Source organism: Streptomyces sp. DSM 106670 (assembly GCF_055792845.1).
Genome location: NZ_CM147704.1, coordinates 6,921,203 through 6,977,022 on the forward strand (window position 1 = coordinate 6,921,203; position 55,820 = coordinate 6,977,022).

General features: G+C 72.0%; 55 protein-coding genes (1 of these 55 cut by a window edge). 29 read left to right on the plus strand and 26 right to left on the minus strand.

The window, feature by feature from the left end; all coding sequences use genetic code 11:
* Positions 1–51 precede the first annotated feature (51 nt).
* Entirely contained in the window at positions 52–762 is a 711-nt protein-coding gene (locus tag ACSMXR_RS30610; RefSeq protein ID WP_376185550.1) for a hypothetical protein, read from the minus strand.
* A gap of 260 nt (positions 763–1,022) precedes the next feature.
* Between ACSMXR_RS30610 and gcl the strand changes: the two genes are divergently transcribed.
* The gene (gene gcl / locus ACSMXR_RS30615) at positions 1,023–2,807 is read left to right on the plus strand and encodes a glyoxylate carboligase (RefSeq protein WP_381847520.1); all 1,785 of its coding nucleotides are present in this window, start codon (positions 1,023–1,025) and stop codon (positions 2,805–2,807) included.
* A gap of 84 nt (positions 2,808–2,891) precedes the next feature.
* Here gcl and ACSMXR_RS30620 read toward each other — a convergent pair whose 3' ends face one another.
* From ACSMXR_RS30620 to ACSMXR_RS30670, 11 genes are all read right to left on the minus strand, one after another.
* Entirely contained in the window at positions 2,892–3,233 is a 342-nt protein-coding gene (locus tag ACSMXR_RS30620) for a hypothetical protein (RefSeq protein ID WP_381847518.1), read from the minus strand.
* 62 nt (positions 3,234–3,295) lie between these two features.
* Entirely contained in the window at positions 3,296–3,880 is a 585-nt protein-coding gene (locus ACSMXR_RS30625) for a TetR/AcrR family transcriptional regulator (RefSeq protein ID WP_137234049.1), read from the minus strand.
* Positions 3,873–4,709 (minus strand): alpha/beta fold hydrolase, encoded by an 837-nt coding sequence (locus ACSMXR_RS30630; protein ID WP_473170356.1) that lies wholly within the window; start codon positions 4,707–4,709, stop codon positions 3,873–3,875. The genes ACSMXR_RS30625 and ACSMXR_RS30630 overlap by 8 nt, the downstream gene beginning before the upstream one ends.
* A gap of 523 nt (positions 4,710–5,232) precedes the next feature.
* Positions 5,233–6,690, minus strand: coding sequence for a catalase (locus ACSMXR_RS30635; RefSeq protein ID WP_364882690.1), 1,458 nt, complete (start codon positions 6,688–6,690; stop codon positions 5,233–5,235).
* A gap of 230 nt (positions 6,691–6,920) precedes the next feature.
* Entirely contained in the window at positions 6,921–7,814 is an 894-nt protein-coding gene (locus ACSMXR_RS30640; protein ID WP_473170357.1) for a 2-hydroxy-3-oxopropionate reductase, read from the minus strand.
* 68 nt (positions 7,815–7,882) lie between these two features.
* The gene (locus ACSMXR_RS30645) at positions 7,883–8,722 is read right to left on the minus strand and encodes a TIM barrel protein (RefSeq protein WP_137234046.1); all 840 of its coding nucleotides are present in this window, start codon (positions 8,720–8,722) and stop codon (positions 7,883–7,885) included.
* 216 nt (positions 8,723–8,938) lie between these two features.
* Entirely contained in the window at positions 8,939–10,399 is a 1,461-nt protein-coding gene (locus ACSMXR_RS30650; RefSeq protein ID WP_473170358.1) for a cellulose binding domain-containing protein, read from the minus strand.
* A 37-nt stretch (positions 10,400–10,436) separates the two neighbouring features.
* A complete protein-coding gene (locus tag ACSMXR_RS30655) occupies positions 10,437–12,053 on the minus strand; it encodes a beta-N-acetylhexosaminidase (RefSeq protein ID WP_473170359.1) in 1,617 nt (538 codons plus the stop codon).
* A 62-nt stretch (positions 12,054–12,115) separates the two neighbouring features.
* Entirely contained in the window at positions 12,116–12,961 is an 846-nt protein-coding gene (locus tag ACSMXR_RS30660; protein ID WP_473170360.1) for a carbohydrate ABC transporter permease, read from the minus strand.
* On the minus strand, positions 12,958–13,941 hold the full coding sequence (locus ACSMXR_RS30665) for a carbohydrate ABC transporter permease (protein WP_242742984.1): 984 nt from the start codon (positions 13,939–13,941) through the stop codon (positions 12,958–12,960). The genes ACSMXR_RS30660 and ACSMXR_RS30665 overlap by 4 nt, the downstream gene beginning before the upstream one ends.
* 46 nt (positions 13,942–13,987) lie before the next feature.
* Positions 13,988–15,256, minus strand: a complete 1,269-nt coding sequence (locus ACSMXR_RS30670; protein WP_137234041.1) for an extracellular solute-binding protein — start codon at positions 15,254–15,256, stop codon at positions 13,988–13,990.
* A gap of 280 nt (positions 15,257–15,536) precedes the next feature.
* On the opposite strand from ACSMXR_RS30670, the gene ACSMXR_RS30675 reads away from it, so the two are divergent.
* From ACSMXR_RS30675 to ACSMXR_RS30720, 10 genes are all read left to right on the plus strand, one after another.
* Positions 15,537–16,376: a GntR family transcriptional regulator gene (locus ACSMXR_RS30675; protein WP_103511201.1), complete on the plus strand. Its 840-nt coding sequence runs from the start codon at positions 15,537–15,539 to the stop codon at positions 16,374–16,376.
* A gap of 124 nt (positions 16,377–16,500) precedes the next feature.
* A complete protein-coding gene (locus tag ACSMXR_RS30680; protein ID WP_473170361.1) occupies positions 16,501–17,748 on the plus strand; it encodes a lactonase family protein in 1,248 nt (415 codons plus the stop codon).
* 110 nt (positions 17,749–17,858) lie between these two features.
* A complete protein-coding gene (locus ACSMXR_RS30685; protein WP_473170362.1) occupies positions 17,859–18,110 on the plus strand; it encodes a YkoF family thiamine-binding protein in 252 nt (83 codons plus the stop codon).
* Positions 18,107–18,505: a helix-turn-helix domain-containing protein gene (locus ACSMXR_RS30690; RefSeq protein ID WP_473170363.1), complete on the plus strand. Its 399-nt coding sequence runs from the start codon at positions 18,107–18,109 to the stop codon at positions 18,503–18,505. Before ACSMXR_RS30685 ends, ACSMXR_RS30690 begins: the two co-directional genes overlap by 4 nt.
* 164 nt (positions 18,506–18,669) lie before the next feature.
* The gene (gene uraD, locus ACSMXR_RS30695) at positions 18,670–19,206 is read left to right on the plus strand and encodes a 2-oxo-4-hydroxy-4-carboxy-5-ureidoimidazoline decarboxylase (protein ID WP_473170364.1); all 537 of its coding nucleotides are present in this window, start codon (positions 18,670–18,672) and stop codon (positions 19,204–19,206) included.
* A 20-nt stretch (positions 19,207–19,226) separates the two neighbouring features.
* The gene (gene uraH, locus ACSMXR_RS30700; protein WP_073881777.1) at positions 19,227–19,616 is read left to right on the plus strand and encodes a hydroxyisourate hydrolase; all 390 of its coding nucleotides are present in this window, start codon (positions 19,227–19,229) and stop codon (positions 19,614–19,616) included.
* 7 nt (positions 19,617–19,623) lie between these two features.
* Positions 19,624–20,547 (plus strand): factor-independent urate hydroxylase, encoded by a 924-nt coding sequence (gene pucL / locus ACSMXR_RS30705; RefSeq protein WP_473170365.1) that lies wholly within the window; start codon positions 19,624–19,626, stop codon positions 20,545–20,547.
* Between the two features lie 68 nt (positions 20,548–20,615).
* Entirely contained in the window at positions 20,616–22,016 is a 1,401-nt protein-coding gene (locus ACSMXR_RS30710) for a nucleobase:cation symporter-2 family protein (RefSeq protein WP_137234036.1), read from the plus strand.
* 45 nt (positions 22,017–22,061) lie between these two features.
* Entirely contained in the window at positions 22,062–23,450 is a 1,389-nt protein-coding gene (locus ACSMXR_RS30715; RefSeq protein WP_218524234.1) for an 8-oxoguanine deaminase, read from the plus strand.
* A gap of 301 nt (positions 23,451–23,751) precedes the next feature.
* Positions 23,752–25,209, plus strand: a complete 1,458-nt coding sequence (locus tag ACSMXR_RS30720; RefSeq protein WP_218524233.1) for a nucleobase:cation symporter-2 family protein — start codon at positions 23,752–23,754, stop codon at positions 25,207–25,209.
* A 106-nt stretch (positions 25,210–25,315) separates the two neighbouring features.
* Here ACSMXR_RS30720 and ACSMXR_RS30725 read toward each other — a convergent pair whose 3' ends face one another.
* Positions 25,316–26,131, minus strand: a complete 816-nt coding sequence (locus ACSMXR_RS30725) for a chitosanase (RefSeq protein ID WP_473170366.1) — start codon at positions 26,129–26,131, stop codon at positions 25,316–25,318.
* 83 nt (positions 26,132–26,214) lie between these two features.
* On the opposite strand from ACSMXR_RS30725, the gene ACSMXR_RS30730 reads away from it, so the two are divergent.
* Positions 26,215–26,898 (plus strand): alpha/beta fold hydrolase, encoded by a 684-nt coding sequence (locus tag ACSMXR_RS30730; RefSeq protein ID WP_473170367.1) that lies wholly within the window; start codon positions 26,215–26,217, stop codon positions 26,896–26,898.
* Between the two features lie 25 nt (positions 26,899–26,923).
* Here ACSMXR_RS30730 and ACSMXR_RS30735 read toward each other — a convergent pair whose 3' ends face one another.
* Both ACSMXR_RS30735 and ACSMXR_RS30740 read right to left on the minus strand, forming a co-directional pair.
* Positions 26,924–27,301 carry a VOC family protein gene (locus ACSMXR_RS30735; RefSeq protein WP_473170368.1) on the minus strand — a complete coding sequence of 126 codons (378 nt, stop codon included), beginning with the start codon at positions 27,299–27,301 and terminating at the stop codon, positions 26,924–26,926.
* A 211-nt stretch (positions 27,302–27,512) separates the two neighbouring features.
* Entirely contained in the window at positions 27,513–28,130 is a 618-nt protein-coding gene (locus tag ACSMXR_RS30740; protein WP_473170369.1) for a TIGR03086 family metal-binding protein, read from the minus strand.
* A 159-nt stretch (positions 28,131–28,289) separates the two neighbouring features.
* On the opposite strand from ACSMXR_RS30740, the gene ACSMXR_RS30745 reads away from it, so the two are divergent.
* The 3 genes from ACSMXR_RS30745 (at position 28,290) to ACSMXR_RS30755 (ending at position 32,293) form a co-directional block, all read left to right on the plus strand.
* Positions 28,290–29,282 (plus strand): fibronectin type III domain-containing protein, encoded by a 993-nt coding sequence (locus ACSMXR_RS30745; RefSeq protein ID WP_473170370.1) that lies wholly within the window; start codon positions 28,290–28,292, stop codon positions 29,280–29,282.
* A 93-nt stretch (positions 29,283–29,375) separates the two neighbouring features.
* On the plus strand, positions 29,376–30,764 hold the full coding sequence (locus tag ACSMXR_RS30750; RefSeq protein WP_137234028.1) for a M20/M25/M40 family metallo-hydrolase: 1,389 nt from the start codon (positions 29,376–29,378) through the stop codon (positions 30,762–30,764).
* Positions 30,761–32,293 (plus strand): YfcC family protein, encoded by a 1,533-nt coding sequence (locus ACSMXR_RS30755; RefSeq protein ID WP_473170371.1) that lies wholly within the window; start codon positions 30,761–30,763, stop codon positions 32,291–32,293. The genes ACSMXR_RS30750 and ACSMXR_RS30755 overlap by 4 nt, the downstream gene beginning before the upstream one ends.
* 27 nt (positions 32,294–32,320) lie before the next feature.
* Here the strand turns inward: ACSMXR_RS30755 and ACSMXR_RS30760 are convergent, their stop codons facing one another.
* A complete protein-coding gene (locus ACSMXR_RS30760) occupies positions 32,321–32,803 on the minus strand; it encodes an ArsR/SmtB family transcription factor (RefSeq protein ID WP_473170372.1) in 483 nt (160 codons plus the stop codon).
* 105 nt (positions 32,804–32,908) lie between these two features.
* Here ACSMXR_RS30760 and def point away from each other — a divergent pair, with 105 nt between their 5' ends.
* Complete coding sequence (gene def, locus ACSMXR_RS30765; RefSeq protein WP_381847495.1) at positions 32,909–33,568, plus strand: peptide deformylase; 660 nt, start codon at positions 32,909–32,911, stop codon at positions 33,566–33,568.
* 70 nt (positions 33,569–33,638) lie between these two features.
* On the opposite strand, the gene aceB is transcribed toward def, so the two are convergent.
* On the minus strand, positions 33,639–35,258 hold the full coding sequence (gene aceB, locus ACSMXR_RS30770; protein ID WP_137234024.1) for a malate synthase A: 1,620 nt from the start codon (positions 35,256–35,258) through the stop codon (positions 33,639–33,641).
* A gap of 260 nt (positions 35,259–35,518) precedes the next feature.
* Positions 35,519–36,148, minus strand: coding sequence for a nucleotidyltransferase family protein (locus ACSMXR_RS30775; RefSeq protein WP_374202205.1), 630 nt, complete (start codon positions 36,146–36,148; stop codon positions 35,519–35,521).
* Between the two features lie 201 nt (positions 36,149–36,349).
* On the opposite strand from ACSMXR_RS30775, the gene ACSMXR_RS30780 reads away from it, so the two are divergent.
* A complete protein-coding gene (locus ACSMXR_RS30780; RefSeq protein WP_137234022.1) occupies positions 36,350–36,652 on the plus strand; it encodes a DUF5955 family protein in 303 nt (100 codons plus the stop codon).
* Positions 36,653–36,742: 90 nt separating this feature from the next.
* On the opposite strand, the gene ACSMXR_RS30785 is transcribed toward ACSMXR_RS30780, so the two are convergent.
* The gene (locus tag ACSMXR_RS30785) at positions 36,743–37,396 is read right to left on the minus strand and encodes a response regulator (protein WP_473170373.1); all 654 of its coding nucleotides are present in this window, start codon (positions 37,394–37,396) and stop codon (positions 36,743–36,745) included.
* Entirely contained in the window at positions 37,393–38,592 is a 1,200-nt protein-coding gene (locus ACSMXR_RS30790) for a sensor histidine kinase (RefSeq protein WP_473170374.1), read from the minus strand. Before ACSMXR_RS30790 ends, ACSMXR_RS30785 begins: the two co-directional genes overlap by 4 nt.
* A 110-nt stretch (positions 38,593–38,702) precedes the next feature.
* Between ACSMXR_RS30790 and ACSMXR_RS30795 the strand changes: the two genes are divergently transcribed.
* Positions 38,703–39,782 (plus strand): ABC transporter permease, encoded by a 1,080-nt coding sequence (locus ACSMXR_RS30795; protein WP_137234019.1) that lies wholly within the window; start codon positions 38,703–38,705, stop codon positions 39,780–39,782.
* A complete protein-coding gene (locus tag ACSMXR_RS30800; RefSeq protein ID WP_218524225.1) occupies positions 39,779–40,459 on the plus strand; it encodes an ABC transporter ATP-binding protein in 681 nt (226 codons plus the stop codon). The genes ACSMXR_RS30795 and ACSMXR_RS30800 overlap by 4 nt, the downstream gene beginning before the upstream one ends.
* Positions 40,460–40,539: 80 nt before the next feature.
* On the opposite strand, the gene ACSMXR_RS30805 is transcribed toward ACSMXR_RS30800, so the two are convergent.
* Complete coding sequence (locus ACSMXR_RS30805) at positions 40,540–41,343, minus strand: IclR family transcriptional regulator (RefSeq protein ID WP_030084043.1); 804 nt, start codon at positions 41,341–41,343, stop codon at positions 40,540–40,542.
* 373 nt (positions 41,344–41,716) lie between these two features.
* On the opposite strand from ACSMXR_RS30805, the gene allB reads away from it, so the two are divergent.
* From allB to ACSMXR_RS30820, 3 genes are all read left to right on the plus strand, one after another.
* A complete protein-coding gene (gene allB / locus ACSMXR_RS30810; protein ID WP_473170375.1) occupies positions 41,717–43,060 on the plus strand; it encodes an allantoinase AllB in 1,344 nt (447 codons plus the stop codon).
* Positions 43,061–43,085: 25 nt separating this feature from the next.
* Positions 43,086–44,207 (plus strand): allantoicase, encoded by a 1,122-nt coding sequence (alc, locus tag ACSMXR_RS30815; protein ID WP_473170376.1) that lies wholly within the window; start codon positions 43,086–43,088, stop codon positions 44,205–44,207.
* Positions 44,208–44,369: 162 nt separating this feature from the next.
* Positions 44,370–44,699 (plus strand): putative quinol monooxygenase, encoded by a 330-nt coding sequence (locus ACSMXR_RS30820; protein WP_137234015.1) that lies wholly within the window; start codon positions 44,370–44,372, stop codon positions 44,697–44,699.
* A gap of 10 nt (positions 44,700–44,709) precedes the next feature.
* Here ACSMXR_RS30820 and ACSMXR_RS30825 read toward each other — a convergent pair whose 3' ends face one another.
* From ACSMXR_RS30825 to ACSMXR_RS30835, 3 genes are all read right to left on the minus strand, one after another.
* Positions 44,710–45,540 carry an aldo/keto reductase gene (locus tag ACSMXR_RS30825; protein WP_137234014.1) on the minus strand — a complete coding sequence of 277 codons (831 nt, stop codon included), beginning with the start codon at positions 45,538–45,540 and terminating at the stop codon, positions 44,710–44,712.
* 125 nt (positions 45,541–45,665) lie between these two features.
* Positions 45,666–46,481, minus strand: coding sequence for an SDR family NAD(P)-dependent oxidoreductase (locus ACSMXR_RS30830; protein ID WP_170994647.1), 816 nt, complete (start codon positions 46,479–46,481; stop codon positions 45,666–45,668).
* A gap of 111 nt (positions 46,482–46,592) precedes the next feature.
* Entirely contained in the window at positions 46,593–47,234 is a 642-nt protein-coding gene (locus tag ACSMXR_RS30835; protein WP_103508749.1) for a TetR/AcrR family transcriptional regulator, read from the minus strand.
* Positions 47,235–47,485: 251 nt separating this feature from the next.
* Between ACSMXR_RS30835 and ACSMXR_RS30840 the strand changes: the two genes are divergently transcribed.
* The gene (locus tag ACSMXR_RS30840) at positions 47,486–48,415 is read left to right on the plus strand and encodes a DMT family transporter (protein ID WP_473170377.1); all 930 of its coding nucleotides are present in this window, start codon (positions 47,486–47,488) and stop codon (positions 48,413–48,415) included.
* Positions 48,416–48,434: 19 nt separating this feature from the next.
* Here the strand turns inward: ACSMXR_RS30840 and ACSMXR_RS30845 are convergent, their stop codons facing one another.
* Positions 48,435–48,638 (minus strand): hypothetical protein, encoded by a 204-nt coding sequence (locus tag ACSMXR_RS30845; RefSeq protein ID WP_137234011.1) that lies wholly within the window; start codon positions 48,636–48,638, stop codon positions 48,435–48,437.
* Positions 48,639–48,783: 145 nt separating this feature from the next.
* Between ACSMXR_RS30845 and ACSMXR_RS30850 the strand changes: the two genes are divergently transcribed.
* The 4 genes from ACSMXR_RS30850 to ACSMXR_RS30865 all read left to right on the plus strand — a co-directional run bounded on the left by ACSMXR_RS30850 (position 48,784) and on the right by ACSMXR_RS30865 (position 53,347).
* Complete coding sequence (locus ACSMXR_RS30850) at positions 48,784–50,004, plus strand: sensor histidine kinase (protein ID WP_473170378.1); 1,221 nt, start codon at positions 48,784–48,786, stop codon at positions 50,002–50,004.
* 127 nt (positions 50,005–50,131) lie between these two features.
* Positions 50,132–50,881 (plus strand): response regulator transcription factor, encoded by a 750-nt coding sequence (locus ACSMXR_RS30855; protein WP_359137760.1) that lies wholly within the window; start codon positions 50,132–50,134, stop codon positions 50,879–50,881.
* Between the two features lie 50 nt (positions 50,882–50,931).
* Positions 50,932–52,104, plus strand: coding sequence for a cytochrome P450 family protein (locus tag ACSMXR_RS30860; protein WP_137234008.1), 1,173 nt, complete (start codon positions 50,932–50,934; stop codon positions 52,102–52,104).
* Between the two features lie 46 nt (positions 52,105–52,150).
* Positions 52,151–53,347, plus strand: coding sequence for a cytochrome P450 family protein (locus ACSMXR_RS30865; protein WP_218524217.1), 1,197 nt, complete (start codon positions 52,151–52,153; stop codon positions 53,345–53,347).
* An 18-nt stretch (positions 53,348–53,365) separates the two neighbouring features.
* On the opposite strand, the gene ACSMXR_RS30870 is transcribed toward ACSMXR_RS30865, so the two are convergent.
* On the minus strand, positions 53,366–54,385 hold the full coding sequence (locus ACSMXR_RS30870) for a Gfo/Idh/MocA family protein (RefSeq protein WP_473170379.1): 1,020 nt from the start codon (positions 54,383–54,385) through the stop codon (positions 53,366–53,368).
* Positions 54,386–54,483: 98 nt separating this feature from the next.
* Between ACSMXR_RS30870 and ACSMXR_RS30875 the strand changes: the two genes are divergently transcribed.
* Together ACSMXR_RS30875 and ACSMXR_RS30880 are read left to right on the plus strand one after the other, a co-directional pair.
* Positions 54,484–55,242 (plus strand): GntR family transcriptional regulator, encoded by a 759-nt coding sequence (locus ACSMXR_RS30875; RefSeq protein WP_137234005.1) that lies wholly within the window; start codon positions 54,484–54,486, stop codon positions 55,240–55,242.
* Positions 55,243–55,742: 500 nt separating this feature from the next.
* Positions 55,743–55,820, plus strand: partial view of a sugar ABC transporter substrate-binding protein gene (locus ACSMXR_RS30880; RefSeq protein WP_449657947.1) — the 5' end (the start) only. Its footprint extends 933 nt past the window's final position; the window shows 78 of its 1,011 coding nt (coding positions 1–78); its start codon is at positions 55,743–55,745; its stop codon lies off the right edge, out of view.

Sequence of the window (55,820 nt, forward strand, 5' to 3'; positions counted from 1 at the left end):
CCGGTACGCGGGTGGCCGGATCCACCTCCCGGCGGAGTCCGGGGCGTCCGTTCAGGCGCCCGTGCTGACCAGCTCGTCCGCCGGGCCGTTCACCGGCTGCGGGGTCCCGGTGAGGTCCATGACGAAGAGCGGGAGTCCGACGCCGTCCGCGCGGGCCCGGGCATCGGCCGCGTACCCCGCGAGGGAGAAGAACACACCGGCCGCCGAGGCGCCCAGTGCGTTGAGCCAGAGGGTCTCGACCGCGCGGAGCGTCGTCGGCCGGGTGCTGGAGTCGACCTGCGCGATCAGCCCGTCGGCCCGCAGATCGATCCCGGAGGCCGGGCCCGCCCCGGGCCGGCCGACGTCGCGGTAGCCCAGCCACGTCAGATAGAGGCCGGCCGCGCTCACCGCGTCGTGGCCCGTGCGGATCGTCATCGGGTGGAACGCCGGGCGCGGGTGCGCGGCGGTGCGCGGCAGCGGGATATGGGCCGGGGAGACCGGCGCGGCCGGGGCCGAGGCGGCGGCCACCGGGCGCACGGGTATCCGCAGGACGGTCCCGCACGGGCAGCACAGCTCGGGCTGCGGCCACTGGTCCTCCCGGGCGCAGGACGTACAGCGGACGGTGACCCAGGCGTCGCTCCAGCTGCGGTGGGTGACCAGGACCGCCGGGGCGCCCGGCAGCAGCGGTGGGGCGGTGGGCGTCCCGCACGGGCAGGGGTAGGCCGGTGTGCTGTAGGCGTGGTCCCGGCCGCAGACAGGGCACCGGACCGGCACGGACTCCACGTAACTCTCCCTCCGGCACGGCCGCGCGACCGACTGCGCTCCGTGCCTCCCTCGTCACACCATCGTCCACCAGGAGCGAGGCTCTGGGGAGGGGATTGACGCACTTCGTACGGGCGGACGGCGGTTCACGCCCTTGACGGGGGTCGCCCCAGGTTTTAGATTGCTTCCGTATAGCAGAACTGAATTTCCGTAATGCGGAATTGGTGCTCTCAGGTGGCGCGACAGAGCCCGACTCCACCAATCCCGAGCAGGAGCACTCAATGCCTCGTATGACCGCTGCCCGAGCGGCAGTTGAGATCCTCAAGCGCGAAGGCGTCAGCAACGCGTTCGGTGTGCCGGGTGCGGCGATCAACCCCTTCTACGCGGCCCTCAAGGCCTCCGGCGGGGTGCAGCACACCCTGGCCCGTCACGTCGAGGGCGCCTCCCACATGGCCGAGGGCTACACCCGGGCCAAGGCCGGCAACATCGGCGTCTGCATCGGTACGTCGGGCCCGGCGGGCACCGACATGATCACCGGTCTGTACTCCGCCATCGCCGACTCCATCCCGATCCTGTGCATCACCGGCCAGGCGCCGACCGCCGTCCTGCACAAGGAGGACTTCCAGGCCGTCGACATCGCGTCGATCGCCAAGCCGGTCACCAAGGCGGCGACCACCGTCCTGGAGGCCGCGCAGGTCCCCGGCGTCTTCCAGCAGGCCTTCCACCTGATGCGCACCGGCCGTCCGGGACCGGTCCTCATCGACCTGCCGATCGACGTCCAGCTCACCGAGATCGAGTTCGACCCCGAGCTGTACGAGCCCCTCCCGGTGCACAAGCCCGCCGCCTCCCGCAAGCAGATCGATCGGGCCGTGCAGCTGCTGAACGCCTCGGAGCGCCCGGTGCTCGTCGCGGGCGGCGGCATCATCAACGCCGACGCCTCCGAGCTGCTGGTGGAGTTCGCCGAGCTGACCGGCGTCCCGGTCATCCCGACCCTGATGGGCTGGGGCATCCTGCCCGACGACCACGAGCTGAACGCCGGCATGGTGGGCCTGCAGACCTCGCACCGCTACGGCAACGCGAACTTCCTGGAGTCCGACTTCGTCCTCGGCATCGGCAACCGCTGGGCCAACCGCCACACCGGCAAGCTGGACGTCTACACCCAGGGCCGCACCTTCGTCCACGTCGACATCGAGCCCACCCAGATCGGCAAGATCTTCGCCCCGGACCTCGGCATCGCCTCCGACGCCAAGGCCGCGCTGGAGCTCTTCGTCGAGGTGGCGCGCGAGCTGAAGGCCGCGGGCGAGCTCAAGGACCGCTCGGCCTGGGCCGGCTCCACGCAGGAGCGCAAGGCGAGCCTCCAGCGCAGGACCCACTTCGACAACGTGCCGCTCAAGCCGCAGCGCGTGTACGAGGAGATGAACCGGGCGTTCGGCCCGGAGACCCGTTACGTCACCACGATCGGGCTCTCGCAGATCGCGGGCGCGCAGATGCTGCACGTCTACAAGCCGCGCCACTGGATCAACTGCGGCCAGGCGGGCCCGCTGGGCTGGACGATCCCGGCCGCGCTGGGTGTCGCCACCGCGGACCCGGAGGGCACGGTCGTCGCCCTCTCCGGCGACTACGACTTCCAGTTCATGCTGGAGGAGCTGGCCGTCGGCGCGCAGCACCGCATCCCGTACGTCCACGTCCTGGTGAACAACTCCTACCTGGGGCTGATCCGCCAGGCGCAGCGCAACTTCGACATCGACTTCCAGGTCAACCTGGAGTTCGAGAACCTCAACTCCCCGGAGCTGGGCGTCTACGGCGTCGACCACGTCAAGGTCGTCGAGGGCCTCGGCTGCAAGGCGATCCGGGTCACCGAGCCGGACCAGCTGCTGCCGGCCTTCGAGGAGGCGAAGAAGCTGGCGGCGGAGTTCCGGGTGCCGGTGGTGGTCGAGGCGATTCTGGAGCGGGTCACGAACATCGCGATGAGCGGCAGCGACATCGCGTCGGTCAACGAGTTCGAGGACATCGCCACGGACCCGTCCCACGCACCCACCGCGATCCGCCCCCTGACCGTCTCCTGACCCACCCGTCGCCGAACGAGGGCCCCTGCTCCGGAGAAGCCTCCGGGCCGGGGGCCCTCGCGTTTCGGCTGCGGACCGGACCCGCTACGAACGGTGTGCCGGGCGCTCGGCCCGACCACGGGACGTTCTCAGCAGAGCCCGCCAGCGCGGTAGTTCGGTGACGGGCACGACCAGGCACAGGACGGTCACCGACGCGGCGATCCACGTCCCCCACAGCGCCCATGCGGACGCCGCTGCCGCCACCAGCTGGACCACGACCAGCAAAACGGTGACGATGCCGGGCACCGCGACGGGCGGGTCTCCGCCGGGCCGGTCGCCCGGAGTGCCGAACAGGGCAGGCAGCCCGATCAGCAGCAGGACGGCGCCGATCGCCAGCGGGACGGAGTACGACCACAGGGCCCAGGGGGTGCACACCCAAGCGGTCATCTCGACGGCGAAGCGCAGGCCGCCCCGGACGTGATCGTGCCCCGGAGGCCGCGTCCCGGCCCTCATGGCGCGGAGGTGCGGCCGGGAGCGTCGGCCAGGAAACCGGCGATCAGGGTGTCGAGGAGGAAGTGGAAGCTCCGTGTGACGTCACGGGGCAGCCCGAAGCCGCCGGCGCTCTCCAGGGTGACGAACCCGTGAAGCGCTGATCGCAGCGCCCGTGCGGAGTCGACGACGCGCGCGTCGGGCAGGCCGAAACCGGCGAGGACGTCGAGCAGCACCCGCAAGGCCTCTTCGCCCGCGTGCCGGTCCTCCTCGTCACCGGCCGCCGGAGCGGGGACGGTGGCGGCATAGCGGCCGGGATGCTCCAGGGCCCAGTGGCGGTAGCTGTCGGCGAACGCCCGCACCGCGCTCGGGCCGGAACGGCCGACGCACTCCCGGGCCAGGTGCTGGGCGAGTTCGCGCTTGGCCCGGACGGAGATGCCGTGCCGCAGTTCGTGCAGGGAGCCGACGTGCTTGTACAGCGACGGCGGCCGTACGCCGAGTCTGTCGGCCAGCAGCCCCATGGTCAGGCCCGCCCAGCCGACCTCGTCGGCGAGTGCCGCTCCCGCCGCGACGACGGCGTTCGTGTCGAGGCCCGCCCTAGGCACGGGTGTGCGTTTCCAGGAAGGCCAGTAGCAGGGACACCGTCTCCTCGGGGTACTGGTCGTGCGGGTAGTGGCCGGCTCCCTCGATCACCGCGAGCTCCCCGACACCGGCGGGCATCGCGGCCACGATCGCCTCGCCCTCGGCGCGCGGGTCGACCCAGTCGGGGTCGAGCGAGCCCTCCACGACCAGGGCGGGGCACCGTACGTCGCCCAACCGGGCGCCTGCGTCGGTCGGCGCCGACTGCCCCATCTTCCGCATCGCCCGCTTCCGGCCGGGCTCGCCCAGCATCGCCTCGACGCGGGCCAGCCGGTCGGCCCAGTCGGCGGGCTTGCGGCCCGGGTAGGCGTGATCGAGGTAGCGGGACCACAGTCCCACGCTGCCGAACAGACCGGCGCCGAGCAGCAGGAAGGCACCCTTGCGGTAGCTCTTCGAGCGGAAGTCGCCGAGCTTGATCGACTGTGCGCGCGTGAAGGGGGCCAGTTCGATGATGCCGCTGACCAGGCCGGGATCCTGGGCGGCCGCGATGGTGGCGGCGCCGCCGGAGATCGAGTGTCCGACCAGGACGGCCGGGCCGCTGTCGAGGTGACGGATCACCGCGAGCAGATCACCCGCGATGTCGGTGCGCGAGTAGGAAGGCCAGGACGCGCTCGACTCGCCGCAGCCCCGCAGGTCGACCGCGACCACGCGGTAGCCCGCCGCCACCAGGCGCGGCAGGACGAACCTGTACGCCGCGCGGCTGTCGCCCATGCCGTGGGCCAGGACGACCAGTGGGCCCTCGCCGGCGGTCTCGTAGGCGAGGGTGCCGCCCGGGACGGAGATGAACTCGGTCATGGCATCTCCCTGCTCGATGAAACGCGAAAGCTATAAGCTAATGCGACTAGCTAAAGGCTAACGCCGTTAGCCAGGAGCGTCAAGCCTGGCCGAACGAACAGCCCGTCCGGCGTTTGAGGACGGAACCGTGGGGCTGGAGCGGGCTGTCTCCTGCGTGAGGGGCACGGTGGCGTCCCTGTCTCGAAGAGTGCGCGCCCACCCACGCAAGGGTTCCGTCCTCAAACGCCGGACGGGCTGGATATGGCGCGGCCTCACCACCCGGACGGGCTGGGTGGCGCGGGCATGCGAAAGGGCGTGGAGTACGGGACCGTATCCGTACTCCACGCCCTCGTTCAGGGGTGACAGGGACCGCGGCGGCGGCGATCGGCCCGGGCGAGGGCGTCTCCTTCAGGTCAGGAGACGGTCCCCGGGTCTTCACCACCGCACTGGCATCGCACAGCCGCCGCGGCCTCGTCGTCCTGCCCGTGCCGCGCGGCACCCCTCATCCGGGTGCGCGGTACGGGCAGGGGTCTGTGCGGGAGGCTCAGTCCTCGCGCAGGGCGCGGACCGCCTCCTCCACGCGCTTGCCGTAGTCGGCGTCGGCGGCGTGGAAGTGGGCGAGGTTCTTCTCGATCACGTCGTCGCGGGTGACCTGCGAGAGGCCTCCGGCGATGTTCGCGACCAGACGGCCCTTCTCGTCCTCCGACATGAGCCGGAAGAGTTCGCCCGCCTGGAAGAAGTCGTCGTCCTTGGCGTGGGCGGGCGCCTCGTGCGTGCCCGTCCAGCCGTGGATCGCGAGCGGCGCGGCGAGCGCCGCGTCGGTCTGCGCCGGACCGGCGTACGAGTTGGGCTCGTAGTTCTTGTCGTGGCGCGAGCCGTTGCGGGTCGCGTGGATGCCGTCGCGGCCGTAGTTGTCCACCACCGCGGTGCGCGGCGCGTTCACCGGCAGGTGGGTGTGGTTGACGCCCAGGCGGTAGCGGTGCGCGTCCGCGTAGGCGAACAGCCGGCCCTGGAGCATCTTGTCCGGGGACGGGCCGATGCCGGGCACGAAGTTGTTCGGCGAGAACGCGGCCTGCTCGACCTCGGCGAAGACGTTGTCCGGGTTCCGGTCCAGGACCAGGCGGCCGACCCGCTGGAGCGGGTAGTCGCTGTGCGGCCACACCTTGGTGAGGTCGAACGGGTTGAACCGGTAGTCGGCGGCCTCGGCGGCCGGCATCACCTGGACGTACAGCGTCCAGGACGGGTTGACGCCGCGTTCGATGGCCTGGAGCAGGTCCGTCTGGTGCGAGTTGGCGTCCTTGCCGACGAGCTCGGCGGCCTGGTCGGCGGAGAGGGACCGCACGCCCTGGTTCGTCTTGAAGTGGTACTTGACGAAGAAGGCCTCGCCCTCGGCGTTCGTCCACTGGTAGGTGTGCGAGCCGTAGCCGTTCATGTGACGGTACGAGGCGGGGATGCCGCGGTCGCCCATCAGCCAGGTGACCTGGTGCGTCGCCTCGGGGGCGTGCGCCCAGAAGTCCCAGACGTTGTCCGGCTCCTGCTTGCCCGTGAACGGGTCGCGCTTCTGCGAGTGGATGAAGTCGGGGAACTTGATCGGGTCCTTGATGAAGAACACCGGGGTGTTGTTGCCGACCAGGTCGTAATTGCCCTCGTCCGTGTAGAACTTGAGGGCGAAGCCGCGCGGGTCGCGGACCGCGTCCGCGCCGCCGAGCGAGTCGGCGACGGTCGAGAAGCGGATGAACGTCTCGGTGCGTTTGCCGACCGAGGAGAGGAAGTCGGCGCGGGTGAAGCCGGTGACGTCGTCGGTCACCTCGAAGTAGCCGTACGCGCCGGAGCCGCGGGCGTGGACCACGCGCTCCGGGATGCGCTCACGGTTGAAGCGGGCGAGCTTCTCCAGGAGGTGCTGGTCCTGGAGGAGGATCGGTCCACCGACACCGGCGGTGGCGGAGTTCTGGTTGTCGGCGACCGGGGCGCCTGACTCGGTCGTGAGCACACGCTTAGCCATGTGGCGGGATGACCTTTCGTACGAGCTGCTGACGGCTTGAGGAGCGTAGATTCGCCGCGAGACAACGTCAACAGTTTGTTGAAAACGAAGTATGTGGTTCCGGGCCGCGGCAGCGCCTGGGCGCGACAGGACAGGTGTCAGCGCCACCGCGGCCCGGAGATCAAGGGGCCCGTCGTGCGGGCCGTGGCCCCGTACGAGGCCGGGGGCTCCTCGCGGAGCCGGGGGAGGGATCAGACCTGGGAGCCGGACAGCCGCTCGACCGAGCGCAGCAGCGCCGAGTGGTCCAGGCCGCCGTCGCCCTGGGCGCGCAGCGAGGCGACCAGCTGGGCGACCACACCGCCGACGGGCAGGGCCGCGCCGACGTTGCGGGCGGCGTCCGTGACGATGCCCATGTCCTTGTGGTGCAGGTCGATCCGGAAGCCGGGGGCGAAGTCCCGCTTCAGGAAGTTGTCCTTCTTGCGGGTCAGCACGGTCGAGCCGGCCAGACCGCCGTTGAGCACGTCCAGCGCGGCGGCGAGGTCGACGCCGGACTTCTCCAGGAAGACCACGGCCTCGGCGCAGGCCTGGATGTTGACCGCGACGATCAGCTGGTTGGCGGCCTTCACCGTCTGGCCGGAGCCGTGCGGGCCGCAGAGCACGATCGTCTTGCCGAGCGCTTCGAGCAGCGGCTTCGCGGCGTCGAAGTCCGCCTGCTCGCCGCCGACCATGATGGACAGGACCGCCTCGATGGCGCCGGCCTCGCCGCCGGAGACCGGCGCGTCCAGGACCCGGATGCCCTTCTCGGCCGCGTTCTTGGCGAGGTCCACGGAGGTCTGCGGGGTGATGGAGGACATGTCCACCAGCAGCGCGCCGCGCTTCGCGTTCTCCAGGATGCCGTCCGGGCCGTAGGCGATGGCCTCGACCTGCGGCGATGCGGGCACCATCGTGATGACGACATCCGCGTCCTTGACCGCGTCCGCGATCGAGGAGGCGCCGGTGCCGCCGGCCGCGACCAGCCGGTCGATCTTGTCCTGCTCCAGGGTGTATCCGGTGACGGAGTAACCGGCCTTGATCAGGTTCTCCGACATGGGGGAGCCCATGATGCCGAGACCGATCCACGCAACCTTGGGGAGGTTGTTGCTCATGAGGGTGCCTTCCTGAAAAACGTGTGTACGTAGGGGCGTTGGGACCGCCCTGTCGTGGAACCGGCCGGTCAGCCGGCCGCTCTGGCCGACGCCGGGAGCCAGTCGAAGGACTCCGCGCTCGGCCGGTCACCAGGCTTGTACTCCAGGCCGACCCAGCCCGCGTAACCCGCGTCCTTGAGCTCGTCCAGGAGCCGCTCCAGCGGGAGCGAGCCGGTGCCCGGCGCGCCGCGGCCCGGGTTGTCGGCGATCTGGACGTGACCGGTCTTCGCGGCGTACGCCTTGATGACCTGGCTGAGGTCCTCGCCGTTCATCGAGAGGTGGTAGAGGTCCAGCAGGAACTTGGCGTTCCCGAGGCCCGTCGCCGCGTTGACCTTGTCGACGACCTCGATCGCGGCCGGTGCGCTGACCAGCGGATAGAGCGGCGACTCCGGCTTGTTGAGCGTCTCGACGAGCAGGATCGCCCCGACGCGGTCCGCCGCGCGGGCGGCCAGCACCAGGTTCTCCAGCGCGAGCGCGTCCTGCACCTGCGGGTCCGCGCCCTCGACGCGGTTGCCGTACAGCGCGTTGAGCGCCGTGCAGCCGACCGAGGCGGCGAAGTCGGCCGCCACCTCGATGTTGGCCCGGAAACGGTCCGACTCCGTGCCGGGCACGGAGAGCGCGCCGCGGTCGGGGCCGGGCAGCTGTCCGGCGTAGAAGTTCAGCCCCACCAGCTGGGTGCCGGCGTCGTCGAGCGCCTTCTTGAGGGCGTCGAGCTCCGCCTGCGGCGGGGTGGGGGTCTCGATCCAGGGCCACCACAGCTCGACCGCCGTGAAGCCCGCCGCGGCGGCTGCCGCGGGACGCTCCAGGAGCGGGAGTTCCGTGAAGAGGATCGAAAGGTTCACATCGAAGCGCTGGTCCGGGTATCCCATGAGGGTTTCGGCGCTCCTTCCGTATTGCGGAAGTTAGTTTCTGCTTAACGGAAGATTGCCCGGAGGGTGGCAGGGCTGTCAAGGGGGTGCCGGAAAATTCGCCCCGGTCAGCGGCGTACGGAATCGGTGGCGCGGGCGCCTTCGGGCATACGAAAGCGGGGCGGGGGCCGCCGTCGACCCCCGCCCCGCCCGGCTCTCACGCCGTGCGCACCGCTCCTAGCTGCCCGGGACCGTGTCCTCGAAGCTCGTGCCCGCGTCGCGGTACGTCCCGACCATCGCGTTGACCTGCGCCGGGGTGAGCACCTGGTCCTTCACATGCAGGACGTAGTCCACCTGCTGGTCGTAGGCGCGGGGCGTGGTGCTCGGCTGCCCCTCCAGGTCGATCAGCCACTGGTTGAAGTTGATCGACATCGGCCGCTCGGGCAGATAGGCCGCCCCGTGCGTCCCGAAGTGCTGCCCGTCGACGTAGTACGTGATCTCGTTGTCGTCGATCGTCACCACCAGGTCGTGCCAGCCCGCGTAGGACTGCCGCGACTCGCTGTGCGCGTTGACCGCCTCCCACGGGTCGGGCCGGTAGGTCTCCCACGACGTCGTGTACAGGATGTTCGCCGGCTCGCCCCAGCCGCCGTTCGGCAGATACTCGAAGTCGTACTCCGCGTAGTCGTCCGCCATCGGCGCCTTGAGGTCGTTGATGGTGAAGAACGTCTGCACGATCCGGTCGCCGTCCGGGCCCGAGCGCGGCGCGTCGCTGAACTTCACCCGCGACGCGTACGTCCCGTTCTTGAACTTCATCGACTGCGTCAGGATCTCGGTGTGCTTCGTCGAAGCCCCGGTGCCCGCCGTCGAGGTCTCCAGGTTCATCACCGTGTTTCCGCCCTGGTCGGCGAAGGTGACGTTCTCCGGCGCCCAGGTCGCGCCCGGCACGCCCGGACCGCCGGAGTTGGACCGTACGCTCCAGCCGTTCGCGTTGATCTTCGGGTCGGTGTGCGAGCTGTAGTCGAAGTCGTCGAAGAGCGCCGGCGCGTCACCCGGCGGGTCGGTGGGCGGGTCCGTCGGGTCCGGCGGGTCGGTCGGCCCGTTGCCGCCGGGCGCCTCGCCCCACACGGTCGCGCCGGAGACATGCGCCGTCACCTTGGACCAGTCGCCGTACGCGGTCCGGTCCGGGCCGAAGGAGTAGTCGTCGGACTGCACGAGCGAGGCCCAGGACGCCTGGTGGAACCGGAGCTGCATGTCCCCGGTGTCCGCGCCCGGCGCGAGCGAGCCCGCCCCGGCGGTGAAGCCGATCTCCAGATAGCGGTCCGCGGTGGCGGTCGGGGTGGCGAGCGTCCCGAACGTCCCGGTGATGTTCGCGCACCCCTTCACCGCCCAGGAACAGGCGAACCGGTAGGCGGCGGACGCCGAGTCGGCCTTGAAGTAGTAGCGCACCTTCACACTGCTCAGCGGTACGGAGGCGGAGCCGGCGTTACGGACCTTCAGCCACGGCTCGCTCTGGTCGGCGCTCGCACCGGACGCGCTCGTCCGGTACTGGACGACGATGCCGTCCGCCGCGGCGGACGCCGAGGACGGCAGAGCGGCGAGCCCGGTGACGGCCAGGGCCGTGGCGGCGGCCGATGCGGCGGCGGTGCGCAGCCTGGACCTGCGCGGATTCCTGCGTGATGTGTTCGCGGGTGTGTTCACGGGTGTGTTCCTCTCCGGAACGGTGGTGGGGGAGTGGTTACGAGTGGGGTCGCGCTGTTCCTGAGGACGGGGACGCGTGCCCGGCCGTCGCGAGCGACCGTGCGTCCAGCGGGCGGTAGGGGACGCCCAGGGCGTCCAGCCGGGCGGTGTGGTGACGCAGCCGCTCGACGAACCCCGGCCAGTCGCCGCGCCCGCCGGACCAGGAACGGTCGGCGAGCGCGCACAGCCGTGGGTAGCTGAGGTACTCGATCTCCTCGGGGGTGCGGGCGTACTCCGTCCACACCTGGGCCTGGGTCCCGAGCACCCGGCCCCGCTCGGCCTCCGGCCAGTCGGGCGGGGCCGGTTCGTAGGCGTGGACCGTGTGCAGGGAGACCGGCGCTCCGGGCTGGGCCACCGGTTCCGACGGGTCGCCGGACTGGGCGTAGTCGAGGTAGGTCGCCCGGTGGTGCGCGGCGATCACCTGGTGGCCGCGGTGTACGGCGGCCCGCGTGTGCGAGGAGTCGCGCCAGGTCATCACCGTGAATTCCGGCGGGAGTTCGGCGCCGTTCTCGACCCAGCCGAGCGGAATCCGGCCGCGCTCCACCAGGAACGCCCCGATCCGGCCCATGAACCAGCCGTGCAGCGCCGACGGGTCGGCGAGCCCCAGCGCCGCCGCGCGTTCGCGGGCCGCCGGGCTCTCCTCCCATTCGGTGGTCGGGCACTCCTCGCCGCCGATGTGGATGTAGGGCGACGGGAAGACCTCCATCACCTCTTCCAGCACGGCGCGGCAGAAGTCGAAGACCCCCTCGTGCACGCCGAGGATCGTGTCGCACACCCCCCAGCGGGTCCACACGTCCAGCTCCCGCTCCGGGTGATTGCCCAGCTCCGGATAGGCGGCGAGCGCGGCCCGCACATGGCCGGGCATCTCGATCTCCGGTACGACGGTGACGCCGCGCTCCGCCGCGTACCGCACCAGGACCCTCAACTCCGCCTTCGTGTAGTGCCCTTCGTGCGGCACCGTGTCGAAGTGCGCCCCGTCCGGACCGGTCGGGCCCTTCTGCGACCCGGCCCGCCGGGAGCCGACCGAGATCAGCCGGGGGTAGGCGTCGACCGGCATCCGCCAGCCCTGGTCGTCGGTGAGATGCAGATGCAGGACGTTCAGCTTGTGCAGCGCCAACAGGTCCACGTACCGGCGCAGATAGCCGATCGGCTGGAAGCGCCGCGCCACGTCCAGCATCGCCCCGCGCCACGGCCGGTCCGGTACGTCGGTGATCTCGACGCACGGCAGCTCCCAGGAACCCGTGCGCGCCGGACCGCCCGACAGCGCCTCGGCGGGCAGCAGTTGGCGGATCGTCTGGACGCCCCGGAGCAGCCCGGTGAGATGGGCGGCGCGCAGCTGGAGGGCGCGCGGGGCGACCGTCAGCCCGTACCCCTCCTCGCCGAGGCCGCCGAGCCGGTCGTCCAGGGCGAGGACGACCCGGCCGTCCGGCGCGGGGGCGAGGGGCAGTCCGGTGGTGCGGCCGACCAGGGTGCGCAGCAGGTCCGCCGCCGGCTCCGCGCCCCGCAGCGCCCGGACGGTGGTCTCCCGGTCGAGGGTGAGCCGGCCGCCGAGCGAGGAGATCCTGCTGGGCCGGGGGAGGAGGGAGAGGGCGGGGGCGGGGCGCGATGCGGGCACGGGGTCTCCGGATTCGGTTCGCGGGCGGGCGGGCGGGCGGGTGGCGAGGTGGTGTCGAACGCTCAGCCCTTGACGGCGCCGGCGGCGAAGCCGGACGTGACATGGCGCTGGAGCAGCAGGAAGATCACCAGGGCGGGCAGCGCGAAGAGGGTGGAGGCGGCCATGGTGGCGCCCCAGTCGGTGCCGAAGGTGTTCTGGAAGGACGACAGCCAGACCGGCAGCGTGCGGTTGTCCTGCTGCTTGATGATCAGGAAGTTGGCGTAGGCGAACTCGTTCCAGGCGGTGATGAACCCGAACAGCGAGGTCGCCATCAGACCCGGTGCCAGCAGCGGCATCGCCACCCGCCAGAAGGCCCCGGTCCGGGTGCAGCCGTCGACCTGCGCGGCCTCCTCCAGCTCCGGCGGGATCGTCCCGATGAAGCCCCGCAGCACCACGACGGTGAACGGCAGCGTGATCATGAAGTAGATCAGCGTCAGCGTCGGCAGCCGGTCCAGCATGTCGGTGTCCCGCGAGATGATGTAGATCGGGATGATCAGCGACTCCCAGGGCGCCATCTGCGCGATGAAGATCATCAGCATGAACTGCCGCCGGCCCTTCCACCGCAGCCGCGCCACGGCGAACGCCGCGCCCAGCGCGACCAGCAGCGCCAGCAGGACGGCCCCGAGCGTGACCAGGATGCTGTTGCGCCAGAAGAGGGCGAACCCGTCGGCTTCCACGGCGCGTTGGAAGTGGTCGAGCGTCCAGGTGTGCGGGAAGAGCTGCGGGTCGGCGGACTGGATGTCCTTGGACGGTTTGAAGGCCGTGGAGATCATCCAGTAGACGGGGAAGAGGCACACCACGACGGTCACGGCCGCGGCGAGGTTCAGCGGCAGACGCCGCAGCCGAGGGTGCGGGACAGGTGAGTTCATCGGGTCTCGTCCTCCTGGCGGAGCATCTGGCGGAAGTAGAGGACGAGCACCCCGGACATCAGGACCACGGTGACCATCGAGGCGGCGGAACCCAGGTCGTACCGCTGGCTGGAGAGCGCCGTCTGGACCGCGTAGACCGGCAGGATCGTCGTCGCGTCGCCCGGCCCGCCCCGGGTCATCACCCAGATCTGGACGAACGCCTTGAACGTCCAGATCACCTCCAGCGAGAGGACCAGCAGAAAGATCGGCCGCAGCATCGGGAAGGTCACCGAACGGAAGATCCGCGCCGCGCCCGCCCCGTCCAGCCGCGCCGACTCGTACAGCTCCGGAGAGACGGTGGTCAGTGCCGAGTACAGGGTGATCGCGGCGAACGGCACCGACTGCCAGACGATCAGCGTCACCAGGATGGCGAAGGCCGCGGTGCCGTTCGCGAACCACGGATAGCGCTCGAAGGAGTCGAGGCCGAGCGAGGTCAGCGACCAGTTGACGATCCCGAACTCCGAGTGGAACAGCCACTGGAAGACGGTGGTCGCCGCCACCACCGGCATCGCCCAGGCCAGCACCAGCGAGCACAGCACCACCGTCCGCCCGATCCGGCCCAGCCGCTCCACCATCAGGGCGACCAGGGTGGCGATGACCATGATCAGGACGACGTTGACGGCCATGAACAGGAAGGTGCGGCGCACCACCTCCCAGAACCGTGGATCGGTCAGCAGCGTGCGGTAGTTCCGCAGCCCGACGAACTCCGCGTCACCCGCGATGAGCTGGCGCAGCCGGAAGTCCTGGAACGAGATCAGGACGGCCCGCACCAGCGGGTAGACCAGCAGATAGAGCATGCCGCCGACGGCGGGGGCGATCAGGGCGTACGGCCAGAGGCCCTGGGCCCTGCCGCGCGGGGGCGGGTCCTTGCGTACGGCGAGGCGCGGGGCCGGGCGCCGCCGGGGGGTGCGGGGTGCGGTCCGTTGGTCGACGACCGGCACGGCACGCCTCCTTTCGAGCTGCTGCGGTGGCGGATCGGGGGCCGGGTCAGGAACCGGCGTTCATGGCCCGGGTGATGTCCTGCGAGGCCTTCGCCGCCTCCTTCGCCGGATCGCCCCCGGTGAGCACGGCCGTCATGTAGTCCTTGATCGGGTTCTCCGCCTCGACCGCGGCCCAGCCCGGGGTGTTGGGCGTCGCGTGCCCGTTGGCCGCGCCGACCGCCATCGCGGCGGCCCCCGGGTCGTCGGCCACGGCGGAGGCCAGCGTGGTCCGGTTCGGTACGTAGCTCATGGCGACGGCGAGCTTCTTCTGCCAGGTGTCCCCGGTCAGCTCCTTGATGAAGGTGACCGCCTCGTCGGGGTGGGCCGCGGCGGCCGGCACGACCAGGTCGGAGCCGCCGGTGAAGACCGCGCCCGGAGTGTCCGCGGTCCTGCCCGGGATCGGGAAGAAGGCGAGCTTGCCCGCCAGTTCGGGGTTCTTCTCCGCGATGACCTTGGCTCCGCCCGGGGTCTGGATGACCTGGGCCACCTGCCCCTGGGCCATCACCTCGGTCTGCGGCGGGTCGTCCTCGTCGGAGTCCTTGGGGCCCTTGCCGAGCGCCTGGAGCTCCTTGTAGAAGGCCATGCCGCGCAGCGCCTCGGGGGTGTCCAGCGCGCCGGACCACTTCTCCCCGGACCTGCTCGCGAGGTCGCCGCCCTCGTCCCAGATGAATCCGGCCAGCGCGTACCACATCTGTCCGGGCAGGTAGATGCCCTGCGTGCCGCCCTTGTTGAGCTTGGCCGTGGCGTCGATCCACTGCTCGCGGGTCTTGATCGCCGCGGCGTCGACGCCGGCCTTCTCGAAGAGGTCCGTGCGGTAGACGACCACCCGGTTGGCGGCGTAGTACGGGATGCCGTACTGCTTGCCCTCGTACGAGCCCGGCTCGGCCAGGCCGCTCAGCCAGTCCTCGCCGTTCAGCTCCTCGGTCCGGTCGCTGAGGTCGAGCAGCCCGCCGCTCTCCGCGAACTGCGCCACCTGGGTGTTGCCCGCCTCGATGACGTCCGGGGCGTCGTTGCTGGCCAGGGCGGCGGTGATCTTCTGGCCGATCCCGTCCCACTCCTGGACCTGGATCTTCACGTCGATCGTCGGATGGCGCTTCTCGAAGTCCGCGGTGAACTCCTTCTGGAACTCGTCCGAGACGCTGTCGCGCATCAGCCAGACGTCCACCGTCGTCCGGCCGTCCCCGTTGCCGGAGTCCGGCCCGGACGACGATCCACAGGCACTGAGTACGGCGGTCAGGACGAGCACGGACCCACCGGCGAGCAAGCGGTACTTCACGGTTCACCTCGGAAGAGAGACGGATCGGACGGACCTGACGAGGCCTGACCACCTGACCAGTAGGGCTCACTGGACAGCTCGCCTGTCGGTGGTGGATGAAGGTGGCATAGACCAATGGGGCCGTCAACCCCCTGCGTACAAAGGGAAATTGGTGATCTATCCGTAACGTGGCCGGTCGGTACGGGCCGGGCAAGCGCTACACTTCACCTGACCAGCAGGCCAGTTGGTGTGGCGGGATGGTCAACTGGTAAGAAAAGCGCAGTCGTCGGGAGGGGAGACCATGGACGCGGATGTGCCGGGGACGGTGCTCAAACGGGAGCGGACCCGCGATGCCGTGCTGGAGCTGATCGAGTCGCGCAGCCCCGGCGACGCCATCCCCTCGGAGCGTGCTCTGTGCGCCCTGCTCGGCGTGTCCCGGCCCACCGTGCGCGCGGCGGTCGACGAGCTGGTCGCCGCCGGACTCCTGGTGCGCGAGCACGGCCGGGGCATGTTCGTCGCCCCCGCCAAGATCACCCAGGAGCTGGTGGCGGGGGACCGGTCGCTGACCGTGCCGCAGGCGTCGGGAGCCTGGTCGAGCCGGCTGCTGGAGTTCACCACGCTCCAGGCGGGGGCCAGGGTCGGCCGCAAGCTGCGGATGTCACCGGCCGCCGAGATCGTCTACGTGGCGCGGCTGCGGCTGGTCGACGGGGCGCCGATGGCCATCGAGCATCTGCACATCCGGGCGGAGCTGGTGCCGGGGCTCAGTGCGCAGGAGCTGGAGAGCGGCGACCTGTACGAGCATCTGCGCGCCACCCACGGCGTGCACGTCCACGAGGCGGTCCAGGCGATCGAGCCCACCGTCGTCACCCGTGCCGAGGCCGGGCTGCTCGACGTCCCGGAGCTCTCGCCGGCGCTGCTCTTCGAGCGGCTGACCTCCGACACCACGGGCCGCCCGGTGGAGTACGTCCACTCGCTCTACCGGGGCGACCGCTACCGGATCGTCTCCCGGCTCGCGCTCGGTCCGGCGGCCGACATCGCCCCCGACCGGGAGGGACACCACCCGGGTATTCCGCCCGGCGATTTCGCGCACGGCGACGCCATCGCCTCCTCGACCAGGGGGGACATCCAGGCGGGCGCCTGATCGCGACCTCCCGGTCGCGTTGCACAGGACGCAACTCCGGTTGCACCTCTTGTCGAACGGGCGTCGGCGGGCCAGGGTGGCGGACGCATCCGAAGCAGCCGAACCCCCACACGAGGTGCCTCGCATGAACCCAGCCCCCCACCCGAACCCGGTCCCCGCCCGTCCCGGCCGCGCCCCCGCGTCCGCGGTCGAGGCCCCCGGCCCCGGCCTGCCCAGCCGCCGGGGCCTCCTCGGCGGTCTGCTGGCGGGAGCCGCCCTGGCCGCCGCCCCCGCACTCGCCACCCCGGCCCTCGCCGCGCCCGCCCGGTCCGCTCCGGCGCCCGCCGCCCCGCGCGCCACCCGCCCGCTGCTGCTCGGCACGTACACCTCCGAGGCGGGCGGCGGCACGGGCATCGGCACCGCCGCGTACGACTCCGGCACCGGCGCCATCACCACCGGGCCGACGATCACCGGCGTCGAGAACCCCTCCTACCTGGCCCTCCACCCCTCCGGCGCCACCGTCTACGCGGTCTCCGAGCAGGACGCGGGCGCGGTCACCGCCGTGGCGCTCGCGCCGGACGGGACGTACGAGCTGCTCGGCACCCGCCCCACCGGCGGCTCGGGCCCCACCCACCTCTCCGTCCACCCGTCCGGAAACTGGCTGCTGAGCGCCAACTACACCTCCGGCAGCGTCGCCGTGCACCCGGTCGCGGCGGACGGATCGCTGGGCGAGCGCACCGACCTGGTCACCCACAGCTCGCCGCCGCCCGGCCCCGGCCAGGGCGGACCGCACGCCCACCAGATCGTCACCTCGCCCGACGGCGGCCATGTCCTCGCCGTCGACCTGGGCACCGACACCGTGTACACCTACGCGCTGGACGAGTCCGCCGGGACGCTCACCGAGGTCTCCCGCGCCGCCCTGGCCCCCGGCTCCGGCCCCCGCCACCTGGCCTTCCACCCCGGCGGGCGGTTCGCCTATCTGGCCTGCGAGCTGGACGACACCATGGTCGTCTGCGCGTACGACCCCGCCACCGGCGTCCTCACCCCGGGCCCCGGGCAGTCCACCGGCACCGGACCGGGCACCAGCTACCCCGCCCAGCCGGTGGTCACCGGCGACGGGGCGTACGTCTACCTCGCCAACCGGGGCCACAACAGCCTCACCCGGTACGCCGTCGAGGACGACGGGGCGGCCCTGCGCCTGCTGGACACCGTGCCGGTCGGCGGCGACTGGCCCCGCCAGCTCGCCCTGTCCCCGGACAGCTCCCTGCTCTTCGCCGCCAACCAGCGCTCCTCCACCGTGACCGTCTTCGCGGTCGGCCCCGACGGCTCCCTGACCGGGGCGGGCGAGCCCTTCCCGGCGCCGGTCGCGGTCTGCGTGCTGCCGCTCCCGTGACCACCCCGGCCGGGGCCCCGCGCGCACCGGAGCGGGGCCCCGTCCAGCGGTTACAGTCGTGGCCGAGCCGCGGGAGCCCGCACCCCGGGCGAGGACACCATGGAGGCACAGTGCGCTTGAGGGTGGAATTCACCACCGAGCCGTTCGATCTCGATGAGGCGCCCACCCACGCGGTGGTGGCCCGCGAGGTGATCCAGGGCGCCGAGCTGGACGCCGTCGACGTCGGACCCTTCGGCAACACCGCGGAAGGCGGCGCCGACGAGGTGCTGACCGCCGTGGACGCGCTGCTGCGCCAGTCCCTGGCCTCGGGCGCCACCCGGGTCTCGCTCCAGGTGAACGTGATCGAGGGGGACGTGTCATGACCGAATCCGTCGATCACCCCCCGGCGACGGCCGATCACCCTCTCGTCTCCGCCGTCAAGCCGCTCGTCGACGCGATGGGCGCCGAGCTGCTGGGCCCCGAGCAGGCCCAGCCGGACGATGTGGTGCTCGCCTGGGAGGGCCGGGACGTCATAGCCGTACGCCTGCCCCAGCTCTCCGACTCGCTGGACCACATCCTCGCCGCGATGGAGCGACGGCACGGGATGCCACTCGCCGACCTGGACCGCAAGGCCAAGCAGAGCGTCGTCCGGACCCTGGAGGCACGCGGTGCCTTCTCCGTGCGACACGGAGTGGAGACCGTGGCCGGCGCTCTGGGCGTCTCCCGGTTCACCGTGTACAACTATCTGAACCGGGAACATTCGGCCAAGGGTGAGTAGTTGGCCGAACCCGCCGAACGCACCGGAAAGCCGCCGTCCGCATGTCGGGACGGCGGCTTTCTTCGTTCGCGAGATTTCAACAAAGTGTTGACGTCGTGTTGCGGAGGGCGTTAGCTATCCGCAGCCCGAACAACGCACAGCGAAAAACAGCCACGGAGGCTCCCGTGACTTCGAGCTCCACACCGGGCCTCACCCGGTTCAACACCCTGGCGGACGGCGAGGCCACTCCCGCACTGCACGAGGTGTGTGCCAGTGCGACCTGGGGAAACACCATCCTCGCCGGGCGTCCGTACGCCACCGAAGAAGCCCTGCTCGCCGCGAGCGACGCCGCCATGGCGACGCTCGCCGCGGCGGACCTGGCCGAAGCGATGGCCGGCCACCCGCCGATCGGGCGTCCGGTCCCCGGCGACCCGACCTCCTCCCGCGAGCAGCGGGGGATGGCCGGCGCCTCCGAGGAGCTCAAGACCGAGATGCTCGAACTGAACCTGGCCTACCAGGAGCGGTTCGGACATGTCTTCCTGATCTGCGCCACCGGCGCCACCGGTGAGCAGATGCGCGACGCGGTGAAGTCCCGGATCGGGAACTCGCCCGAGCAGGAGCAGGAGATCGTGCGCACCGAACTGGGCAAGATCAACCGCATCCGGCTGACCCGTCTCGTGACGGAGACCCTCGCAGAGGGCGCTCCCGCACAGGACTCTTGAGATCTAGGAGAGTGACGGTCTTGAGTACCGACACGACCGCATCGGTGTCCACCCACATCCTGGACACCAGCATCGGCCGCCCCGCCGCGTCCGTCGCCGTCTCGCTCGCCGCCCGCAGCGGCGGCGACGCGCCGTACGTGACGCTCGGAGCCTCCGCGACCGATGCGGACGGGCGCTGCAAGGACCTCCCGGCACTGCCGGAGGGAACGACCCATGTGCGTCTCGACTTCGACACCGAGACGTACTTTTCCAAGAAGCAAGCCGAGGCGCAGCAGGACGCCCCCCGCGTAAGGGACAGCGGCGCGTTCTTCCCGGAGGTGACCATCGCGTTCGCGGTCGTCCCGGGCGAGCACTATCACGTACCGCTGCTGCTCAACCCGTTCGGCTACTCCGTTTACCGAGGGAGCTAGCACCGACATGCCCACGATTCTCGGCCAGAACCAGTACGGCAAAGCAGAGAACCGCGTCGTCAAGATCACGCGGGACGGCGACACCCACCACATCAAGGACCTGAACGTCTCGGTCGCCCTCTCCGGCGACATGGACGACGTCCACTACTCCGGCTCCAACGCCAACGTCCTGCCGACGGACACCACCAAGAACACGGTGTTCGCGTTCGCCAAGGAGCACGGGATCGAGTCCGCCGAGCAGTTCGGCATCCACCTCGCCCGGCACTTCGTCTCCTCGCAGGCGCCGATCCACCGCGCCCGGATCCGGATCGAGGAGTACAGCTGGGAGCGCATCGCGACCTCCGACGGCAACTCCAGGTTCATCGGCGCCGACGAGGTCAAGCACTCCTTCGTCCGCAAGGGCCAGGAGACCCGCGTCTCTCAGATCACCTACGACGGTGAGAACTGGGAGGTCATCTCGGGCCTCAAGGACCTCACCGTGATGAACTCGACCAACTCCGAGTTCTGGGGCTACGTCAAGGACAGGTACACGACGCTGAAGGAGGCGTACGACCGCATCCTGGCGACGGACGTCTCCGCCCGCTGGCGCTACAACTGGACCAGCGACGAGCAGCGCATGCCGAACTGGGAGAAGTCCTACGAGCAGGCGCGCAAGCACATGCTCCACGCCTTCGCCGAGACGTACTCCCTCTCGCTCCAGCAGACCCTGTACCAGATGGGTTCGCGCATCATCAACAGCCGCAGCGAGATCGACGAGATCCGCTTCTCGCTGCCGAACAACCACCACTTCCTGGTGGACCTCGAACCGTTCGGCCTCAAGAACGACAACGAGGTCTACTTCGCGGCGGACCGTCCCTACGGTCTGATCGAGGCCACCGTGCTCCGGGACGGCGTCGAGCCGAAGATCCCGGTCGACATGACCAACCTCTGACGCGGCACTGAACCGGCCGCCGTCCGTCCACAGCCGGACGGCGGCCGGTCATCCCGGAGGGAAAACCCATGGCACAGCCTGCAACGGGGCCGGCAGAAGGCCCGTGCAAAACCTCACCGACCGCCGCCGACACGGCAGTTCACCCGGTCGACGAGAAGCTTCCGCCCGCGCGGCTCGTCCCCGCCGCACTCCAGCACATCGCCGCCATGTACGCGGGCGTCGTCACCCCTCCGCTGATCATCGGCCAGGCCGTCGGCCTGGACACCGCCGGAATGACCCGGCTCATCGCGGCGAGCCTCCTGATCGCCGGACTCGCCACCATCCTCCAGACGATCGGCCTCGGCCCCTTCGCCGGCAACCGGCTCCCCTTCGTCAACGCCGCCTCCTCCGCCGGGATCGCGCCGATGCTCGCCATCGCCGAGACCAGCGCGCCGGGCCACCAACTCCCCGCGATCTACGGGGCGGTGCTCGTCGCCGGAGTCTTCTGCCTGGCCGTCGGCCCCTTCTTCGGCAGACTGCTGCGCTTCTTCCCGCCGCTCGTCACCGGCGTGGTCATCACCCTCATCGGCGTCACCCTCATGCCCGTGCCCGTCGCCTGGGCACAGGGCGGCGACGCCACCGCCGACGACTTCGGCGCCATGAAGTACCTGGCGCTGGCCGCCTTCACGCTCGTCGTCATCCTGCTCATCCAGCGCTTCGGCCGCGGCTTCCTCAAGCAAGTGGCCCTGCTCATGGGCATGTTCGTCGGCACGCTGGCCGCGATCCCGTTCGGACTCGCCGACTTCTCCGCGCTGAAGTCCGCACCGCTCGCCGCCCTGCCGACCCCCTTCGCCTTCGGCGCGCCGGAGTTCCACCCCGCCGCGATCCTCTCGCTCTGCATCGTCATGCTCGTCCTGATGACGGAGTCCTCGGCCGGAATGCTCGCCCTCGGCGAGATCTGCGACCGCCGCACCGACGGCCGTACGATCACCCGCGGCCTGCGCACCGACGGCATCGCCACCCTCCTCGGCCCGGTCTTCGGGGGCTTCCCGACCAGCGCCTTCGCCCAGAACGTCGGCGTCGTCTCGCTGACCCGCGTCCGCAGCCGGTACGTCGTCGCGGCGGCGGGCGGCGCGCTCCTGGTCCTCGGCGCCTTCCCGGTGCTCGGCGCGGTCGTCTCGCTCGTGCCCATGCCCGTACTCGGCGGCGCCGGGATCGTCCTCTTCGGCTCCATCGCGGTCAGCGGCATCCGTACGCTCTCCGAGGCCGGCCTGGACGACAGCTCCAACATCATCCTGGTGGCCGTCGCGCTCGGCGCGGGCATCATCCCGCTCGCCGCGCCCACCTTCTACGCCGGTTTCCCGGCCTGGGCACAGACCGTCCTCGGCTCCGGGATCAGCGCGGGAGCACTGGTGGCGGTCGTGCTCAACCTGTTCTTCCACCATCTCGGCACCCACAGCCGCACCGCTGTGGCACTCAAATCCTCCTAGGGTCCTGCCGTGCCCACATCGCCACAGAGAGAAGAAGGAAGCGCCATGGCAGCTTCGGCAGACCCTCAGCGCATCGTCATCGAGAACTGTTCGATCGCCACCGTCGACGCCCAGGACACGGAGTACGCGTCCGGGTACATCGTCGTGGCGGACAACCGCATCGAGTCCGTCGGCGCCGGCAAGGCGCCGGAGGGCCTGACCGGCGTCGTCCGCCGCATCGACGGCACCGGGCACCTCGCGACCCCCGGCCTGGTCAACACCCACCACCACTTCTACCAGTGGATCACCCGGGGCCTGGCCACCGACCACAACCTCTTCAACTGGCTGGTCGCCCTCTACCCGACCTGGGCGCGCATCGACGAGCCGATGGCCCGCGCCGCCGCGCAGGGCTCGCTGGCCATGATGGCCCGCGGCGGCGTCACCACCGCCATGGACCACCACTACGTCTTCCCGAAGGACTCCGGCGACCTGTCCGGCGCGATCATCGGCGCCGCCCGCGAGATGGGCGTACGGTTCACCCTCGCCCGCGGCTCCATGGACCGCAGCGAGAAGGACGGCGGCCTGCCGCCGGACTTCGCCGTCGAGACCCTGGAAGGCGCGCTCGCCGCCACCGAGGCGACGATCGACGCCCACCACGACGCCTCCTTCGACGCGATGACCCAGGTCGCCGTCGCGCCCTGCTCGCCCTTCTCGGTCTCCACCGAACTGATGCGCCAGGGCGCCGAGTTGGCCCGCCGTCGAGGCGTACGGCTGCACACCCACGGCTCGGAGACCGTCGAGGAGGAGCAGTTCTGCAAGGAACTGTTCGGGATGGGCCCGACCGACTACTTCGAGTCCACCGGCTGGCTCGGCGACGACGTGTGGATGGCGCACTGCGTCCACATGAACGACTCCGACATCGCCGCCTTCGCCCGTACGGGAACGGGCGTCGCCCACTGCCCGTCCTCCAACGCCCGCCTCGCCGCAGGCATCGCCCGGGTCCCCGACATGCTCGCCGCCGGCGTACCCGTAGGCCTCGGCGTGGACGGCACCGCCTCCAACGAGTCCGGCGAACTCCACACCGAGCTGCGCAACGCCCTCCTCATCAACCGCCTCGGCGCCCACCGCGAGGCCGCCCTGAACGCCCGCCAGGCCCTGCGCCTCGGGACCTTCGGCGGGGCCCAGGTGCTGGGCCGCGCCGACCAGATCGGCTCCCTGGAGGCCGGCAAGCTCGCCGACCTCGTCCTGTGGAAGCTCGACACCCTGGCCCACTCCTCGATCGCCGACCCGGTGACCGCGCTCATCTTCGGCGCGGCCGCCCCGGTGACCCTCTCCCTCGTCGACGGCAAGCCGGTCGTCGAGGGCAACCACCTCACCACGGTGGACGAGGACGCCATCGCCCGCGTCACCCGCGACGAGGCCCGCCGCCTCGCGCAGATCGCCGCCGGGGCCTGACCCCGGGCGGTATCCCCGACCGGCCGGTCGAGGGGGACGGCCCGAGACCGGCCGCCGTGGACCCGAGCGGGGCCCACGGCAGCCGGTCCGGCGGACGCGCGCCCCATGGTGCGCGCCCGCCGGACCGGTGATGAACGCTGCCCGCACACACCCCCGGTGCGCGCCCCTTTCCGTACCCCCCTCTGCACGACCTGCACGACCTGCACCACCTGAGAGAGCCGCAAGCACCGCCGCACCACTTACGCATCACCTCCCTGACACCCGCGTCGCCGACGACGCGTAACCGACCGGAGGAACCGCCGTGGCCGCTAAGCCCAGGTTTCGCAAAGACGCAGACGCAGCAGCCCCCGACGCGACGGCCGACACCGCCGTGGACACGGGGGACGACCGGAAACACCCGGTCGACGAGACCCTTCCCCCACTGAAGATGTTCACCAGCGGCCTCCAGCACGTGGCCGCCATGTACGCGGGCGTGGTGGCCCCGCCGCTCATCGTGGGGCCGGCCGTCGGCCTCACCGCCAAGGAGACCGCCTTCCTGATGGGGGCGAGCCTGTTCACCGCGGGCATCGCCACCCTGCTCCAGACCATCGGCTTCTGGAAGGTCGGCGCCCGGCTGCCCTTCGTCAACGGCGTCTCGTTCGCCGGTGTGGCCCCGATGATCGCGATAGGCAAGGACCGGGGACACGACGGGATAGCCGTCATCTTCGGCGCGATCATCGTCGCGAGTCTGCTCGGGTTCGTCCTCGCCCCGTACTTCGGCAAGCTGGTCCGCTTCTTCCCGCCCGTCGTCACCGGCACCGTGATCACCCTGATCGGTGTCTCGCTCCTGCCGGTCGCCTTCAACTGGTCGCAGGGCGGCAACGCCACGGCGGACGACTACGGTTCGATGACCAACATCACCATGGCCGCCGTGACCCTGGTGATCGTGCTGGCCCTGCGCAAGCTGCTGCGCGGCTTCCTCCAGCAGATCGCGATCCTGCTCGGTCTGGTCCTCGGCACCCTGATCGCCATCCCGGCCGGCATCACCGACTTCGGCGCCATCAGTGACGCGGACGTCGTGGGCTTCCCGACGCCGTTCGCCTTCGGCGCCCCGCAGTTCGAGATCGCCGCCATCATCTCCATGTGCATCGTGATGCTCGTCTGTATGACCGAGTCCACCGCGGACATGCTGGCCCTCGGCAAGATCGTCGGCCGCCCCGCCGACGAGAAGATCATCGAGGGCGGTCTGCGCGCCGACACCCTCGGCAGCGCCATCAGCCCGCTCTTCAACGGGTTCATGTGCAGCGCCTTCGCCCAGAACGTCGGCCTGGTCGCCATGACCAAGATCCGCAGCCGCTTCGTCGTCGCGGTGGGCGGCGCGATCCTGATCGTCCTCGGCCTCGTCCCGGTCGCCGCCTCGGTCATCGCCCTCGTACCGCTGCCGGTGCTCGGCGGCGCGGGCATCGTCCTGTTCGGCACGGTGGCGGCCAGCGGCATCCAGACCCTGGCCACCGCCGCCCTGGAGAAGGGCGAGAACGCCCTGATCGTGGCGGCCGCCGTCGGCATCGGCCTGATCCCGATCGCCGCGCCGCAGTTCTACCACGCCTTCCCCGAGGACCTGCTGGTCGTCCTCGACTCGGGCATCTCCACCGGCTGTGTGGTGGCGATCGTGCTCAACCTCGCCTTCAACCACTTCGGCCGCAGGCCGGACGCGGAGGACGAGGAGTCGGCGCACGGCGAGCACGTCGTGCCCGCCGCCGCGGGGGTCGGTGTCCACTGACGTATCCGCCCGCCCTCCGGTGAAGCCCCGTGCCCCGCACGGGGCTTCGGCCGTGTTCCGGCGACGTCAGCCCCGGGGCGTGTCCGGCGACCGGCGGCGGACACGCCTAGTCGATCCGGTAGGCGTCCCCGTACACCTTCCACCGCAGCGGCGTCTCCAGCCCGAGCTTCCCCTCCCGTACGAAGACCCGCTGGGCGGTCTCCACCCGGCTGGTGTCGGTGTGCGAGGGCTCCCGGCCGATCGCGGCGACCCGGGCGTCGAGGAACGCGTTCAGATACGCCTTCTCGTCGCCGCCCCGCGCGGGCGTCCGGGCCGCCGCCAGCGCCTCGCGGCGCATCGTGCGGAAGCCGACCGTGCCCTCCGTGTCGCCCTCGCCGTGCATCACGTACGCGTCGTAGTAGACGAACTGGCCGAGCGCCCCGAGCCCGTCCCGCTCGGCCTGCCGTACCGCCGGGCCGAAGTACAGGGCGTCGCGCTCCGCGTCCTGCGCCGCGCGGAAGGCGGGGTCGTCGGCCGCCTTCGCCCAGGCCCGGGTGAACGGACGGCCGAGCCCCGTGTGCGCGTCGCTGCCCTCCACCGCGCGCAGCGCCGGAAGGAACGGCTCCAGCGGATTGCCGGGGCGCGCCTTCGCGTACCGCTCCACGACCTCCGTCATGTCACCGGTGCCGGAACAGAACCCGATGATGCCCGCCGTGTACCCCCGGCCGTCCCCGATGTCCTCGATGTACGGGTACTGCGCCTCCCAGTCCAGCGAGGAGTTCTCGGCGCTGGAGACCAGCCGCATCGCGATCCGCTTCTTCGCCGGGTCGTTCAGCCCCTCGTCCGGCGCCTTCGGCGAGGACGCGGAGCAGCCTGTGAGGGCGGCGGCCGTGAGGAGCGTGGCGGCGAGGGGCAGGCGCAGGGCCCGGACGAAGTGCTTCACCCGCCCAGCCTGCCAGGCCGGGGCCGGGGCCCGGCCCGGGGGCAGGGAGCCGACCGGGGTCCGTCGGCTGTAGCGTCAGGGGCATGGAAGATCAGTCTGTTGTGGATGTCGGCGATGTGCGCCTCGCTTACCGGACCTGGGGCGACGCGTTCGGCTCGCCCGTCGTGCTGCTGCACGGCCTCGGCGGTTCGGCCGCGAACTGGGAGGCGGTCGGCGCCCTGCTGGGCCAGGAGTGGCGGGTCTTCGCCCTGGACCTGCGCGGCCACGGCGAGAGCGACTGGCCCGACGACTACGACCTGGAACTGATGGCCGAGGACGTCGTGGGCTTCCTCGACGAACTGGAACTGGACCGGGTCGGCCTCGTCGGCCACGGCATGGGCGGTGTCGTCGCCCGGCTGCTGGCCCAGGAGCACTCCGACCGGGTGGAGCGGCTGGTTCTGGTGGAGACCCCGGCCCCGTTCCCCGGCGACCCGGGTCCGGCGGGGCGGGCCGAGGGCCCGGTGGACTACGACGAGAACGCGGTGCCCGCCGTACGGAATCAGCTCGCCGACCCGGGACCGGACGCGGACGCGGCCCTTGGCGACATCGTCTCCCCGACGCTGATCATCACCGGTGGCCCGGAGAGCACGATGGAGCAGCACCGCCAGGCGGATGTGGCCTCCCTGATCCCGGACTGCCGGCTGATCACGGTCCCGGGCGGCCACCGGATGCACGAGACCCGGGCCGACCAGGTGGCCGCGCACATCACGGAGTTCTTCACCAGCTGAGCGGCGCTTCGGCCGCGCGCGGTGGTCAGGGCCGGATGATCCTGCGGATCAGCTCCGGCGTCCATTCGACGTACTCGATCTCCGCTCCGTCGGCATGGCGGGCGTAGAGGAACCGTCCCGTGGGGCCGGCGGTCTCGGGGGTGGTGATCGTGGCGTCGGCGGACTTCAGGGTGGCCTGCAGATCGTCGAGATCGTCGACGACGACGGTCGCGGAGGCATGACCGTACTGCGCACGCTCCTCGGCCGGTCCCGCGATGACCAGGAAGTTCCCGATGGCGGCGAGGCCGATCTCGTGGAAGGCCAGCCGCAGATGGGGCCGCTCGCCGGTGAGCTCCTCCAGCAGCGGCAGTGCCTGGTCGAGGTCGTCGGTCCAGAGGCGTGCGTATGTCTTGAGGATGGTCATGAGGGCGCTCCCAGCGGTCTCTTCCCGTGTCCCGGAAACCGTAGGCGGAGGATCGGCCGACGGGAAGAGAGCACTTTTCGGTGAGAGAGGCACCTGAACGAAACCGTGCGGCACTCCGAGGCACGCCGCCCCACGCCGACTCGGGCGGGCCCCGCCTCCGCCGCCCTCACCCGCCCGGGGCCGCTGCCTCGGCCACCTGGCGCCGCCGCCCTCACGCGCCCGGCGGCCGCCAGTCCGGACGGCGGCCGCTGAGGCCGATCACCCGGTCCAGCAGCGGGGCGTCGTCCGGCACCGGGACCGGCGGCCCGAAGATGCCCCCGCGGTCCGGGTCGTCCTCGTCCGGAGCGAGCAGGGCAGCGCAGGACCGCAGCTCCGCCTCGCCCGCCGCGTACGGCTGCCCCGTCGACCGGGCCAGGTCCCAGCCGTGGACGACGAGTTCGTCGAGCGCGACCGCCCCGGCCACCTCGCCGGGCAGCTCCACCCCGCCCGCCCGGGTCATGCCCGTCCAGGCGTCGGGCGAGCGCCAGGCCGCCGCCACCTCCTCCAGCCGCCGGGGCAGCACCTCACGCCAGTCGTCGTCGAGTACGGGCAGGGCGGCGTCCGGGGAGGCGGCGGTGCTCGCGCCGAGATCCTTGCGGGCGGCGTCACGGAAGGCGGCGGTGAGCCCGGCGAGATGGCCGAGCAGCTCCCGTACGGCGTAGTCGGGGCAGGGGGTCGGGCCGTCCAGCCGGCCGTCGTCGACCGGGCCGAGCAGCCCGGCGATCCGCCGGGCGGCCGGCTCCAGATCCAGCGGGACGGAGGCCGGCGCGGAGGTCTCGTGCGTATCCATACAGGGCAGACCCCTCCACCACCGAAAACTCATCGGCCGACGGGCCACCCGGACCGCGACGCGGGTGACGCAACCCGGCACATAGCGGAAGGTTCCCGGCCGGACTCTTGTCGGAGGGCCCCACGCCATGTCATACAGGTCTGGACCATTGCTGTCCGGATGGAAGGCACCCCCGTGCAACGCCCCCACATATCTGCCGCGTTGGCCTGTTCCGCCCTGCTCCTCACCCCCCTCCTCTCCGCCTGCGGTGGTACCGCCGAAGCCGACACCCAGCCCCCCGGCACCCCCGAGGGCGTGACCGCCCAGGCCAGCAGCTCCACCTCGGTGCACGTCATGTGGAAGGCCGCCTCCGACGACGAGAAGGTCGCCGGTTACGAGATCTACCGGGGAAAGGCCAAGGTCAAGAGCGTCCCCGCGACCAAGACCATGATCGACGTCGACGGTCTTACGGCCTCGACGGACTACACCTTCAGCGTCCGCACCAAGGACACGGCCGGGAACCTCTCCGCCCCCAGCAAGGCCGTCCCCGTCACCACCCAGGACACCCCGCCCAAGGACGACACGCCTCCCACCGCCCCGGCGAAACTGGCGGGCCGCGCCGACGGAAGCCGCGCCGCCACCCTCACCTGGGGCGCCGCCAAGGACGACGTCGGCGTCACCTCGTACGACATCTACCAGGAGGACTCCCGGATCCACAGCGTCGCGGGCACCGAGACCTCGGCGAAGGTGACGGGCCTGCGCCCCGGGACCGTCTACACCTTCACCGTCCGGGCCCGTGACGCCTCCGACAAGTCCTCGGCCGACAGCAACGCGTTCGACCTCACCACCGAGTCCGCCCCCGGCGCGCCCGCGAGCACCGCCCCCACCGGTCTGCGCACCGAGATCGGCAAGGAGGGCGCCGAGTTCACCCTCGACCTGTCCTGGGACCAGCCCGAGACGGGCGGGGTGATCCCCGCCTACGAGCTCTACCTGAACGGCAAGCTGACCACCACCATCGTCTGGGGCGGCACACCCCCGAAGGGCCGGGCCACCTACCGCCTGAACCTCCCCGACCCGGCGGGCACCCGCTACTCGCTCAAGCTCAGGGCGAAGCTTCCGGACGGCAAGTGGGGCGACTTCTCGGCCCAGCCGACGGTGGTCCTGACGGACTGACACCGGTCGTGGCATCCGCCTCCCAGGCGTGCGGCCCCGCACACCCTGTGGTCCATTGATCCGGAAGGGCCGGCGGACCGAAGGGGCTGAACCATGGACCGGGGAGACGACCTGAGCACACGGGCCGATGCGCTGATGGACGGGCTGATCGCCGACCTGGAACGGCTGACGGCGATCCCCTCCATCGCCTTCCCGGGCTTCCCGCCCGAGCCCGTGCGGCAGGCCCACGACCTGCTCGTGGAGCTGCTGCACGGCGCCGGAGCGGAGCGCGTGGAACGGCTCGACCTCCCCGACACCGCGCCGGTCATCGTCGCGGAGGTCCCGCCCCCGGACCCGGGCGCGCCGACCGTCCTGCTCTACGGTCACTACGACGTACAGCCGCCGGGCGACGAGGCCCTGTGGCTCTCGCCGCCCTTCGAGCCCACCCCTGTCGAGGGCGGGCTGCGGGCCCGGGGCATCGCCGACGACAAGTCCAACATCATCGTCCACCTGGGGGTGCTCCGCGCCTACGAGGGGCGTCCACCGGTCGGGCTGAAGATCGTGCTGGAGGGTCAGGAGGAGTACGGCAGCGCCTTCGACGACTATCCGCCCACCGACCCGGAGCGCTTCGCCTGCGATGCCATGGTCATCGCCGACATGGGCAACCTCCGCCCCGGCAGCCCCACCCTCACCACCGGGCTGCGCGGCGCGTCGGAGGTCGTCGTCGAGGTCCGCACCCTCGCCGAACCCCGGCACAGCGGCGAGTTCGGCGGCGCGGCCCCCGACGCCCTGCTCGCCCTGCTCAAGGCCCTGGCCACCCTGCACGACGTCCACGGCGACGTCGCGGTCGAGGGGCTGCGCCGGGACGCGTGGACCGGCACCACCTATACGGAGGAGGAGTTCCGCTCCCTCGCCGGGGTCCGGGAGGGCATGCCCCTCATCGGCTCCGGGAGCCTCGGCGAACGGCTCTGGAGCGGACCGGCCGTCACCGTCATCGGCATCGACGCCCCGAGCGTCGATCACGCCGCCTCCGCCGTGGTCCCGTACGCCCGCGCCAAACTGAATCTGCGCTTCCATCCCGAGCAGGACCCCAGGGAGGCGCGGGACCTGCTCGTCACCCATCTGGAGTCCCTGCGCCCGTTCGGAATCCCCCTCACCGTCACCCCCGGCGACACGGGCCCCGGATTCGAACCCGCGACCGACGGTCCGGCGTACCGGGCCGCCCTCACCGCACTCCGGGAGGGCTGGGGGAGCGAGCCGGCCTTCGTCGCGAGCGGCGGCTCCATCCCGCTGGTCAACGGCCTGGCGAAGGCGGTCCCGGACGCCGAGGTCCTGCTCTTCGGCGCGCAGGACGGCATGTGCAACCTGCACGCCCCGAACGAGCGGGTCCTCTTCTCGGAGCTGCGCTCGGCGGTGATCGCGGAGGCCGCGTTCCTGAGGGAGTACGCGAAGACGTACGGCGACACCGCGAAGGCCGCCGACTCCGCAGGGGGTGCCGCATGAGCAGCGCGGCGGACACGAGACCCGCACCGGAGGAAGAGCCCCCGGCCAAGAAGAAGTTCACCTTCCCCAGCGCGCTCACGATCCTCGCGGTCGTCACCCTGGCCGTCTGGGCGCTGGCCTTCCTGATCCCGCCCGGCGCCTACGACCGTAACGAGGACGGCGCACCCGTCCAGGGCACCTACCACCGGGTCGACTCCGACCAGAGCTTCGTCGACCGCCTGAACGACCTCTTCCTCTCCCCGGTCAACGGGCTCTACGGCGTCCAGGACGCGAAGACGGGCGAGGTCGGCCCGGACCTGGCCGGCGAACTGTACGGCAGCGCGGGCGTGTTCCTCTTCGTGCTGGCCATCGGCGCGTTCATCACCGTGGTGTTCGCCACCGGCGCCCTGGACCGGGGCATCGGCCGCCTGGCACACCGGCTGCGCGACCGGGGAGCGCTGCTCATCGTGGGCGTGATGCTGGTCTTCGCGCTGCTCGGTACGGTCGAGGGCTTCGCGGAGGAGACGCTCGGCTTCTACGGTCTGATCATTCCGCTGATGCTGGCCCTCGGCTACGACCGCATGGTGGCCACCGGCACGATCATCCTGGGCGCGGGCATCGGCGTGCTCTGCTCCACGGTCAACCCCTTCGCCACCGGAGTCGCGTCCTCCGCCGCCGATATCTCGCTCGGCGACGGCATCGTGCTGCGCGCGATCATGTGGGTGGTCCTGACGGCGGTGACGATCGCCTACGTCGTCCGGTACGCGAACCGCGTCCGCAAGAACCCCGACCGCTCGCTCTCCGGCTTCCGCCCGGGCGACCGCGAACACAACGCGGCGGACGCGGCGGAGCCCCCGGAGCTGACGCGACTGCACCGGATCATCCTGGTCCTGGTCGGCCTGGTCTTCGCCTTCATGATCTTCTCGGTCGTCCCCTGGTCCAGCGCGCTGACGGGCGACGCCGACGCCACCCCGTACGGCTTCGAACTCGGCTGGTCCTTTCCCCATCTGGCCGCCCTGTTCCTGGTGGCGGCGGTCCTGGTGGGCGTCGTCGCCCGGTTCGGCGAGCAGCGGCTCAGCGCGACGATCATCCAGGGCGCGGCCGACTTCATCTCCCCGGCCCTGGTCATCGTCCTCGCCCGCGGTGTCACGGTCATCATGAACAACTCGCAGATCACCGACACCGTGCTGCACTCGATCGAAGGCGTGGTCTCGGGCACCTCCTCGGCGCTCTTCGCGGTCTTCGTCTTCCTCGTCAACCTGCCCCTCGCCTTCCTCATCCCCTCCACCTCCGGCCACGCCACCCTGGCGATGCCGATCCTGGCCCCGCTCGCCGACTTCGCCGGGGTCTCCCGCGCCGTGGTCGTCACCGCCTGGCAGGCGGCGAGCGGCTGGATGAACCTCTGGGTCCCGACGACGGCGGTCACCATCGGCGGGGTGGCCCTGGCGAAGGTCGGCTACGACAGATACCTGCGGTTCGTCTGGCCGCTGCTGGCCGTGCTGTTCGCCCTGATCTGCGGGTTCGTGGCGCTGGGGGCGGTGTGGACCTGAGGGGGCGGGGCCGGTGAGCCGCCCGGCTCAGATATCGCCCCGGTCCTCTTCCTCGGCCGGCAACGGGAACAACCTGGCGACCACGGCCACCGCCATGGAGCCCGCCGGACGCTCGGCGGGCTGCCGGTCGCGCTCGCGGTAGGGAGCCAGCAGGGCGCGGACGGACGCGGCCAGCTCGGCCATCTCCCGCGGGGTGAGGTGGACCACGGCGTCGAAGGACTCCTCGGAGGGTTCCGGCGGCTCCTGCCCGGAGGGCCGGTCCGGCGACTCCCAGCGAAGCCGCCACGGCCTGCGGCGCCCCCCGCTGTGCGGAGCTTCCTCGACCAGTCCGTGCTGGGCGAGTTGACGCAGATGGAACGAGCAGAGACCGGAGCTGTGTCCGAGGCGGGCGGCGGCCTGGGTCGAGGTGACCGTGCCCAGCTCGGCGAGCAGATCGAGCAGCGCCACCCGCACGGGATGGTCGGGAAGCGGCCGGCGGGCGGAGGTCGGTGGACGGTTCTCATCAATCACTTGGCAAAGGGTGCTACTTTGCAAAGCGTTCGGTCAAGTCGGTCCGCAACGGGCCGGTAACCCGGCTTCGTTCGGGCAGGCGCGCGTGAAAGGCGTTGATATTCCATGGGTGTTCGGCACGACGACTCCTCTCAGGACCGTCGGGTGCGGGTGCAGGGCCGCCCCGTCGATTCCTTTCCGCGGTTCGTGCCGGAGGCCGAACGGGGCACGGTGCGCCGCATCACCGTGGTCGGCGAGGACATCCTGCGGCGGCGGTGCCGGGAGGTCACCGAGTTCGGCACACCGGAACTCTCCCGGCTGGTCGACGACATGTTCGCCACGAACCGGGTGGCCGAGGGCGCGGGGCTCGCCGCCAACCAGATCGGCGTGGACCTGCGGCTGTTCGTGTGGGACATCACGGACGACTGGGGGGTGCGCCACGTGGGGCACATCGCCAACCCGGTCCTGGACGAGATCCCGGCCGAACACCGCAGGCTGGTCGACGAATCCGAGGGCTGTCTGTCCGTGCCCGGCCCCTACCGTGTGGTGCCCCGCCCGGACCGTGCCGTCGTGCGGGGCCGTGACAAGGACGGCGAACCGCTGGTCATCGAGGGCCGGGGCTACTTCGCCCGGTGCCTCCAGCACGAGACGGACCATCTGCACGGGCGCCTCTACCTGGACCGGCTCGCCCAGCGGGAACGTAAGGCGGCCCTGCGGGAAATGGCGGAGGCCAAGGACGAGGTCTTCGCCCGACGCGCCGAGCGGGCGGCGCGGTCGGGCACGTGACCCCGACCGGGAACACCACCGCCCCCGGCGCTGTGCGGTGCCGGGGGCGGTGTGCGTACATCGTGACGGGTCAGCGCAGTTGCTCGTACGCCGGCAGCGTCAGGAAGTCCGCGTAGTCCTGGTCCAGGGAGACCTGGAGCAGGAGGTCGTGGGCCTGCTGCCACTTGCCGGCGGTGAAGGTCTCCTCGCCGATCTCCGCGCGGATCGCGGCCAGTTCCTCGGCGGCGACCTTGCGGGCCAGGTCCGCCGTGGCGTGTTCGCCGTTCTCGAAGACCACGTCCGCGTTGATCCACTGCCAGATCTGCGAGCGGGAGATCTCGGCGGTGGCCGCGTCCTCCATCAGGTTGAAGATGGCGACCGCGCCCAGGCCGCGCAGCCAGGCCTCGATGTAGCGGATGCCGACCGCGACGGCGTTGCGCAGGCCGTCGTAGGTGGGCTTGGCGTCGAGGGTGTCGATGGCGATCAGGTCGCCGGGCGCCACCGAGACGTCCTCGCGCAGCCGGTCCTTCTGGTTCGGCTTCTCGCCGAGGACCGCGTCGAAGGAGGCCAGCGCGATCGGGACCAGGTCGGGGTGGGCGACCCAGGAGCCGTCGAAGCCGTCGCCCGCCTCGCGGTCCTTGTCCGCCTTGACCTTCTCGAAGGCCACCTTGTTGACCTCGGCGTCGCGGCGCGAGGGGATGAAGGCGGCCATGCCGCCGATCGCGTGCGCGCCGCGCTTGTGGCAGGTGCGGACCAGGAGTTCGGTGTACGCCCGCATGAACGGGGCGGTCATCGTCACCGCGTTGCGGTCCGGCAGGACGAACTTGGCCCCGCCGTCACGGAAGTTCTTGACGATGGAGAAGAGGTAGTCCCAGCGGCCCGCGTTCAGCCCGGCGGCGTGGTCGCGCAGCTCGTAGAGGATCTCCTCCATCTCGTACGCGGCGGTGATCGTCTCGATCAGGACGGTGGCCCGGACCGTGCCCTGCGGGATGCCGACATAGTCCTGGGCGAAGACGAAGATGTCGTTCCAGAGGCGGGCCTCCAGGTGCGACTCCGTCTTCGGGAGGTAGAAGTACGGGCCCTTGCCGAGGTCGATCAGGCGCTGCGCGTTGTGGAAGAAGTAGAGGCCGAAGTCGACCAGCGCACCGGGCACGGAGACGCCGTCCAGCTGGAGGTGGCGCTCCTCCAGGTGCCAGCCGCGCGGGCGCATGACGACCGTGGCGAGTTCGTCGGCGGACTTCAGCGCGTACGACTTGCCGGACTTCGGGTCGGTGAAGTCGATGCGGCGCTCGTAGGCGTCGGTCAGGTTGAGCTGGCCGAGGACGACGTTCTCCCACGTCGGGGCGGACGCGTCCTCGAAGTCGGCGAGCCAGACCTTCGCGCCCGAGTTCAGGGCGTTGATGGTCATCTTGCGGTCGGTCGGACCGGTGATCTCCACCCGGCGGTCGTTCAGCGCGGCCGGAGCCGGCGCGACCTTCCAGGAGTCGTCCGCGCGGACCGCCGCCGTCTCCGGCAGGAAGTCCAGCGTGGAGGTACGGGCGATCTCGGCGCGGCGCTCCCCGCGCCGGGCGAGCAGCTCATTGCGGCGCGGGGTGAACTGCCGGTGCAGTTCCGCCACGAACGCGAGGGCCGCGTCGGTCAGGACCTCTTCCTGCCGGGGCAGGGGCTCGGCATCGACGATGGCCAGCGTGGACGGCGCTGGTGCGGACATGAGCTGTCACTCCTTCAGCGGGCGGCGGCGTCATGGCCGCCGGGTCGCCTGATACGGCACGGCGTGCCATGGCTCCGAGATACGGCCGTGGGCGCCGTCTGAGGTTCAGAGGGCTTCTGACCAGTGGATAGTAGTTTCCTCATGGTGGAAGTTCAATGGTTTGTTGATGTCGAGATTCTCAGGGTCGACAGAAACGGGCCGGTGGCGGCGCAGCGTGCCAGCACGGCCACGGACGGTGGACGGCGAGCGGCTTCGCCCGGTCACTCCAGGTGCTTCAGATCCTGCGAGGTGTCGATGTCGTACGCCTCGGCCACATCCGAACACTCCACGAGCGTGATCGCATCGCGGTGCTCCCGCAGATACACCCGCGCGCCCCGGTCGCCCACCGCCCCCGCGGCGATGTCCGCCCACCGGTCCGCGCCGAACAGCACCGGATGGCCCCGCTCCCCGTCGTACGAGGCGGCCGCCAGGCTCGCCCGCGAGCGGTACGCCAGACGCACCCGCGCCACCGCCTCCGCCCCGATCCCCGGCTGATCGACCAGAAGGACGAGCGCCGCATCCGCGTCCGTCCCGCTCAACGCGGCCAGGCCCAGGCGGAGCGAGGAGCCCATGCCCTCCTCCCAGTCCGGGTTCACCGTCACCGCGCAGCCCGGGAGATCCGCGCGGGCCCGCACCTCATCGGCGGCCGCGCCCAGCACCACGTGCAGCGGGCCGCAGCCGCCGTTGCGCAGGGAGCGCACCGCGTGCTCGATCAGCGGGCGGCCCCGGTGCTCCAGCAGCGCCTTGGGCCGGCCGCCGAGCCGACGGCCCCCTCCGGCGGCCAGCAGCAACCCCGCGACCTTGGGGTTCTTCGCCGTGGAGCGCGTGTTCGTAGCCATGTGCGTAACCATGGGGTCTGAATACCACTGAGCCCTTCGCACACGCGACACGCATGTCACCCTCAGGGGTAACCCTGATTTCTTTCCGTGGGCTGGCGCGCACTGCCTGTCATGGCGTTAACTTGCGGGCGAACCCGGGGACTTGGCCACCGCCCGGGATCGGGGGTCACACCGGCACAAGGACGTGCGAGGGGGAGTGCTGTGTTGCGAAGCGTGGGGCAGAAGCGGCTGACCGGCAGCGGCGAGGACCCGAGAGTGGCCGAGCTGCGGATGGCCGTGTCCCGGCTCCGCCGGGAGCTGGCCGGGCTCCGGACCGAATTCCCCGATCGGCCGATCGCCGAGGACGAGCTGGCGGCCCTGGACACGATGGCCGTCAGCGGTGTGCCGGAGATCCCCCGGATGCGCCGTTCCCTGCTGCTGATCGCGGGGGCCATCGGCTCGGTGAGCGCGCTGGCCGCCGCACTGCGCGAGGTGCGCAACGCGGTCGACCTCTTCGGAGAGCCCCCGCGCGGCTGAGCGCGGGGCGAAGCCCTCGCCCCGGCCCGCGCGGCTGACGGCGGGAAGCCACCGTGCCCGCCGCGCGGCCGAACCGCCGGGCGTGTCCCGTCAGCGGCGGATCAGCCTGCGGGCCGTGGCCGCCGCGACCGCCGACGTACGGGAGTCGACGCCCAGCTTGGCGTAGATGTGCACCAGGTGGGACTTCACCGTGGCCTGGCTCAGGAACAGCCGCTTGCTGATCCGCAGGTTCGACAGGCCCTCCCCGACCAGCTGGAGCACCTCCAGCTCCCGCCGGGTCAGCGCCTCGGCCGGGGTACGCATCCGGTCCATCAGCCGGTGCGCCACCGAGGGCGCCAGCGCCGAGCGGCCCGCCGCCGCCGTGCGCACCGCGGCCGCCAGCTCCTGCGGCGGCGCGTCCTTCAGCAGATAGCCGCTCGCCCCGGCCTCGACCGCCGCCAGGATGTCCGCGTCGGAGCCGTAGGTCGTGAGGATCAGGACCCGTGGGCCGTCCGGCAGCGCGGTGATCGTCGCGGTGGCCTCCGAGCCGTGCAGGCCCGTACCGAACTGGAGGTCCATCAGGACCACGTCGAAGCCGCCCACCGCCGCCAGGGCGACGGCCTCCTCGGCGGTGGCGGCCTCACCGGCGACCCGGAAGTCCGGCTCGGTGTCCAGGACGGCCCGCAGCCCCGCCCGGACGACCGGGTGGTCGTCCGCGAGCAGCAGCCGGATCGCCGCCGCGCCCTCGCCCGCGCCCCCGCTCATGCCGCACGCTCCGGCTCCGCGACGGGCAGCGGCAGGGTGAGCGCCACCGCCGTGCCCTGACCGGGCGCCGACTCCACGCTCAGCGCACCGCCGAGCGATCCGGCGCGCGCCCGCATCGCCGGCAGCCCGAAGCCGCCGTCGCCGCGCTCGTGCACCGGCGCCACCGACGGGTCGAAGCCCTGCCCGTCGTCCACGACGTCCAGCGCCACCGAGGTGTCCATGAAGCTCAGGGTGATCTCCGCCCGCCCGGCCCGCGCATGGCGCACCGTGTTGGCCAGCGCCGACTGCGCGGTCCGCAGCAGCGCCACCTCGTACGGGGTCGGCAGCTCCACCGGAGTGCCGCTGACCGCGAACCGTACGGTCAGCTCCGGTGCGGTCGTACGGGCGCAGAGCCGCTCCAGCGCGGCGGCCAGCGAACCGTGCTCCAGATCGGGCGGCGTCAGGGCGCGGACGAAGGAACGGGCCTCGGCGAGATTGGCCTGCGCGGCCTCGCGGGCGGCACGGACATGCGCGGCGGCCGGGGCGTCCTCGGGCAGCGAGCGCTCGGCCGCACGCAGCAGCAGCTGGATGCTCGACAGACCCTGGGCCAGCGTGTCGTGGATCTCCCGGGCGAGGCGCTCACGCTCGGCGAGCGTCCCGGCGGTACGTTCCGCCTCGGCCAGGTCGGCGCGGGTGGCGACCAGCTCCACGATCAGCTCGCGCCGCCGTTCGCTCTCCCGGAACAGGGCGTCGTACCCGAGGACCGTGGCGACGGCGACCGCCGCGCCGATCAGCGGCCCGATGAACGCGCCGGGCGCGATCTCCTGCCGGTGCACGACGAAGCTGGTGATCGCGGCGGCCGCGGTGACCACGACGGAGGGCAGCGCCCAGCGCATGGGCAGGAAGTGGAGCTGGAGGAAGTAGAGCGGGAAGGCCACCCAGAGGGCGTCCGGCGACAGCACCAGCAGCGCCGCCCACAGGATCCACAGCCCGCCCAGCCACCGTGCCCCCGCCCGGCTCCCCGGCTGTACGGAGGGGGTCAGCGCCCCCGCCGCGTACAGCGCCGCCGTCAGCAGTGTCACGGCCACGACCGCCGCCGTGTCCGGCGCGTCCTCGCTCACCGCGCGCACCACGACCAGGGCCAGCAGCCCCGCCAGCAGTGCGTGCAGACAGAGCCGCAGGGCTGCCGTGACGTGGGTGTGCGATCGCGAATCCATGGTTCGTCCAGCGTAGCCGCGGCCTTCCCGGTCCCGGTCAATCGAAAGGTTGATCCCGGGCCCGTCCGCCGCGCGATGTTTTCCCGCCCGCGCCGCATGACGCTGGAGCCATGTTCGTCGCATGGAGAGACCTTCGCTTCGCCAAGGGCCGGTTCGCGCTCATGGGCTCGGTCGTGGTGCTGATCACGCTGCTCGTGGGCCTGCTGTCCGGCCTCACCGCCGGGCTGGCCCGGGAGAACACCTCGGCCGTCACCGGGCTCGACGCCGACCACCTGGCCTTCGCCGCGCCACCGGACGGGCAGGCGGAGTCGTTCGCCGACTCGACCGTCCGGGAGGACGACTGGCGGGCCTGGGCCGCCCGGCCCGGGGTCGAGGCCGCACAGCCGGTCGGCATCCGCACCCTGAACGCCACCGCCGGTGAGCGGAGCGCCGCCGTCTCCGCCTTCGGCGTCGAACCGGACGGCACGCTCGGGCCGGACGGCATCGGGCCGGGGCGGGTCGTGCTCTCCGTGCGGGCGGCCGAGGACCTGGGCGCCGCCGCCGGTGACCGGATCGCGCTCGGCCGGACCGAACGCGAGGTCGCCGCCGTCGCCACCGACGCCTCGTACAGCCACACGCCCGTCGTCTGGACCACCCTCGACGACTGGCAGCAGACCGGCCACGACGGTGCCGGGCCCGCCGAACAGGCGACCGTGATCGCCCTGACCACCACCGGCGGCGTCGACCTCGCGGCCGGGGACGAGGCGGCGGGCACCAGCACGCTCGCCCTCGACGACTCCCTCACCGCGATCGGCTCCTACCAGGCGGAGAACGGTTCGCTGCAACTGATGCGCGGCTTCCTCTTCGCCATCTCCGCCCTCGTCATCGGCGCGTTCTTCACCGTCTGGACGATCCAGCGCAGCGGCGACGTCGCCGTACTGAAGGCGCTCGGCGCATCGACCCCGTACCTCCTGCGCGACGCGCTCGGGCAGGCCGTGGTGATGCTCGCCCTCGGTACGGGTCTGGGCACCGCGCTCGCCGCCGGGGCCGGCGCCCTGATCGGCGGGGGAGCCGTGCCGTTCGTGCTGGACGCGGCGACCGTCCTCGTCCCGGCCGCCGTGATGATCGCCCTCGGCGCGCTCGGGGCCGCCCTGTCCGTCCGGCGGATCACCGCCGTCGACCCGCTCACCGCACTCGGGAGTGCCCGATGACGCTCACCCTGACCGACGTCACCCTCACCTACCCGGACGGCGAGGGCCGGCTCACCGCCCTGGACCGGGTCTCGCTGGAGGTACCGGCGGGCACGCTCACCGCCGTCGTCGGGCCCTCCGGCTCCGGCAAGTCCAGCCTGCTCGCCGCGGCCGCCACCCTGGTCACCCCGGACTCCGGCGAGGTCGTCGTGGCCGGCACGCCGACCGCCGGGCTGAGCCGCGCGGGCCGGGCCGCCCTGCGCCGGGACCATATCGGCATCGTCTTCCAGCAGCCCAACCTGCTGCCCTCGCTGACCGCCGCCGAACAGCTCCAGGCGATGCGCCACCTCTCCGGCGGCCCGGTGCGCGCCGCCCGCCGCCGGGCCCTGGAGCTGCTGGACGCGGTCGGACTGGCCGACCGCGCCGACCGGCGGCCGCACCAGCTCTCGGGCGGTCAGCGCCAGCGGATCAACATCGCGCGGGCCCTGATGAACGAACCGGCGGTCCTGCTCGTCGACGAGCCGACCAGCGCGCTCGACCACGAACGGGGTGCGGCCGTGCTCGACCTGCTGGTCACCCTGACCCGGGAGCGCGGCACCGCCACGGTGCTGGTCACGCACGATCTGGCGCACCTGGACCGGATGGACCGCACGGCGACGATGGACGACGGGCGGCTGACCGTACCGGCCCGGGTCTGACCGGCCCGGGGCTGATACGGGGTGGGGCGGGGCCCGGAACACCGGGCCCCGCCCCACCCCGTCCTTACGTTCTCGGCGGTTCAGCCGCCGTTCGAACCGCTGCTCGCCAGCGCGTCGGACAGCTCCTTGGCGACCTGCTGGAGGATCGGCACGATCCTCTCCGTGGCCGCCTCGGTCACCCGGCCCGCCGGGCCCGAGATGGAGATCGCGGCGGAGGTGGGGGAGTTCGGCACGGAGACCGCGAGGCACCGCACCCCGATCTCCTGCTCGTTGTCGTCCACCGCGTATCCGGCGCGGCGCACCGCCTCCAGGGCGTCCAGGAAGCCCTCCGGCGTGGTGATCGTCTTCTCCGTGGCGGCCGGCATGCCCGTACGGGCCAGGAGCGCGCGGACCTCGTCGGCGGGGGTGTGCGCGAGCAGCGCCTTGCCCACCCCGGTGGAGTGCGGCAGGACCCGGCGGCCGACCTCGGTGAACATCCGCATGGAGTGCTTGGACGGCACCTGGGCGACGTACACGATCTCGTCCCCGTCCAGCAGCGCCATATTGGCCGTCTCGCCGGTCTCCTCCACCAGTCGGCTGAGGTAGGGGCGGGCCCAGGTGCCCAGCAGCCGGGAGGCGGACTCGCCGAGCCGGATCAGGCGGGGGCCGAGCGCGTAACGCCGGTTGGGCTGCTGGCGTACGTATCCGCAGACGACCAGGGTGCGCATCAGCCGGTGGATGGTCGGCAGGGGCAGACCGCTGCTCGCGGACAGCTCGCTCAGCCCGACCTCGCCCCCGGCGTCGGCCATCCGCTCCAGCAGATCGAAGGCGCGCTCAAGGGACTGCACCCCACCGCTGGAACCGGAGGGCTTGGAGTCGGCTGTGCTGGCGTGGGACGGCGGCACGTCAACGGTCCTTTCGAAGCGGAAGGCAAGGCAGCAGCCTACCGGGCGGTTCCCGGACGGCCCACAGCTGCCCGGTCGGCGTCCGTGCCGGTCAGGGCCTGTTTTGTCCGGGTGCCGCCGGTCGGTGCGGGCGGCTCGGCACCGCCTCTCCTGGCCCATGCTACGTTCCGCAGTTCGAAATCGGACTTCTACTTTGTGGAAACCTCCAGTCGGGTGGCCGGGTGGTACGGCGGGCCCCCGCGGCGGAAGGTGGGGTCTTGACGAGGGCGTTCCCCGAGTGAAGACTCCATCGAAGCTTCAACAGTTCGTTGAATTCCTGTTGTGGATCAGTGGATCATCTGTTGTGGATCATTTCTGGAGTGAAGGAGCACGGGTGTCCGGTCCGGACGTGAACCTGGTACTGCGCTCGACGCGCGTCGTCACCCCCGAGGGGACCCGCCCGGCGGCGGTCGCCGTCGCGGGCGGGACGATCGACGCGGTCCTGCCGTACGACACCGAGGCGCCCGCGGGCGCCCGCCTGGAGGACTTCGGCGACGACGTCCTGCTGCCCGGACTGGTCGACACCCACGTCCATGTGAACGACCCCGGCCGCACCGAGTGGGAGGGCTTCTGGACCGCCACCCGCGCGGCCGCCGCCGGTGGCATCACCACGCTCCTGGACATGCCGCTCAACTCCCTCCCGCCGACCACCACCGTCGGGAACCTGCACACGAAGCAGCAGGTCGCCGCCCCCAAGGCGCACGTCGACACCGGCTTCTGGGGCGGCGCGATCCCGTCCAACGTCAAGGACCTGCGCCCGCTGTACGAGGCCGGGGTCTTCGGCTTCAAGTGCTTCCTGTCGCCCTCCGGCGTCGAGGAGTTCCCGGAACTGGACCAGGAGCAGCTGGCCCGCTCCATGGCGGAGATCGCCGGATTCGGCGGACTGCTCATCGTGCACGCCGAGGACCCGCACCACCTGGCCGACGCCCCGCAGCGCCCCGGCCCCGCCTACGCCGACTTCCTCGCCTCCCGCCCGCGCGACGCCGAGAACACCGCGATCGAAGGGCTCATCGCCCACGCCAAGCGGCTGAACGCCCGCGTCCACGTCCTGCACCTCTCCTCCAGCGACGCGCTGCCGCTGATCGCCGCAGCGAAGAGTGAGGGCGTCCGCGTCACCGTCGAGTCCTGTCCGCACTTCCTCACCCTCACCGCCGAGGAAGTCCCGGACGGGGCCACCGAGTTCAAGTGCTGCCCGCCGATCCGCGAGGCCGCCAACCAGGACGCCCTGTGGGCCGGGCTCGCCGACGGCACCATCGACTGCATCGTCAGCGACCACTCGCCCTGCACCACGGACCTCAAGACCCCGGACTTCGCCTCCGCCTGGGGCGGCATCTCCTCCCTCCAGCTCGGCCTGCCCGCCATCTGGACCGAGGCCCGCAGGCGCGGCCACTCCCTCGACGACGTCGCCCGCTGGATGTCCGCCGCCCCCGCCGCGCTCGCCGGGCTGACCCGCAAGGGCGCCATCGAGGCCGGCCGCGACGCCGACTTCGCGGTCCTCGCCCCCGACGCGACCTTCACCGTCGACCCCGCCGAGCTCTTCCACCGCAACCAGGTCACCGCCTACGCCGGGAAGACCCTGCACGGCGTGGTCCGCTCCAGCTGGCTGCGCGGTGTCCGCATCGCCTCCGACGGCGTCCTCGCCGAGCCCACCGGCCGCCTCCTCGAACGCGACCACTGACCGTTCCCGAAAGGACACCCCGACCATGACGGACGCCGCGATACCCCGCTTCACCGGAGACGCCCGCCCCTACGCGGGCGGCGACCCGTACGTCGACCACCGCACCGCCGACTTTCCCTTCACCCACCTCGTCGACCTGGCCGACCGCCGCCTCGGCGCGGGCGTCATCGCCGCCAACGACGAGTTCTTCGCCGAGCGCGAGAACCTGCTGAAGCCCGAGCCCGCCGTCTTCGACCCGGAGCACTTCGGGCACAAGGGCAAGATCATGGACGGCTGGGAGACCCGCCGCCGGCGCGGTGTCAGCGCCGCCGAACCGCACCCCACCGCCGACGACCACGACTGGGCCCTCGTCCGCCTCGGCGCGCCCGGCGTCATCCGGGGCATCGTCCTGGACACCGCCCACTTCCGCGGCAACTACCCGCAGGCCGTCTCCGTCGAGGCGGTGTCCCTGCCCGGCTCCCCGTCGCCCGAGGAACTCCTCGCCCCCGACGTGAAGTGGACGGTGCTCGTCCCCCGTACGGCGGTCGGCGGCCACGCGGCCAACGGCTTCGCCGTCGACGCCGAGCAGCGCTTCACCCACCTGCGGGTCAACCAGCACCCGGACGGCGGAATCGCCCGGCTGCGGGTGTACGGAGAGGTCGCCCCGGACCCCGCCTGGCTCGCCGCCCTCGGTACGTTCGACCTCGCGGCGCTGGAGAACGGCGGCCAGGTCGAGGACGCCTCCGACCGCTTCTACTCCCCGGCCACCAACACCATCCAGCCCGGCCGCTCGCGCAAGATGGACGACGGCTGGGAGACCCGCCGCCGGCGCGACCGGGGCAACGACTGGATCCACTACCGCCTCGCCGCGCAGTCCGGGATCCGGGCCGTCGAGATCGACACCGCCTACCTCAAGGGCAACTCCGCCGGCTGGGCGAGCCTCTCGGCGCGGGACGGCGACGAGGGCGACTGGACGGAGGTCCTGCCCCGGACCCGCCTCCAGCCCGACACCAACCACCGCTTCGTGCTGGACGGGACCGTCCGGGCCACCCAGGTGCGGATCGACATCTTCCCGGACGGCGGCATCTCACGGCTCCGGCTGTTCGGATCGCTCACCGAGGAGGGCGCCGCCGCGCTGGCGGCCCGTCACCGGGAGCTCGGCGGCTGACCTCCGAGGGCGGACGGGGCCGGACGCACCGCGGTCGCAGGGGGACCGCGGTGCGCCCGGCCGGTCCCGTTACCTGAGGGTGTGTCACCCTGGTCGGGGTGCGGCGAGCAGGCCCGGACGCCGGCGGACCGCACCGTCCGACGCCCTCGACCAGGAGCCCCCATGATCTTCATCGCCGTCAAGTTCACCGCCCTCGTCGCCGAGCGCGACAACTGGCTTCCCCGGCTGGAGGACTTCACCGTCGCCACCCGCAGCGAGCCCGGCAACGTCTTCTTCGACTGGTCCTACAGCGTGGAGAACCCCAACGAGTTCGTCCTGCTGGAGGCCTTCGCCGACGCGGCGGCGGGCGAGGCGCATGTGAACTCCGACCACTTCAAGGCGGCGATCGGGACGATGTCGGAGATGGTGGCCGAGGTCCCCGAGATCATCAACGTCGAGGTGGCGGGCACCGGCTGGTCCCGGATGGCGGAGGTCACCCCGCGCAACCGGTGACCGGGAGGCCCTAGAACTCCTCGTGCGACTCCGGGTCGCCGCCGAACCGCCGCTGCCGCCCGGACGCGATCGTCGTCAGCTCCTGCGCCGTCAGCTCGAACCCGAACAGATCGAGGTTCTCGCGCTGCCGGCCCGGGTCCGCCGACTTCGGCACCGGCACCGCGCCCAGCTGGGTGTGCCAGCGCAGCACCACCTGGCCGGGGCTCACCCCGTGGTCCTCGGCGATCGCCACGGTCGAGGGATCCTCCAGCACCTCGCGGCCCCGGGCCAGCGGGCTCCAGCTCTCCGTGACGATGCCCTTCGCCGCGTGCACCGCCCGCAACTCCTCCTGCGGGAGCAGCGGATGCATCTCGATCTGGTTCACCGAGGGCAGCACGCCCGTCTCCCGCTCCAGCCGCTCCAGATGCGCGGCGGTGAAGTTGGAGACGCCGATCGAGCGGACCAGACCGTCCTCGCGGAGCCGGATCATCGCCTTCCAGGTGTCCACGTACCTGTCGACGCGGGGGAGCGGCCAGTGGATCAGATACAGGTCGACGTACTCCAGGCCCAGCCGGGCCCGTGACTCCTCGAACGAGGCGAGCGTCTCCTCGTACCCCTGGTGCCGGCCGGGCACCTTCGTGGTGACGACGATCTCCTCGCGGGGCACGCCGCTGCGGGCGATGCCCCGGCCGGTGCCGGTCTCGTTGCCGTAGTTGAGGGCCGTGTCGACCAGCCGGTAGCCCAGCCCCAGGGCCCCGGCGACGGCCTCCTCGGCCGCCGCGTCGTCCAGCGGATAGGTGCCGAGCCCCACCGCCGGGAGCCGTGTGCCGTCGTTGAGCGTGTGAACCGGTGTGCCGGACATGTGCTGGTCCTGTCCTTCCCGTCGCTGCCCCGTCCCGGCCAGCGTAGGGGCGCGGCCGGTACGGGGCAGCCGGACAGGGCCGCCGGGGGAGAGCGCCCCGGCGCACGCCCGGGCGGCGGCGGTGCTCAGGCCGCGTGGCCGCCGTCCACGACGAGCTCCGTGCCCGTGATGAAGCCCGCCTCGGCGCTCACGAGGTAGGCGACGAGCGAGGCGATCTCCTCCGTCGTGCCGAAGCGGCCCAGCGCGTTCGCCGCGCGCTGGCCCTCGGCCAACGGCCCGTCGGCCGGGTTGAGATCGGTGTCCACGGCCCCCGGCTGAATCACGTTCACCGTGATGCCGCGCGGCCCCAGCTCCCTGGCGAGCGGCTTGGTCAGCCCGGTCAGGGCGGACTTGCTGAGCCCGTAGAGGGTGGAGCCGGGCCCGCCCGCGTACCGGCTCAGGGCGGAGCCCACGGAGATGACGCGGCCGCCGTCGGCCAGCCGTTCCGCCGCCGCCCGGCAGGCGAGGAAGGCCGCCCGTACGTTCACCGTCAGCGTCCGGTCCACGTCAGGACCGGCGAGCGTGGCGATCGGGCCGAGGACGCCGATGCCCGCGTTGTTGACCAGGATGTCGAGCCGGCCGAGCGCGTCCGCCGCCCGGTGCACGGCGTCGGCGGCCGCGTCGGCGTCCGCCGCGTCGCAGCGCAGGGCGACGCCCCGGCGGCCGAAGCCCTCGATCTTCGCGACGACCGCCCGGGCCGCCGCCTCGTCCTGGACGTAGGTGACGGCGACGTCCACGCCGTCCTGGGCGAGCCGCAGCGCGATCGCGGCCCCGATGCCCCGGCTGCCCCCGGTGACCAGGGCGGCCCGCCGCGGAAGGCCGGTGGGAACGGCGGCGGGAGCGGTGCCGGACAGAGGTGCGGAAGAGCTGCTGGAAGAAACACGGGAGGCGGTGCTGGACATGGCTGTTCCTCGCTGACGGGGATGCCGTCGCTCCGACGGCATCCCCCAGCAAACGCGCGCCGGGGCCCGCGCACCGGCGGCTATCGGACACCCACGGCAGCCCGGGGCCGCCTACCGTAACGGCAGCAGCGCGGGGTCCGTCGCCGCCGCCCGCAGACGGACCAGAATGGCGCGGGCCGCCTTGTCGTAGCCGAGGTTGTTGTTCTGGAGCACCGACTCGGCGTTGGCCAGCTCCAGCAGGGCGATCACCTCGAACGCCAGCTGGCACACGTCGGTGTCCCCGTGCAGCTCCCCGGTGGACCTGGCCTCCTCGATCGTCTCCTCCACGAAGGTGACCCAGCCCGTCTGCGCGGACGCCAGGGCGTCGTGGACCCGGCCGCTGCGGGCGTCGAACTCCGCGGTGGCGGCGTAGAAGAAGCAGCCGCCCCGGAACACCCGCTCGCGGGAGTACGCGATCCACGCCTCGCACATCCGCCAGACCCGCCCCAGCCCCGGGGGCACCGACCGGGTCGGGCGCAGCACATGGTCGACATAGACGGCCACCGCCCCCCGTACGGTCGCCAGCTGAAGCCCCTCCTTCGAGCCGAAGAGCGCGAACACACCGCTCTTGCTCAGCCCCAGCTCGGTGGCCAGCCGCCCCAGCGACAGGCCCTCCAGTCCTTCGACCGAGGCGATCTGCACCGCCCGCCCCAGAATCAGCTGCCGGGTCTGGTTCCCCCGCTCGACCCGTCCGTCCGCTCTTACCGACGCCATGTGACCACTCCGTGTCTCAGAGTTATCGAGGCGTCAGTCTAGGGAGCGGTGGCGCGGGTCGCCGGACCCTCCGTCGCCCGCCGGAACGGCCGGACCGCCTCTGACCACGGCCGATGCCCGCCGACGGCCGGGAGCGATCCGACCGTTGAGACAGGTGTTCCCTTCCCGGGAGCCCGGCGGGTAGCGTGATCGTTCCGCGTGCGAGCCGGTGAGGTCTCCACATCACCTCCGTGGAGCCCCAGGAGAACCAGGTGTCCGCTGTCACCGTGCCCGCCGTCGCACCCCCGCGCCGCGCCTGGGCCACCGATCTGCCCGTGCTGGCGGTCGCCGTCGTCTGGGGCGCCAGCTACCTCGCGGCCAAGGGCATCACCACCACCCACACCGTCATCGCCGTGCTCGTCCTGCGGTTCGCGATCGTGCTGCCGGTGCTCGTGGCGCTCGGATGGCGCAAGCTGCGGGCGCTGACCGGTGCGCAGTGGCGGGGTGCCGGGCTGCTGGGCCTGGTGCTGAGCGGGATCTTCCTGCTGGAGACGTACGGGGTGGTGCACACCTCCGCCACCAACGCCGGGCTGATCATCAGCCTCACCATGATCTTCACGCCGCTGGCCGAGGCCGCCGTGACCCGGGTGCGCCCGTCGGCCGGGTTCGTCGCCGCGGCCGGGCTCTCCGTCACCGGGGTGGTCCTGCTGACCCAGGGCGGCGGGTTCACCAGCCCATCGGCCGGCGATCTGCTGATGCTGCTCGCCGCCCTCGCCCGGACCGTCCATGTGCTGGCGATGGCCCGGATCAAGGCGGTCCGGAACGCCGACTCGCTCTCCCTGACCACCGTTCAGCTCGGCAGCGCGGTCGCCGTCTTCGCCGTCCTCGCCGCCGTCCCGGGCACCGGCGCCTCGCCGTGGAGCGCGGCGGCGGACTTCGGCGCCCGGGAGTGGGCGGGGCTGGTCTTCCTCTCGGTGTTCTGCACGCTGTTCGCGTTCTTCGTCCAGATGTGGTCCGTACGCCGCACCTCGCCGTCCCGGGTCAGCCTGCTGCTCGGTACGGAACCGCTGTGGGCCGCCGCGGTCGGCATCAGCCTCGGTGGGGAACGGCTCGGGCTGCTCGGGGCGGCCGGTGCGGTCCTCGTCCTGGCGGGCACCGCGTGGGGCAGGCGGGACGCGGACCGGGAGCGCGCCGGGGTGTGATCAGGTCGTGATCGTGCCGTCAGCTCTTGATCGAGTCCGCGGCGATCATCACGGCCACTCCCGTCACGACCAGCACGATGTTGACGAACAGCATGCGGTCGCTGAGGAAGTCGATGTGCCGCACCACCGTCCACAGCCGGAACCAGCCCGTCCACTCGTACAGCAGCCCGCCCACACCCTGGGCGAAGACGAGGAACCCGACCGTCTCGACGATTTTCTTCATGGCCCGAGCCTCCCGCCCGGCCCGGGCCCGCCGCGTCGGCCACCGGTCCCGTCCGCCGCGCCGAAAGTAGCGGACCGTGCGACTTTGGTAGCCGCCTGGCCCCGTGACGCCCCTCCGCGGCGGGGTGCTGCGTAACTTTGTCGATATGACGCGCACCGAGTACCGCTGGCTGCTCCCGTCGGCGATGGCCGATCCCGGGCTGCCCGACGACCGGGCCCGGACGCGGCGGACCGTACGGGACTGGGTCGTCGACATCACGGCCTTCCTCTGCGCCGCGGGGGTCGGCCTGCTGGTCCTCGCCGCGATCGAGGCGGACGACACCACGGCGGACGTCGTCGTGGTCGTGGACTCGGTGATCGGGGCCGCGGCCTGCTGCGCGCTCTGGGTCCGGCGGCGCTGGCCCGTCGCGCTCGCCGCCGTGCTGACCGTCGTCTGCATCATCGAACCCGTGGCGGCGGGCGCGCTGATGGTGGCCCTCTTCAGTCTGGCCGTCCACCGGCCCTTCAAGCCCGTGGCGATCGTCGGCGCGGTCGCCCTGGCCGTCACACCCCTCCAGCCCTTCCTGCGCCCCGACCCGGCGACCTCCTACGTCGCCTCGACCATCATCGGGGCCCTGCTGGTGCTGCTGGTGCTCAGCTGGGGCATGGTCGTACGCTCCCGGCGCCAGCTCGTCGTCACCCTCCGGGAACGGGCCCGTCGCGCCGAGGCCGAGGCGGAGCTGCGCGCCGAGCAGGCCCAGCGGCTGGCCCGGGAGGCCATCGCCCGCGAGATGCACGACGTCCTGGCCCACCGGCTGACCCTCCTCAGCGTGCACGCCGGGGCCCTCGAATTCCGGCCCGACGCCCCCGCCGCCGAGGTGGGCCGGGCCGCCGGCGTCATCCGGGACAGCGCCCACGAGGCCCTTCAGGACCTCCGCGAGATCATCGGCGTCCTGCGCGGGCCCGGCGACACCGACGAGGGCGACCGGCCGCAGCCCACCCTCGCCACGCTGGACACCCTCGTCGCCGAGTCCCGGCTCGCGGGCATGCAGGTCACCGTCGACAACCGGGTCGCCGACCCCCAGCAGGCCCCCGCCGCCACCGGCCGCACGGTCTACCGGATCGTGCAGGAGTGCCTGACCAACGCCCGTAAGCACGCGCCCGGCGCCGAGGTCCGCCTCACCGTGACGGGCGGCCCCGGCGAGGGCCTCACCGTCGAGGTGGAGAACCCCGCCCCCGTCGAACCCTTCGAACGGGTCCCCGGCTCCGGCCAGGGGCTCATCGGCCTCACCGAACGCGCCACGCTGGCCGGCGGCGCGCTGGAGCACGGCCCGACGAAGGACGGCGGCTTCGCGGTCCGGGCCCGGCTGCCGTGGCCCGCCGCGTGAGGCCCGCGGCCGTGACGCCGGGCCGGACGCCCGCAGCCGTGATGCCGACCGGGGCGCCCGCTGCCGTGACGTCCGCCCGGACGCCCGCCCCGTGGGCCGCGCGCCCCGGCTGGTTACGGTGGCCGTCATGAACACCCCGGCGTCCCCGACACCCCCGGCGTCCCCTGCACCCCCGCCCGGCCCGCCCGTCCGGCTGCTGATCGTCGACGACGACCCGCTGGTCCGGGCCGGGCTGACCCTGATGCTCGGCGGCGACGAGGCCATCGACATCGTGGGGGAGGGCGCGGACGGCGTCGAGGTCGAGGAGCTCGTCGAGCGACTGCGCCCCGACGTGGTCCTGATGGACATCCGGATGCCGGTGATGGACGGACTCACCGCGACCGAGCGACTGCGCCGCCGGCCCGGGGCCCCCGAAGTCGTCGTCCTCACCACCTTCCACGCGGACGAACAGGTGCTCCGGGCCATCCGGGCCGGGGCGGCCGGATTCGTCCTGAAAGACACCCCGCCCGCCCGGATCGTCGATTCGGTGCGCCGGGTCGCCGCCGGGGATCCGGTGCTCTCGCCCGCCGTCACCCGTCAGTTGATGGCCCGTGCCGCGGGCGGCGGACCCGATGACCGCAGCGCCCGTACCGACCGCGCACGCAGGCGTTTCGACCAGCTCGCCGAGCGGGAGAAGGCCGTCGCCGTCGCTGTCGGACGCGGCGGATCCAACGCGGAGATCGCGGCCTCCCTCTACCTCAGCGTCGCGACCGTCAAGACCCATGTCTCACGGATTCTCGCCAAACTCGAACTCAACAACCGGGTACAGATCGCCCTGTTGGTCCACGATGCGGGACTCCTCGACACGGACGAGGAGAGCGGCGGCGGCCTAGGCTGACGGAGTGCGGCGGACCGGAACGGACCGGAACGGATGAGGGGCTGACCACGATGGCTGTGCTCGATCTGCGGAACCTTCCCGACTTCACCGTCGACCCCTATCCGTACTACGCGAAGCTGCGCGCCGAAGGACCGGTGCACACCGTGCGCACCGAGGAGATGGAGCGCATCTGGCTGATCGTCGGATACGAGGAGGCCCGTGCCGCCCTCGCCGACCAGCGGTTCGGCAAGGACTGGCGGACCAGCGGGCGGTGGACCGAGTCCGATGCCATGCTCAGCGCCAACATGCTGGAGCTGGACGCCCCGCACCACACCCGGCTGCGCCGGCTCGTCGTCCGCGAGTTCACCCCCCGGCGCATCGAGGCGCTGCGCCCGCGCATCACCGAGGTCACCGCACAGCTCCTCGACGCGATGGTGCCCCGGGGCTCCGCGGATCTGGTGGACGCGCTCGCCTTCCCGCTGCCGATGACCGTCATCTGCGAACTCCTCGGCGTCCCGGACATCGACCGGGACACCTTCCGGGCACTCTCGAACGGCATCGTCACGCCCACCCCGGAGCAGCGGGAGGCCGACCCGGTCGGGGCGATGAACGCCTATCTCGTCGACCTCATCGAGGACAAGCGCTGCTCGCCGGGCGAGGATCTGCTGAGCGCGCTGATCCGGGCCCGGGACGAGGGCGGCGACAGCCTCTCCTCCGCCGAACTCGTCGGCATGGCCTTCGTGCTGCTGGTCGCCGGTCACGAGACCACCGTCAATCTGATCGCCAACGGGGTCCGGGCTCTGCTCGACCACCCCGAGCAACTCGCCCTGCTGCGCGCCGACCCGGGGCTGCTCGACAACGCAGTGGAGGAGATGCTGCGCTACGACGGACCGGTGGAGACCGCCACCTTCCGCTTCACCCGGGAGCCGGTGACCGTCGGCGACACGGTGATCCCGCGCGACCAGGCGGTGCTCGTCGCGCTGGCCTCCGCCGACCGCGACCCCGGCCGCTTCCCCGACCCGGACACCTTCGACATCCGCCGCGAGCCCCAGGGGCACCTGGGCTTCGGGCACGGCATCCACTACTGCCTGGGCGCGCCGCTCGCCCGGATGGAGGCCCGCATCGCGATCGGCGCCCTGCTGGAGCGCTGCCCGGACCTCGCCCGCGACCCGTCCGGCGGTGAGCTGGACTGGCTGCCCGGCCTGCTGATGCGCGGGGTGCGAGGGCTCCCGGTGCGCTGGTGAGGTGCGCCGCGGCCTCATCCGTCACCTCCTCCCGAAGGGAAACGCGTTGACCACTCCACCCCTGGTCGATCTCGCCGCGCTCGGCGAGCAGTTCACCCGTGACCCCTACCCGGCCTACGCCGCCCTGCGGGAGAAGGGACCGGTCCACCGGGTGCGGATCCCCGAGGGCGCGGACGCCTGGCTCGTCGTCGGATACGAGGCGGGCCGCGCCCTCCTCGCCGACCAGCGGCTCTCCAAGCACTGGAGCCGGGCCTCGCCCGCGCTCGGGGTCAGCAAGGTGTCCGCGGGCTCCTCGATGCTCGGCTCCGACGCCCCCGACCACACCCGGCTGCGCAAGCTGGTCGCCCGCGAGTTCACCCCGCGCCGGATGGAGCGACTGGCCCCACGGGTGCAGGAGATGACCGACGGGCTGCTGGACGCGATGCTCGCCGCCCCGGACCGTACGGCGGACCTGGTCGAGGCGCTGTCCTTCCCGCTGCCGATGTCGGTGATCTGCGAACTGCTCGGCGTGCCGTTCCTGGACCGCGAGGACTTCCGCACCTGGTCCGGCCAGGCGGTCTCCTCCCTCGACGCGTCCCTGCGCGCCTCCTCCACACAGGCGATGACCGCGTACATCGCCGGGCTGCTGGACGACAAACGCGAGAAGCCGGGCGACGATCTGCTGAGCGCGCTGATCCACACCGCCGACGAGGACGGCGACCGGCTGTCCGGCGAGGAACTGATCGGCATGGCCTGGCTGTTGCTGGTCGCCGGTCACGAGACCACCGTCAACCTCATCACCAACGGCGTGCACAACCTCCTCGCCCACCCCGGCGAACTGGCCGCCCTGCGCGCGGACTTCTCCTTGACCGACAACGCGGTCGAGGAGATCCTGCGCTTCGAGGGGCCCGTGGAGACCCCCACGTACCGCTTCACGACCGATCCGATCGAGGTCGGCGGGACGGTGATCCCCGGCGGCGGCGAACTGGTCCTCGTCGCGATGTCGGACGCCAACCGCGACCCCGCCCGCTACCCCGACGGGTCCCGCTTCGACATCACCCGCGACGCCCGGGGCCATATCGCCTTCGGGCACGGCATCCACTACTGCCTGGGCGCGCCGCTGGCCCGCATCGAGGCCAGGATCGCCATCCGGTCGCTGCTGGAGCGCTGCCCGGACCTGCGGCTGACCGCCGACCCGGCGACCCTCGCCTGGCGCACCGGAATGCTGATGCGGGGGCCGCTGAGCCTTCCGGTCGCCTGGTAGCGCCGGGCTCGCCCGGCCTCAGCCGCCGGGGATCTCGGTCATCGCCACCGGCCGGCGTTCGCGGCGGGACACCTCGCACGCCTCGGCGATCCGCAGCGCGTGCAGGGCCTCCCGCCCGTCGCACGGATTGGCCAGCTCACCGCGGGCCACGCGCACAAACGCGTCCAGCTCCGCCTCGTACGCCGGGGCGAACCGCTCCAGGAACCCCGGCCAGGGCTTCGCCGGGGCTCCGGGGCCTTCGGGCTCGGCCGAGGTCAGCGGCGTACGGTCGTCCAGGCCGACGGCGATCTGGTCCAGCTCGCCGGCCAGCTCCATCCGTACGTCGTACCCGGCGCCGTTGCACCGGGTCGCGGTGGCGGTGGCGAGCGTCCCGTCGTCGAGGGTGAGCAGGGCTGCGGCCGTGTCCACGTCCCCGGCCGCCCGGAACATCGCGGGTCCGGCGTCCGAGCCGGTGGCGTACACCTCGGCCACCTCGCTCCCCGTGACCCAGCGCAGGATGTCGAAGTCATGGACCAGACAGTCGCGGTACAGCCCGCCGGAGAGCGGCAGGTAGGCGGCGGGCGGCGGGGCGGGGTCGGAGGTGACCGCCCGCACGGTGTGCAGCCGGCCGAGCCTGCCCTCCCGTACGGCGGCCCTGGCCGCGCCGTACCCGGCGTCGAAGCGCCGCATGAAGCCGAGCTGGAGGACGCTGCCCGCCGCCTCGACCTCCGCGAGCGCGGCCAGGGTGCCGGGCAGGTCCAGGGCGATCGGCTTCTCGCAGAAGACGGGCAGTCCGGCGCGGGCGGCCCGGGCGATGAGTCCGGCGTGCGCCGAGGTGGCCGAGCAGATCACCACGGCGTCGGGCAGGCCCCGGGCCCCGCCCGCCCCGGTGAACAGGTCGTCCACGGCGACGGCCGTCCCGCCGGTCCGCAGGGCCGAGGCGGCGGCCCGCTCCGGATCCGCGTCTGCCAGCAGCAGGGTGTCCACGGCGGGGTGACGGCTCAGCACCTCCGCGTGGAAGGTGCCGATCCGTCCCGTTCCGATCAGTCCGATGCGCATGGGCCCCAAGGTGGCTTCGCCCGGTCGTCATGTCAAGCGTTTGTCCTGACAAACGACATGCCATGGCTATGTCCGGACAAGCGAACTACGCTCGCCCCGTGACCGCACATGGAACCGACCGGCCGCTGCCGCTGAGCGTGGACCGCACCAGCCCGGTGCCGCTCTACTTCCAGCTGGCACAGCAGCTGGAGGCCGCCGTGGAACAGGGCCGACTGGCCCCCGGCGCGCTGCTCGGGAACGAGATCGACCTCGCCGCGCGCCTCGGCCTGTCCCGGCCGACCGTCCGCCAGGCCATCCAGTCACTCGTCGACAAGGGCCTGATGGTGCGCCGCCGGGGCGTCGGCACCCAGGTCGTGCACAGCAAGGTCCGCCGCCCGCTGGAGCTCAGCTCGCTCTACGACGACCTGGAGGCGGCCGGCCAGCGCCCCGCCACCGGCGTCCTGCGCAACACGGTGGAACCGGCCACCGCGGAGGTCGCGGCGGCGCTCGGGGTCGCCGAGGGCGGCGAGGTCCACCTCGTGGAGCGGCTGCGCAGCGCGCACGGCGAACCGGTGGCCCTGCTGCGCAACCACCTGCCGCTGGGGCTGCTGCCGCTGCCCACCGAGGAGCTGGAGGCCACCGGCCTCTACCGGCTGATGCGGGCCGCGGGCATCACGCTGCACAGCGCCCGCCAGTCGGTGGGCGCCTGCGCCGCGGACGAGGGGCAGGCGCGGGTGCTGGGGGAGCCGGTGGGGGCGCCGCTGCTCACGATGGAGCGTACGACGTACGACGACGGGGGCCGGGTGGTCGAGTTCGGCTCCCACGTCTACCGGGCGGACCGCTACGCCTTCGAGTTCCAACTCCTGGTACGCCCATAGGCAGCCGCCCCGCCCACTCCAGCCCGTCCGGCGTGCTCCCCAGTCCGTTCCTGGCCGCCTAATCCAGCCCGTCCGGCGTTTGAGGACGGAACCGTTGCGGTGGTGTCGGCCGCACTCGTGAGGTTCCTGTGCCCAGGGCACCTGTGGTCCGCGGGCCCACCCACCCGAGGGTTCCGTCCTCAAGCGCCGGACGGGCTGGGAAGGCGCGGGCCCACCCACCCGAGGGTTCCGTCCTCAAGCGCCGGACGGGCTTGGTGGGTGCGGGCCCCCTCAAGCGTCGGGCGGGCTTGGTCGAGGGCGGTCCCAAGGTGGGGTGGGGCGGAAACGTGTCGCACACGGGTTGCGCCCGCCGGGTCCCGTGCCCCAGGCTCCTGTGTCCTCGGCCCACCCGCGCAAGGCCCCCGGGCAGGGCTCGGGGATACTTGGGCGGTCGGGGCGGGGCCGTACACTCCGCGGCCCGGTCAAGCGCACAGCGAGCAGCAGTAGAAGGGCACGGCGTCGTGGCAAGGGTTCGGACAGGGGTACGCGCGATGGGCGCCGTGCTGGCAGTGGTGCTGGGCGCCTCCCTCGCGGGATGC

What these genes read in the sequence shown, in the direction of transcription:
- ACSMXR_RS30800 (WP_218524225.1), top strand. Translation starts at nt 39,779, where the DNA reads ATGACGCTCACCCTGACCGACGTCACCCTCACCTACCCGGACGGCGAG.
- pucL (WP_473170365.1), top strand. Translation starts at nt 19,624, where the DNA reads ATGCCCACGATTCTCGGCCAGAACCAGTACGGCAAAGCAGAGAACCGC.
- ACSMXR_RS30710 (WP_137234036.1), top strand. Translation starts at nt 20,616, where the DNA reads ATGGCACAGCCTGCAACGGGGCCGGCAGAAGGCCCGTGCAAAACCTCA.
- ACSMXR_RS30785 (WP_473170373.1), bottom strand. Translation starts at nt 37,396, where the DNA reads ATGAGCGGGGGCGCGGGCGAGGGCGCGGCGGCGATCCGGCTGCTGCTC.
- ACSMXR_RS30640 (WP_473170357.1), bottom strand. Translation starts at nt 7,814, where the DNA reads ATGAGCAACAACCTCCCCAAGGTTGCGTGGATCGGTCTCGGCATCATG.
- def (WP_381847495.1), top strand. Translation starts at nt 32,909, where the DNA reads ATGGGTGTTCGGCACGACGACTCCTCTCAGGACCGTCGGGTGCGGGTG.
- ACSMXR_RS30675 (WP_103511201.1), top strand. Translation starts at nt 15,537, where the DNA reads ATGGACGCGGATGTGCCGGGGACGGTGCTCAAACGGGAGCGGACCCGC.
- ACSMXR_RS30790 (WP_473170374.1), bottom strand. Translation starts at nt 38,592, where the DNA reads ATGGATTCGCGATCGCACACCCACGTCACGGCAGCCCTGCGGCTCTGT.
- ACSMXR_RS30795 (WP_137234019.1), top strand. Translation starts at nt 38,703, where the DNA reads ATGTTCGTCGCATGGAGAGACCTTCGCTTCGCCAAGGGCCGGTTCGCG.
- ACSMXR_RS30835 (WP_103508749.1), bottom strand. Translation starts at nt 47,234, where the DNA reads ATGGCGTCGGTAAGAGCGGACGGACGGGTCGAGCGGGGGAACCAGACC.
- ACSMXR_RS30690 (WP_473170363.1), top strand. Translation starts at nt 18,107, where the DNA reads ATGACCGAATCCGTCGATCACCCCCCGGCGACGGCCGATCACCCTCTC.
- ACSMXR_RS30860 (WP_137234008.1), top strand. Translation starts at nt 50,932, where the DNA reads ATGGCTGTGCTCGATCTGCGGAACCTTCCCGACTTCACCGTCGACCCC.
- ACSMXR_RS30755 (WP_473170371.1), top strand. Translation starts at nt 30,761, where the DNA reads ATGAGCAGCGCGGCGGACACGAGACCCGCACCGGAGGAAGAGCCCCCG.
- ACSMXR_RS30680 (WP_473170361.1), top strand. Translation starts at nt 16,501, where the DNA reads ATGAACCCAGCCCCCCACCCGAACCCGGTCCCCGCCCGTCCCGGCCGC.
- ACSMXR_RS30660 (WP_473170360.1), bottom strand. Translation starts at nt 12,961, where the DNA reads ATGAACTCACCTGTCCCGCACCCTCGGCTGCGGCGTCTGCCGCTGAAC.
- ACSMXR_RS30620 (WP_381847518.1), bottom strand. Translation starts at nt 3,233, where the DNA reads ATGACCGCTTGGGTGTGCACCCCCTGGGCCCTGTGGTCGTACTCCGTC.
- ACSMXR_RS30855 (WP_359137760.1), top strand. Translation starts at nt 50,132, where the DNA reads ATGAACACCCCGGCGTCCCCGACACCCCCGGCGTCCCCTGCACCCCCG.
- aceB (WP_137234024.1), bottom strand. Translation starts at nt 35,258, where the DNA reads ATGTCCGCACCAGCGCCGTCCACGCTGGCCATCGTCGATGCCGAGCCC.
- ACSMXR_RS30845 (WP_137234011.1), bottom strand. Translation starts at nt 48,638, where the DNA reads ATGAAGAAAATCGTCGAGACGGTCGGGTTCCTCGTCTTCGCCCAGGGT.
- ACSMXR_RS30730 (WP_473170367.1), top strand. Translation starts at nt 26,215, where the DNA reads ATGGAAGATCAGTCTGTTGTGGATGTCGGCGATGTGCGCCTCGCTTAC.
- ACSMXR_RS30645 (WP_137234046.1), bottom strand. Translation starts at nt 8,722, where the DNA reads ATGGGATACCCGGACCAGCGCTTCGATGTGAACCTTTCGATCCTCTTC.
- gcl (WP_381847520.1), top strand. Translation starts at nt 1,023, where the DNA reads ATGCCTCGTATGACCGCTGCCCGAGCGGCAGTTGAGATCCTCAAGCGC.
- ACSMXR_RS30830 (WP_170994647.1), bottom strand. Translation starts at nt 46,481, where the DNA reads ATGTCCAGCACCGCCTCCCGTGTTTCTTCCAGCAGCTCTTCCGCACCT.
- ACSMXR_RS30850 (WP_473170378.1), top strand. Translation starts at nt 48,784, where the DNA reads ATGACGCGCACCGAGTACCGCTGGCTGCTCCCGTCGGCGATGGCCGAT.
- ACSMXR_RS30715 (WP_218524234.1), top strand. Translation starts at nt 22,062, where the DNA reads ATGGCAGCTTCGGCAGACCCTCAGCGCATCGTCATCGAGAACTGTTCG.
- ACSMXR_RS30775 (WP_374202205.1), bottom strand. Translation starts at nt 36,148, where the DNA reads ATGGTTACGCACATGGCTACGAACACGCGCTCCACGGCGAAGAACCCC.
- alc (WP_473170376.1), top strand. Translation starts at nt 43,086, where the DNA reads ATGACGGACGCCGCGATACCCCGCTTCACCGGAGACGCCCGCCCCTAC.
- ACSMXR_RS30735 (WP_473170368.1), bottom strand. Translation starts at nt 27,301, where the DNA reads ATGACCATCCTCAAGACATACGCACGCCTCTGGACCGACGACCTCGAC.
- ACSMXR_RS30635 (WP_364882690.1), bottom strand. Translation starts at nt 6,690, where the DNA reads ATGGCTAAGCGTGTGCTCACGACCGAGTCAGGCGCCCCGGTCGCCGAC.
- ACSMXR_RS30825 (WP_137234014.1), bottom strand. Translation starts at nt 45,540, where the DNA reads ATGTCCGGCACACCGGTTCACACGCTCAACGACGGCACACGGCTCCCG.
- ACSMXR_RS30870 (WP_473170379.1), bottom strand. Translation starts at nt 54,385, where the DNA reads ATGCGCATCGGACTGATCGGAACGGGACGGATCGGCACCTTCCACGCG.
- ACSMXR_RS30745 (WP_473170370.1), top strand. Translation starts at nt 28,290, where the DNA reads ATGGAAGGCACCCCCGTGCAACGCCCCCACATATCTGCCGCGTTGGCC.
- ACSMXR_RS30630 (WP_473170356.1), bottom strand. Translation starts at nt 4,709, where the DNA reads ATGACCGAGTTCATCTCCGTCCCGGGCGGCACCCTCGCCTACGAGACC.
- ACSMXR_RS30740 (WP_473170369.1), bottom strand. Translation starts at nt 28,130, where the DNA reads ATGGATACGCACGAGACCTCCGCGCCGGCCTCCGTCCCGCTGGATCTG.
- ACSMXR_RS30820 (WP_137234015.1), top strand. Translation starts at nt 44,370, where the DNA reads ATGATCTTCATCGCCGTCAAGTTCACCGCCCTCGTCGCCGAGCGCGAC.
- ACSMXR_RS30750 (WP_137234028.1), top strand. Translation starts at nt 29,376, where the DNA reads ATGGACCGGGGAGACGACCTGAGCACACGGGCCGATGCGCTGATGGAC.